Origin of the sequence: Natronomonas amylolytica (assembly GCF_037031205.1) — an archaeon.
In the GTDB taxonomy this organism is placed as follows: Archaea; Halobacteriota; Halobacteria; order Halobacteriales; family Haloarculaceae; genus Natronomonas; species Natronomonas amylolytica.
In genome coordinates this window covers 162,502-210,330 of sequence record NZ_JAYEZM010000006.1, presented here as the reverse complement: position 1 = coordinate 210,330, position 47,829 = coordinate 162,502, and the positions used below count along the sequence as shown (strand labels likewise).

The following is a 47,829-nucleotide window of genomic DNA, read 5'->3' as shown; positions in this document are numbered from 1 at the left end:
GGTGTCCGCTCTCGCTCCACAAAATCTAACTCGATCCAGTCGCTACGACCGCTGAGGCGTGTGATTTCTGCCATAGACCAGCACAAAATCACCACGCCTCACTCTTCATCCTTAACTAAACACGACCCTCACGGGTGCGCGAAGTACGTGACCGTCTCCTCGTCGTCGTGTCGGTCTCGCGGCTCGTCGCCGCTCGACCCTTCCGTGGCGCTTTGCGCCACGCGGTCCACTCGCACGAACCCGACCCGCTCGAACTGGAGCATGTCGTCGGGTTCGTAGTCGGCGAGGCCGGGTTCGGCGTGGCCCGAAACGTCGCCGTCCATCGTCCGCATCCGGACGGAGGCGTTGTCGTCGGCGGGCACCCAGTGGACGACGTCGACGCCCTCCTCGCGGACGATATCGAGGTCCTCGTTCGTGTACTCGAAGGCATCCCGGGTGTGGCGGACGGGGCCGAGACCCTTGAGCCAGACCCGCTTGCCGTTCGGCGGCACGTCCTCGGGTTCGACGAGGACGGCGCCGCCGACCGGAATCGAACGCGTGCCCCGGTCCTCGTGGTCGGGATGCAGCGGCGGTTCGGCCACGTCGGGGCCGCCCAAGAGCGTCTTCTCGACGCCGTCGCGGACGAAGAACGCGCGGTCGGTCTCGTCGTCGATGCGTTCACGGTTGTTGGCGTAGATCGAGGACATCGCCAGATCGACGTTCGACGTCGAGGTGCCGAGTTCGGTCATCGCGTCGACGATGGCTTCCCCGCGGATGCCGCGTCGGCGGAGGCTGGCGACCGTCGGCGCGCGCGGGTCGTCCCAGCCATCGAGTTCGCCCTGCTCGATTTTCTCCTTGATGGTCGAGGTCGACATCGAGACGTCGTAGGCGTCGATCTGGACGTGGCCCCAGTGGAGGACCTCGGGGTACTCCCAGTCGAAGTAGTCGTAGACGAACCCCTGTCGCTTCGCGGAGTCCTGCAGGTCGATACCGCGGATGATGTGGGTAATTCCGAACTCGTGGTCGTCGATGCCGGACTGGAAGTCGAGCATCGGCCAGCAGCGGTAGTCGGCCGCTTCCTCGCGGGGGTGTGGCGTATCGACCATCCGGAATGCGACCCAGTCACGGAGGGCCGGGTTCTTGTGTTCGATGTCGGTGCGAACCCGCAGGACGATATCGCCCGACGAATACTCGCCGTCGACCATCGCCTCGAACTCCTCTAAGGTCGTCTCGGCGTCCTTGTCGCGGTGCGGACAGGGCTCGGCGTTGTTCTTCAACTCGGAGAACTCCTCGCCGCTGCAGGTGCAGGTGTAGGCACCGCCCTTCTCGATGAGCTCGCGCGCGTAGTCGTAGTAGAGTTCGACGCGGTCGGAGGCCTTGACGACCTCGTCGGGTTCGAAGCCGAGGTAGTCGATGGCGTCGAGAATCTCGTCGTAGGCATCGAGGTCCGGCCGTTTGGTCTCGGGGTCGGTGTCGTCGAACCGACACAGCATCCAGCCGTCGTACATCTCCTTGTAGGTCCCGATGACGGAGGGCATGCGGGCGCTGCCGAGATGCCACGGGCCGTTGGGATTCGGCGCCATCCGCATCCGGACCTCGTCGTATGCCTCGACGTTCGGGAGGTCCGGCAGGGGCTGGTCGTCCGCCTCGTCTTCGGCCTCCAGTTCCTCGACCTGTTCGGGGGCCAGTTCCGCGAGGCGCTCGCGTTTCTCCTCGGCCGAGAGGCCGTTGACGCGGTTGATGACGGGCGAGATGACGCCGGGAATCTCGTCGCCGTGCTCTCGGAACTCGGGGTTTTCGCCCATCAGCGGTCCCATAATCGCGCCGACCTGTGCGTCGCTGTCGTGTTTGAGCGCGTTGAACAGCGCGGCCACCTCGGCCTCGCGTTCGATGCGCTCGCGGAGGTCGTCGTCCATTACCGGGACCTACCGCGGGGAGGGTCAAAACCTACCGGGATTCCGGCCGGCGGAGACGCCCCCGGGAGTCGGCGATTACTCTTGGCCGACGCGTCGCTCCTCCTCGTCCCAGTAGCGCTCGCGGAGTTCGTACTTCTGGACCTTGCCGGTCGCCGTCTCCGGAAGGTCGTCGACGAAATCGACGCTGGTCGGTGCCTTGTAGTTCGCCAACCGGCCCTTGACGAACTCGATGACCTCGTCTTCGGTCAGGTCGACACCGGGCCGTTCGACGACGACCGCCTTGGGCGTCTCGCCCCACTTCTCGCTCGGAACCGGGACGACTGCGGCCTTCATGATCTCCTCGTGGTCGTAGAGGGCGTCCTCGACCTCGATGGAGGAGATGTTCTCGCCGCCGGAGATGATGATGTCCTTGCGGCGGTCCTGAATCGCGACCATGCCGTCCTCGTCGATAGTCGCGAGGTCGCCGGTGTGGAAGTAGCCCTCGATGCGGTCGTTGAACGCCGTTTCCGTCGCTTCGGGCTTGTTGAGATAGCGGTCCATGACCTGATTGCCGTTGACGACGATTTCACCGATGGTCGTGCCGTCCCGGGCCACGTCATCGCCGTCTTCGTCGACCACGCGAACGTCGGTACAGAGCGTCTCCGCGCCCTGTTTGACCTTCAGGTCCCGACCCCGTTCGGCCAGCCGGCGCGGCGAGTTGCTGGTCGTGATGATCGGCGCCGTCTCGGTGAGGCCGTAAATGTGGATGATGCGCCAGTCGAACTCGTCTTCGATGGTCTCGATAGTCGCCGTCGCGGGGGCGCTGCCTGCGGTCGCGATGCGCACGTCGCGGCTTCCGGTCGTTTTGACGTCGCCGTCGTTGTCCTCGTAGAACTGGATGAGGTTGTTCAGGACTGTCGGTGCCCCACAGAGGTAACTGACGTCGTAATCTCGGACGCGCCGGAAGGTGTCGTCGGCGTCGAAGGTCCGCTGGCAGACGTGCGTGGCGCCGGTGCCCGTGATGGCGTAGGTGTGGCCCCAGCCGTTGCAGTGGAACATCGGCAGCGTCCACAGGTAGGTGTCGTCGTCGCGGATCTCCATGTGCTGGTTGAGCACCAGCGCGTGCCAGTGTTCGGTGCGGTGGGTCCGAACGACGCCCTTCGGGTCACCTGTCGTCCCCGAGGTGTAGTTGATACTCGCGTCGTCGTCCTCGGCGATGTTCGGGCGGTCCGGTTCATCGGTCGACTGGCCGGCCAGCAGTTCCTCGTAGTCGTCCCACTCGCCGTCGATGCGGTCGGCCTCGTAGCCGATGAAGTGTTCGGCGGGCACGTCCTCGCGGATAGGCTCGATTTCCTCCGCGAAGTCGTAATCCGAGATGACCACGTCGGCCGCACAGTCGTTGAGGATGTAGTCCAGCTCGCCGGCGGTCAGCCGGTAGTTCATCGGGACGAACACCGCGCCGAGTTTGTTCGTCGCGTAGAGCGTCTCGATGAAGTAGTGGGTGTTCGGCGCCAGAAGCGCGACCTTGTCGCCCTTGGAGATTCCGCGTTCTTCGAGGGCGTGGGCCAACTGATTGACGCGGTCGTTGACCTCCGCGTAGGTGTATTCGGTCCCATCGTGGGCGACGACTCCCGTCACGTCGTCGTAGATGTCGACCGCTCTATCCAGGAAATCCGTGGTGAGCATCTCTCGCTTCATGCGCTGTGGCAGTCAATATTTACCACTACACTCAAAGTTCTTGCCACGAATCTCACGGATTCGGAGTCTCGGAGTATAGCGAACAGGCGGAACGCTCAGCGTCGACTCGGCTATCCGTATTCCACACTCCCGCTTCGGCGGATAGCCGGCACGTCGTCAGGGCATGGGCCGTCTGGCCGCGCTATCGCTTATAAAGAACAGGATGGGGCAGCATCCGCGAGCGCGCCGGAGGCGCGCGAGCGGTTCTCCGCGCCGAGCAGTAGCGAGACGCGACTGTCGGGAGCGTCTCGGAAAGGCGAATAGCGCGGGACCGAAGGTCCCGCGGACCGTGCGAGCGGCGAAGCCGCGAGCAGACGGCGAACGGAGTGAGCCGTGAGCCGAGGGAGGCGCGGGACCGAGGCCTGACCGTAGGGAAGGCCGATGTGTCTTTTTCATCGAAGTATTTGCCGGCGCCCGCAGGGCGCCGTGCAAAAAGTTCGGGGTTAGTACCCGCGTTCCACGAGGTAGTCCGCGATCTCTTCGAGCAGTTCGCGGGGCTCGTTCTCGGGGAGGACTTCGAGGCGGTCCTTCCCGCTTTCGACGAGGTCCTGCGCCATCTCGCGGGCGAAGTCGATGCTGCCGGCGTCTTCCAGCGTCTGGACGGCCTGTTCGATTTCCTCGTCGGTCGGGTCCTCGGAGACGAGGGTATCGACGTCGACGCCGTTGTTGCGGGCGTGCAGCGTGATGATGGTCCGCTTGCCCTCGATGAGGTCGGAGCCGCGCTGTTTGCCGAGTTGCTCGCTGGAGGCGGTGAGGTCGAGGAGGTCGTCCTGAATCTGGAAGGCCCGACCGATATCGAGGCCGTAGCCGTGGAGTTCGGAGACGGTCTCCTCGTCGCTGCCCAGCAGGATTGCCGGAATCGACGCCGCGGCCGCATAGAGGACGGCCGTCTTGAACTCGACCATCTCGAGGTATTCGTCCGTCGAGACGTCCGTCCGTTCCTCGAAGTCGACGTCCAGCGCCTGCCCCTCACAGATTTCGGTGCAGGTGGTCGCGAGTTCGTCGAGGGCCTCGACGCTCTTTTCGGCGGGCGCGCCGGTATCGAGCATGTACTCGAAGGCCTTCGAGTAGAGCGTGTCGCCCGCCAGAATGGCGGTTTCGAGGTCGTACTCGCGATGGACCGCGGGCACGCCGCGTCGGAGGTCGTCGTCGTCCATGATGTCGTCGTGAATCAGGGTAAACGACTGGATGACCTCGATGGAGACGGCGGCCGAGAGGACGTCCACGTCGCCGTTGACGGGCGAGGGGAACTCCCGGTAGTCGGCGCTCATCGGTTCGACGTCGGAAATCGCCTCGGCGGCGAGCAACAGGATGGTCGGCCGAAGCCGTTTGCCACCCGCGTCCAGCAGGTAGCGGGACGCGGAGTAGAGCCGCTCGGGCTTTTGAATCGGCAGTTGCTCCGTGATCGCCTCGTTGACGATCTCGCGGCGGTCGACGAGGGCCTCCTCGACGCGTCCTGTGGTCGTCATTCCACCAGTTGGATGATGTTGCCGTTCTCCGTGATGTGGAGGTCCTTGCCGACCTGGTAGCCCTCGTTGCGCGCGAGGTCGACGTACGGCGCGAAGCCCCCCATCGACTGGTGGGCCGGGATGACGTTCTCGGGATTCAGGGCCTGCAGCATCTGGTAATGGCCTTCGGAGTTCAGGTGGCCGGAGACGTGGATGTCGTCGTAGATGCGGGCGCCCTGCATGCCGAGGAGCTTTTCGGCCTGGTAGCGCTGCCCCTCGTTGGTCGGTTCGGGGATGACGCGGGCGCTGAAGATGACCTTATCGCCCTTGTCCAGTTCGTAGGGGGTCTCGCCGCGGGCCATCCGGGTGAGCATCGCGCGTGGCTCGCCCTGGTGGCCGGTGACGATGGGGAGGTAGTTCTCCTTGCCCTCTTCCATGATCCGTTTGAAGGTGCGGTCGACGGACTTGCGGTGGCCGTACATCCCGAGGTCGTCCGGGAAGTCGACGAAGTTCAGTCGTTCGGCGGTGCCGCTGTATTTCTCCATCGAGCGGCCCAGTAGAACCGGCTGGCGGCCGATATCGTCGGCGAACTCGACGAGGCTCTTTACACGCGCGATGTGGCTGGAGAACGTGGTGGCGACGATGCCGCCCTCGTAATCCTCCACCGAGTACATGACGTCCCGGAGCTGCTCGCGGGCGACGGACTCGGAGGGTGTCTTGCCCTTCTTGCCGGCGTTGGTACAGTCCTCGATGTAGGCGAGCACGCCCTCGCGACCGATTTCGCGGAAGCGCTCCATGTCGATGGGGTCGCCCAGCACCGGGTTGTGGTCCATCCGCTTGTCGAGGCCGTAGACGACGGCGCCCTCGGGCGTGTGGAGGACCGGGTTGATGGCGTCGATGATGGAGTGGGTGACGTTGACGAACTCGAGTTCGCAGTCGTCGCCGATGTCCATCGTGCCGCCGGGGTCCATCTTGACGAGGTCGTTCTGGACGCCGAACTTCTCCTCGCTGTCGATCTGCTGTTTGACCAGTTCGATGGTAAAGGGCGTCCCGACGACGGGGGCGTCGTAGCGGTGGGCCAGCTTCGAGATGGCGCCGATGTGGTCGAGGTGGCCGTGCGTGGGCACGATGGCCTGCACGTCACCTTCGAGTTCGGACATGACGCGGTCGTCCGGAATGGCCCCCATGTCGATGAGGTCCAGACTGTGCATTCGTTCGGTCTCTACGTTGTCGTGGATGAGGACCTTCGACAGGTTCAGACCCATGTCGAAGACGACGACGTCGTCGCCGGCACGGACGGCAGTCATCTGCCGGCCGACTTCCTCGTATCCGCCGATTGTTGCGATTTCGATTTCCATGGTTTATCCTCCGAGGGGTCGCAGGCGGACTCACGAGTGGGCGACCGGCCATGTACACGGCCGTCTGTGACGGACGCGACACCGACGGATTCGGTGGGCCGACGGTCGGAACCGACAAGGCCCGCGTGGCCGCTGCCACGCACACAAGCCCCGCCAGCCGTCTCCCGTCAGCGACTGCCGGTCGCCCACATGAGTCCGGGGCGACCGTTGCTCGGTTATCCGACCCTTCGCCCTCTGTGTTTAAAAAGTACGGGGATTACCGCTTCTCGTCCGATACCGCCGATGCGTCAGTTACGCGGCCGCTTCGGCGGCCTCCGAGAGCAGTCGAACGGCCATCGAAATCTCCCGCTCGCGGACGTCCATCGGCGGGAGCAGGCGGAGTGTCTTGTGGCCACACCCGAGCGTGAGCAGGCCGCGTTTCATCGCCGCCTCCTGTACGTCGTCGCGGCGCTTCTTGGTGTCGAACTCGACGGCGAGCATCAGGCCCTTGCCCCGAACGTCGACGGCGTTCGCAAGGTCCTCGTCGGCGAGTTCGGCCTTCGCCTGTCGACCACGCTCGACGGCGTTGTCCATGAGGTCCTGCTCGCGGATTACATCGATAGTCAGCGCGCCCTGCAGGGAGTCGACGATGTCGCCGGCGCCCCACGTCGAGGAAAGCCGGGATTTCTCGCCGGGGAAGACGTCCTTGCTGGCGATGGTCGCGCCGACGCGGGCGCCCTTCGCCGCACAGATGACGTCCGGTTCGATGGGGAAGTCGTCAGAGGCCCAGAACTCGCCCGTCCGGCCGATGCCGGACTGTATCTCGTCGGCGATGAGCAGGATATCGTGCTCCTCACAGATGTCGGCCACCTCTTCGAGGAAGGCGTCGCTGGGGACGTGATAGCCGCCCTCGCCCTGAATCGGCTCCATGATGAGGTAGGCGACCTCGTCGGCGTTGACGTGGCCGGTCTCCGAATCGAGCATCCGGCGGAGTTGGGAGGTATCGCCCGCGAAGAAGCCGCACTCGCAGGTGGCCGGCGAACAGCCCCGGTCCCGACAGAAGGGGACGTCCTGAATACTCCCCAGTTCGGGGAACTTCCGTCGGTAGACCTCCTTCGAGCGGTTCAACGACAGCGTGCCGAGCGTCCGGCCGTGGAAGGCGCCCTCGAAGGTGATGCCGTACTTGCCGGCCGTGTCGTCGTAGCAGATTTTCAGCGCGTTCTCGACGGCCTCGGCACCGGAGTTCGAGAGGAAGACTGTGTCCATGTAATCGGGCGAGACGTCGGTCAGTCTGTCCATCAGTTCTGCAGGCCCGGGATAGTCGACGTTTCCGGGGTCGCCGGCGGTCGTATAGAAGTCCTGTCCCGCTATCTTGAGCGGGTCGACCACGTCGAACTCTTCCATCCGTTCGAGGAGGTCGGGGTTGTTGTACCCCAGCGGCGCGGCGGCGACGTGACTGGTGAAGTCCATGAGGACGTTGTCGTCGGCATCGGTACAGAACGGTCCCGTCGCTGGGGCGGTGGTGTCCCAGACGAACTCGTAGACGTACGTGCTCGGCGCGGCGAAGGAGCCGTGGTATTCGACCCGCTCTCTGGCCTTCGTCCCGGGAATCTCGTCGACCTGCGGCGTTGCCGTCTCGCGGTCCATGCTTCGGATTGGGCCAGACGGCTGTTAAATATTGCCGGAGGATTTTTATTTATAAGAGGACCAGCGCGCCGGTGACGATGCCGGCACCGACCAGCAGGATTGTACTCCCGGCAGTGACGCCGCGGGCGAACTTCCTGTTGGGCGAGAAGGCGGTCATGCCGACCTTGACGAGGATGCTCGCGGCGGAGGCAAGCAGGATGGCGACGACGGCCTCGTCGGCGGTCACCTGCCCGTTCGAGTAGAGAACGACCGCCGACGCGGTCGCGCCCGCACTGGAGACGAGCCCCGAGATGATAGCCGCGGCATAGAGGCCGCCCGTTCCGAAGAGCGCCTCGGCGAAGCCGCCGGCCAACAGTACGACGAGAAAGAGCGCGCCGATGCCGAGGGCGTACTGGAGGGTAAAGGGGGTCCCGAGGTCCATCTCCACGGCCTCGGACCAGTCGGCGGTCACGGCGGCGATGACGACCGCACCGACGACGACCGCACCGAGCGGGATGATCGCTTCCAGAAGGACGCCCGCCCCGAGGGTGAAGAACAGCGCGATGGCGAGGTTCCGGATGGCCATCGACGCGTTCGACAACAGGACGGCGGCGACCCCGTACTTCGAGGCCTCGGGATGCTGGTTCACGTGGTCCAGCATCGCGCCGACGACGCCCGTCGAGGAGGCGAAACCGCCGAAGAAGCCGGTCACGGCGATGCCACGGCCGCCGTAGAGGCGGACGATGGCGTAGTTGGCGATGCCGATGCCGGCCACGAAGACGACCATCAGCCAGACGACCCGCGGTTCGATGTCGACCGACGCGTCCAGAACCGAGATGGTCCGGGATTCGGCGGGCAAGAGCGGATAGATGACGAAGGCGAGGATGGCGAACTCGGCGCTGGCCTGAACTTCCTCCTTGGAGAGTTCGTCGGCGACGCCGTGGAGTTCCTGCTTGAAGACCAACAGCAGCGAGGAGACGACGGCGACGGTAACGCCTTCGAGGATGTAGCCCGACGCCACGAGCGCCCCGACGCCGTAGGTGACCAGAAGCGACACCGACGTGGTCAACGAGAGGGCATCGTGCTGGGCGAGGATGCCCTGCACGCCTAGCATCGCGCCGATGACGACGACGAGCAACGCCCCGGCAACCAGCAACAGCGGCTGGTCGAGGATGGTAAAGACCGCGGCGACGAGGCTCACCAAAGCGAAGGTTCGCACGCCGGCGGACTTGTCGGACCACTCCCGTTCGAGGCCGAGAAACAGCCCCAGGAGTGCCGCCAAGCCGAGAGCGACCACGTTCCCGTCCAGTAGCCCGGTTCCGAACTGTTCCATCGCTCCGGGGTTCTCCCGGCCGGAGGTTAAGCGCGTCGGCGGTCGTCCGCGTCCCCCTCAGAACAGGAAGAAGCCCGGGAGATAGAGGAGGAAACACACCACTGCTCCCTTACGGTCGATACCGCGTTGCCAGTACATGAGGCCGAGGACCGCGAGGGAGACGACCAGCATGTATCCGGTAGCGACGAACACGGACTGAGGGTCGGTAACGGTCACGTTCGCGACCAGTGCGCCGACCCCCAGTGAAAAGACCGGATCGGTTATGTTGCTGCCGAGCAGCGAGCCGACCGAGATACCGGCATTGCCTCGTTTCGCTGCGAGTCCCGCGACTGCTATTTCCGGGGTGGTCGTCCCCAACCCCGTTAAAATACCGACGAGGAGTTCGGATATTCCGGCGGTACGGGCTATCGCGACGCCGTTCGTCACCATGAGATGGCCGCCGATGACCACCAACAGGATTCCGATTCCGATCCAGGGAATCGCTTGCCGGGGGGACGCTCGTTCCTCGACTACCTCCTCGGTTATCTCCTCGCCGCCCTCGTGCGAGTAGAGGTCGTGGATGAAGGCGACGTACGCGAGCATCATGAGGAACCCCTCCGAGCGGATGATGGTGCCGTCTTCGAGGACGAGTATCATGATTATCATGGCGAGCATCATCGCGCCACCGTAGATGAGGACGTTCCGGCGTTTGGCCTCGATACGCGAAATGAGCGCGACGACGCCGATAGCCAGCGTGATTTGAGCGACCTCCGAGCCGACGATATTTCCCACGAGAAGGTCGCCGGCGTCGTAGTAGGCGGCGTATACGGACGTGGTCATCTCGGGAATCGAGGTCCCGATAGAGATGACCGTGACGCCGATGAAAAACGCCGAAAGCCCGTAGTACAGGGCCAACTCGGCAGCCGCATTGACGGTCCGGTCGGCGCCGACGAGGAGGAGCGTCAGACCGGCCAAGAACCCGACTACGTCGATGAACATCCCGTGGTGGCAAGACAACTGGGCGCGAGTAAAAGGTCCCCCTCCGTGGCACGAGATAGCCCATCGTCGGCCGTGGAACCGGGTTCGGGCAGCGAGCGTCGGTTACAGACGGCAGATATTAAATCACAAACGTAACGCGTCTACGACCGCTTTTCACGTCGTTCGTGCAACCGACTCCCGTCGCGCGGACAGTACTCGAACTCGGGGTCCCGCGTGCGGAACGAACAGCGGTCACACTCCAGTATCGGTGGCCGTTCAGCGGCGTCTTCGCCCGTCCGCTTGAAAAGGAACGGGACGAACGGCACGAACAGGAAGAACAGGACCGAGCCCGTATACACGTAGAGCGCCACGCTGAGCGCGATACTCGCAGCGAGGCCAGCCAGCGCCGTCAGCGTTCGAGACCCGACCATATCTCGGGTACGTACCACGAGCGGTTTTGGGTTTCGGAACCGTCGGACGCTGTCGCTATCGTCGTAGCACCGTGAGAATCTTTGCGAGGGAAGGCCGCTCCAACGCGGTCTTCCGCGCCGCGGAGAGACCCCGCGACTCGCGGCGCGCATAGCGCGCCGCTCGCATATCGAGACGCTTCATGCGGTCGCGTCTCGCCATGCGAGGGAAGGGATTTGAACCCTCGGACCTCTACAGGAGCGGATCTTGAGTCCGCCGCCGTTTCCGGGCTTGGCTACCCTCGCACGCAGTCGGACTTCAGTTGGTCGGCCGCTAAAACGTTGCGGGTTCCGTCGGAAGCTACTTCCGCCGTCCGGGATACGGCGCGGCCATGAAGGAGATGTCGCGGCGGGACCTCGCGGTCACGGCGGCCGTGGCACTCGCCATCATCGCGGCGGTGGAACTCCGATTCCTCCGGCAGGGCCACATCGTCGGCCTCCTCTTCGCGTACGTCGCGGTTTCGGTCGGCAGCATCGCCCTCTCGCGGTCGGACGGCGACCCGACCGCGCGGGCGAAGGCGGCGCTCGTCGCGGTGACCTTCCTCGTCGTCGCGGTGCCGGTCGCCGGTGGCGTCCGAGCGCTTCCCTCCGAGACGCTCCCGTGGCCCCTGCAGATCGGCTATCTGGTCGGTCGGTGGGCGCTCCCGGTTTCGCTGACCGTCGCCGTCGGCATCTTCGAGACGAGAGCGGAGCGTCGACGTCTGGCAGTCGGTCACGCCATCGCCCTTCTCGCCCTTCTCGCTGGCGGCGCGGTCGTCTACGGTAGCGCCGGCGTCCTCATTGCGGCGGTCGGACGGACGCTCGGCTACTACGCCCTCGGCGCCGTCGTCGCCTACCCCGCGGTGCTGTCCTACCGGCAGGCGCTGGCTCCCGAAAGCGCGTGACAGAAATACCTCCGGCGACAATCGCCCATATGGCCATCTCCCCGCATCTCATCTTCGAGGACGACGAGTGGCAGATAGACATCTCGATCGGTCAGGAAGGCCGCCAGCAGTTCGCCCTCTCGGATAAGGCCGAGGCCCTGCTCGTCGACGACCTCGAATACGGCAACCGGGACATCGTGCCGTGGCTGACGACGAAGACGCTGGCGCTGGCCGGCGGCGCCTACCTCCGCGACGAGAAGACCGACGCCCGCGACCTCGCGTGGTCGATTACGGGCGCCGACGGCGGCCGCGAGGCGACCGCCGAGGAGGTCGAGGCCGTCGCCGACTACCTCACGAGCGTCGAAATCGACCAGCACGCCGTCGAGACGGTGAAAGAACACGTCCGGAAGACGCGGCTCTCGGAGGTCATGTCCGCCGACGATATCGAGAGCAAGCGCGAGCGGATGAACGGCCTCCGGGGCATCGCCAAGGACCTGTAACTTTAGCCGCTCGACGCTCTATTCTCGCCCCATGGACGACCATACCCGTGATTCGACCGTCGGCCCGCCCGCCGGAGAGCCGACCGGTTGGCGGGCGGACGGCCGCTGGGAGCACGCTACCCTCCGGCGGGCGACCGAACACGGCGTCCGCCTTTTCAATGCGGGGGAGTTCCACGAGTCCCACGACTGCTTCGAGGACGAGTGGTACAACTACGGCCGCGGGACCACCGAAAGCCGGTTCCTCCACGGGATGGTGCAGGTCGCCGCGGGCGCCTACAAGCACTTCGACTTCGAGGACGACGACGGCATGCGCTCGCTGTTCCGGACCGCCCTCCAGTACTTTCAGGAGGTGCCGAACGACTTCTACGGCGTCGACCTGCTCGACGTTCGGACGACGCTGCACAACGCCCTCGCTGACCCGACGGAACTCCACGGCTGGCAGGTCCCGCTCGATGGCGGCACTCCCGAGGCAACCGAACAGGATTTCGAGTACGTCCAGACCCTCGAGTGACGGCGGTTTGAAGAAGTCTGTGGGAACGCGTCGCTTGAAAACCCAACACTTCAATTAGACTCTCCGCGGTAGGTCCAGTCACCGATGACGGGGTCAATCAGTTCGGATGGGGCGGTACACGTGTCGCTGGACCTGTGGCATCCGAACTGCTGGGAGATTCGAACGACCGAGCGATTCGACGTCGGATTCCTCGGATACGGGATTTATACGACCGGGGAGCGGGTGACGACGCTGTTTACGTTATATGCGGACGACCAGACGACGATGGACCCCGCAGTCGAGTTCATCGCGGACGCACCGCAGGTCTACGAGGTGTCGGAGATAGACCCGACCTATCGGAACGCGACCGTTCCGGTGCCGGGAAACGCCATGCGTGACCTGCTCGTCGACCACGACGGCAGGACCCAAATCGCGAACGCGTTGATGTCACGGGGCTTCGTTTGCGCCGAACCCATCGATATCCGAGACGGTCGCGAGTACTGGACGCTCGTCACGAACCACGATTACGAGACCGTTCAGGCGAAGCTCGACGAAGTCCGAGCGGAGCACGACGCGGAGATCAACGTCCGCAAGATCACGGATTCGGATTGGCAATCCGCCGCGAGCGCGCTCCCGACGGACCGACTCACACGACGCCAACTCGAGGTCTTCCGACTCGCCCGGAAGCACGGCTACTACCAGTGGCCGAAGGAGACCGCTGCCAGCGAGTTGGCGGATGAATTGGATATCTCGACGTCCACGCTCCACGAGCACCTACACAAGGTCGAAGCGAAACTGCTCGGCCAGACCGAACCGCGCCGATAGACGGACGGCTAGCGATTCAGGTTCCCGACTCGGGGCCGAACCAGGCGAGTCCGAGTCCGAACACGGCGATAGCGACAGCATACCCGAACGCCGTCGCGTACGCATCAGTTACCCTGATCAACGCACCAGCGACCAACGGGGCGGAAAACGCACCCGCGACCCCCGCCGTTCCGAGCAACGAGAGTGCCGTTCCGGACATGTCGGGAGGAACCGATTCCTGAACGTAGCTATACACGATGCCGAACGTTAACTGGATCACGAACCCCGCTACAATAAGTAAGACCGCAATCAGTCGGACACTGGTCGCATACGCAACGAGCACCGTAACTGGCAGCGCCACGAGAAACGACGCTCTGAGTACTGGGAGGCGGCGCTGGCCCAATGCCCGGTCCGATACGTAGCCGCCGCCCGCCCGTGAAACGATGCCGACGGCGGGAAACAGCGCCGAGAGCAGGCCTCCCAACGCGAGCGAAACCTCGAAGTTCTCCGCCAGGTACGTCGGCATCCAACTGTTCATGAACAGATAGAGCGAGTACGCGGCGAAGGCCATCGCACACCCGAACCGCACCGGACGCGAACCGAGCACCTCCCAGAAGTTCTGGAAGACGTTTTCCGCGCTTTCCCTGTCCCGTAACTCGACGTTCCACAGCGATATCCAGAACAGACCCAGCGCGAGTAGCGACCCCGCGGCTACGACCAGAAACGTGGCTGCCCAACTGTAGCCCTGCGCGATAGCGGGCGTCACGATTTGGCCGAGTGCGAACCCCGCGGGCGCACTCGTGGTGAACACGCCGAGTGCGGTGCCCCGCGTGTCGGTAGTGAATATCTGCCCGACGACGTTCGCCGACGCAGTCCAGATGATTCCGATGCCGGCGCCGGCGATGATGCGGGCCAAAATCAGGAGCCAGAAGAACTGGTTCGAACCGGCCCACCAACTCAGGAGGGCGGCCCCGACGACGGTGAACACGGCGGCGATAATCGAGGCCACGTCGCCGAACGTATCGATGCCGACGCCGAACGCGAAGTTCGTCAGCGCCCACGCGCCGGGGGTCGCACTGACGACCAGAACGGCAGTCGATGACGGAATCGCGAACTCCGTGCTGATTATCGGTAGAACGCTCGCCGGGACGATAATATAGCCCTGCGTGACGACGGAGAGGAGCCACACGCCGAGCAAACAGCCGACTGCGCTCCGCTGTCCCAGGAGGCCGGTGGGCTTCGACGTGGAGGTGGTTGCAGCACCCATTATCTCGAATACCTGAACGGCTGCCGGTGAGTCCACCACCTGCTATGTCCGGTGGACCCCTCCGGCGACGAAACGCCCTTATAAACACGCCGGCAAGCACGACCATGCGCGACCTCGACGAGACTGACCACGAACTCCTCCGCCTCCTGCTGGAAGACGGCCGCCGCTCCTACAGCGACCTCGCCGAGGCGGTCGACCTCTCGGCGCCGGCAGTCAGCGACCGCATCGACCGCCTGCAGGAGGTCGGCGTCATCGAGGGCTTTACCGTCGATATCGACCGCTCGAAACTCCGCGAGGGGGCCCGGTTGGCGGTCACCTTCGAGACGGCGCCCGGCGAGACGGCGACGGTCCGGGAGGCGGTGGCCGACCTAGCGAGCGTCGAACACGTCTTCGTCACCGCCGACGGCCGCCTGTTCGTCGTGGCGACCGTCCCCGATGGCGACGTCGAGGCCCACTTCGCGGCGGCATTCGAGACGGGGGCCGTCGAGAACGTCGAGGCGACGCCGCTGGTCGCCGACGACCGGGGAACGGGCCTCGGGGAGGCGACGCTCGGACTGGAGTGTGCCGAGTGCGGCAACACCGTCACCGACGAGGGCGTCACCGCACGCATCGGCGGCGAGCGCTACGAGTTCTGCTGTGAGTCCTGCGAGGCCCGCTTCGCGGAGCGGTACGACGAACTGAAGGAAGGTGCCTGAGTTCTACTTTCGTATCAAAGGATTTCGACGGTATCGATTTTGAAGCGAAAGCAATAGCCGGACCACTGATAATGTTTTAAGGGACAAAGCGCATCAATAGGGGAGCCCTATACACTCCCATGACCAGACGGGAACGACTGACCATCGGCGGGATGTCCTGTGCGACCTGTTCGGAGACGGTCTCCGAGTCGGCCGAAGCCCTCGACGGCGTCGAGGAGGCGTCGGTCAACTTCGCGACGGACGAGGGGACCGTCGCGTTCGACCCCGACGAGGTCTCGCTGGCCGAGATTTACGAGGCCATCGAGTCGGCGGGCTACGAACCGCACGCCGAGACCCGGACCATCGAAATCGTCGGGATGCACTGTACGAACTGCTCGGAGAGCGTCGAGGGCGCTCTTTCCGACCTCCCGGGCGTCGTCCGCGCCGACGTCAACTACGCGACCGACGAGGCGACCGTCGAGTTCAACCCCGAGGAGTTCTCCATCGAGGCCGCCTACGACGCCATCGACGATGCGGGCTACGAGCCGGTCCGGGAGACGGAGGGCGACGAAGCCGATGAGGACGGCGAATCGCCCGCCGAGCGCGAACTCCACAAACAGCGGCGCCTCGTTATCGGCGGCGGCATCCTGACCGCGCCGTTCGTCTACCTGATGGCGACGATGGTGACGCCGTTGCCGCGACCCGAATCACTGCTCGGCGTCCCCTTCGGCTGGGTCGAGTTCGCCATCGCGACGCTGCTGATGGCGACGCTGGGCCGTGAGTTCCTCGTTGGCGCCTACAAGGCGGCGAAGAACCGCACCGCCAACATGGACACGCTGGTCGCGGTCGGCACCACCGCCGGTTACACGTTCAGCGTCGCTGTCCTCGTGCTCGATATCCCGGCCGGACTCTACTTCGAGGCCGTCGCGTTCATCCTGTGGTTCATCACGCTCGGCAACTGGCTGGAGGCCCGCTCGAAGGCACAGGCCTCCGACGCCCTGCGCGAACTCCTTCGGATGGAAGCCGACGAGGCGACGATTATCGAGGACGGCGAGGAGCGGACCGTCCCCGTCTCCGAGGTCGAGGTCGGCGACCGGATGAGGGTCCGGCCCGGCGAGCGCATCCCGACCGACGGCGTCGTCGTCGAGGGCGATTCCGCCGTCGACGAGTCGATGCTGACCGGCGAGTCCGTCCCCGTCGAGAAGGCGCCCGGCGACGAGGTCGCCGGCTCGACGGTCAACGAGAACGGCGTGCTCGTCGTCGAGGCGACGCAGGTCGGCGAGGACACCGCCCTCCAGCAGATAGTTCGCCGGGTCAAGGAGGCCCAGTCCCGCCAGCCCGACATCCAGCGGCTGGTCGACGTGGTCTCGGCGTACTTCGTCAGCGCCGTCCTCGCGAACGCCGTCCTCTGGGCGATTCTGTGGTTCCTCTTCCCGGACCAGCTCTACGGCCTCGCGACCGCGCTCCCGCTGTGGGAGCCCGTCGGCGGCGGCCCCGTCATCGGTGGCGTCCCCGTCTTCGAGTTCTCGGTCATCGTCTTCGCCTCCGCGGTGCTGGTGGCCTGTCCCTGCGCGCTGGGGCTGGCGACGCCCGCGGCGACGATGGTCGGCTCGACCATCGCCGCGAAGAACGGCGTCCTGTTCAAGGGCGGCGACATCCTCGAACGCGTCCGCGAGGTCGACGCCATCGTCTTCGACAAGACCGGCACGCTGACCGAAGGCGAGATGCGGTTGACCGACGTCGAGGTAGTCGGCGGTCCCCGAGCGGACGGCGGCGACGCCGACGCGGCGACCGACGGTGGTGCGGCCCTCGAACGCGAGCGGACACGCGACGAATCGTTCGTCCTCGAGGTCGCCGCGACCGCCGAGGTCGGTTCCGAACACCCCCTCGGCGAGGCCATCGTCGAGGGCGCCGAGGAACGAGGCATCGAACTCGGCGAGGCCCACGACTTCGAGAACGTTCCCGGCAAGGGCGTGACGGCGACGACCGGCCACGGCGAGGTGCTGGTCGGCAACCGGGCGCTGCTCTCCGAGCGGGGCGTCGACACCTCGGCGGTCGACGAGACGCTCGAACGGCTCGAACGGGAGGGCAAGACGGCGATGGCCGTCGCCCTCGACGGCGAGGTCATCGGCGTGGTCGCCAACGCGGACACCGTCCGCGAAAGCGCTCGCGAGACGGTCGCCGAACTGACCGAGCAGGGCTACGAGACCTACATGCTCACCGGCGACAACGACCGGACGGCAACCGCGGTCGCCGAGGAACTGAACATCCCCGCCGAGAACGTCCGCTCTGAGGTCCTGCCCGACGAGAAGGCCGACGTCATCGACGACATTCAGGCCGACGACACCAAGGCGATGATGGTCGGCGACGGCGTCAACGACGCGCCCGCGCTGACGGCGGCCCACATCGGCGTCGCCATCGGCTCCGGCACCGACGTCGCCATCGAATCCGCCGACGTAACGCTGATGCGGTCGGACCCCGCCGACGTGCTGAAGGCCCTGCGCATCTCGCAGGCGACCATCTCGAAAGTCTGGCAGAACCTCTTTTGGGCCTTCGCCTACAACACCGCGCTCATCCCCATCGCTTCGCTCGGCCTGCTGAACCCCGCCCTCGCGGGCGCGGCGATGTCGGCCTCCAGCGTCTCGGTGATGTCCAACAGCCTCGCCTTCGCCCGCTACGAACCCGACCGGGACTACGTCCCGCTACCGCTCCGGCCGTTCCGGCGACTGCTGGACTGAGGGCGCCCTTCCGTTTCTTTTGAACGACGTTCAATCCGACCCGTCCAGCAGGAACGCCCGGACGTCGGCAGCCGTCCGCGTCGGGTCCTCCTCCATCGGGATATGGCCTACTCCCTCGTAGACGACGAGTTCGGCATCCGGAATCTCACGGGCGAACCGCTCGCCGTGTGACGGCGGAACCACCACGTCCTCGCTGCCCCACAGCACGAGCGTCGGTGCGTCGACCCGCGGTACGTCGGCGCTCCGCTCGCCGGTCTGGATGTCCAGACTGGTTATCGCGTCACGGTTGCCCGCCCGCAAGAGCAGTTCGCGATACCGAGTCACCGTTTCGGGGGCTATCCGCGCAGGGTCGCCGTAGACCTCTCGAAGGGCGACCCACGTCAGCGCTCGTGGCGTGAAGTGCCGGAGCGGCCACGACAGCGGGCCGAGGTCCCTGACCCGCTGAAGCCACCGCGTCTCCGTGCGCGGATAGCCCGCGGCGCCGACAAGCACCAGACGGTCGACGCGGTCCGGATAGTCGACGGCGAACCGCCAGGCGATTTCGCCGCCCCGGGAGCTACCTGCCAGCGACGCCCGCTCGATTCCCACGGCATCGAGGAATGCCGCGAGGAAGTCGACGGTCTCCTGAATCCCGTTGTGTCCCTCCGGGTGGGGGCCGGTGAGGCCGAACCCCGGGAGATCGAGGCTCACGACCCGAACTGCGTCGGAGAGTTCGTCGGTCCACCCCTCCCAGGTATGCAGCGACGCGAAGACCCCGTGGCAACACACCAGCGTCGGCGCCTCAGAGTCTGTGGGACCGACGTCGCGGTAGTGAACGTCCAGACCGTCGACGGTCACGAAATCCGACTCCGGATACGTGTACCGCTCGCGGAGCGACTCCGGATTCCGGTCCGATTCGTAGCCCGCGTACAGCGCCAGACCCACCAGACTGGCTCCGACAGACCTGCGAATCCACCGGTCGTTCCCCCGCACTCCACACCCAGCTTCGACATCCCTTCTGCCGGGTCCCTCTCCGACGTTCGGGTCTTCCATGCCCATAACACGGCGACGGGTCACAAGTGCTTAGGGGGGTCATGGGACGGCCCATGGCGACCAGTATCGACCGCCCAGTGATTCTCGGCGGACGAGACCCATCTTCCGTGTATATCACACTTCGATGCGTACGTACATCATGAAACGTCTCCCGATACTTCTGGTCGTGGCGCTGGTCCTTCTCGCTGGGTGTTCGTCGTTCACCGGCGGCCCGTCGACCGACTCTCCGACACCGACCGATTCGCCGACACCGACCGCCACCCCAACACCAGATGCCGGCGGTGATGAACTCGCTCCGGGAGTTACGGATGAGGGTATCGTCAACCCCGTCGCCCTGATGTCGGCACACCAGCGGGAACTGCTCGCCGACGGGTTCGTCGTCAACCAGACCGTCGTGACGACGTACGACGGCGCGGTCGGAAACCGACTCCTCATCCAGACGACCGCCGGCCCCGGCGGTGAACTCGCCTCCCAGAACGCCATCTCGACCGGGTCCGATTTCAACGGCACCCAGATCGTCACCAGCAACGACATCTGGTTCAACACGACTACGCGGGTATCCAAACACGTCGAGAGCGGCGAAACCACCTATCAGGTTCGCGAGCGGTTCACCCCGCCGGAATCGCTGGTCTGGTTCGGGAGCGTCCAGCGCGATATCCAGTTCGCCGCTGACGAGTACGAGGTGACGAACGTCGAGCGACGCGACGGCGTCCGATTCGTCTCTTTGTCCGTCAGCCAGGACCGCGTCGGAAACGACGGCGTCGATGACGCGGTCGGCACACTGCTCGTCGACGAGCGTGGCGTCATCCACCGCGCGGAGATGAACGTCAGCTACGATGCGGGAACCGTCTACAGCACGACCTACGCGGTTTCTGAACTCGGTGACGTCGAACCGACGCCGCCCGCCTGGCTCGACGCCGTTCCACCGAGCGCCGCGCTCGACGTGGGCCTCAACGTGTTCGGCTTCGACGAGTCCAGCATCGAACTCGTCCACACGCACGGTGACGCTGTCCCCGCCGGCTCCATCGTGACTATCGTCTCGAACGGAACGCTTTACGAGACCACTCTCGACGAGCCGTTCGGCGACGGCAGCCGCTATCTCTGGGTCGACACCGATGGGACGCTCCGGGCGACGGCGACGTCCCCGGCCACCGACGACACGCAGTCGCTCGATACCGTGGTGACGGTCACGGTTCGCGCGCCCGACGGCGGCAAACTGTTCACGACCAGCATCGGACGTCGCTGAACACAGCCTCTCCCGTGAATCGGACGCCACGCGCCAGGCGGACCTCGGCCGCAGGTTTACAACCATCGTGACCGTTATACCCCGCTATGGCACGAACAGCCGAGCGCACTCCCGATGAGATATCCGCAGAGCGGCTGAAACGCCGCCTCGATAGCGGCGAGGAGTTCACCTTGCTCGATACGCGGTCCGCGTCGGACTTCGAGGGGTGGCACATCCCCGGGGCCGAACACTACCGTTTCACCCCCGAGAGGGATCTCGACGTCGAGGCGTTCCGGTCCGAAACCGGCCTCGAACGGGACGATTCGGTCGTCATCATCTGTGCGAAGGGCATCTCCTCGCAGTACCTCGCCGAGGAACTGGCCGACGCCGGCTACGAAAGCGTCAGCAACGTCGCCGACGGCATGAAGGGCTGGAGCGCGGTCTACGACGCGGTCGATGTCGAGACGCCCGGCGAGGCCGCAATCGTCCAGATTCAGCGCCGCGCGAAGGGCTGTCTGGGCTATCTCGTCGCCGACCCAGACTCCGGGGCGGCCGCCGCCGTCGACGTGTCCCGCCACGCCGAGGAGTACCAGCAGGCCGCCAACGAGCGCGGCTGGGCCATCGAGCGCGTCCTCGATACGCACGTCCACGCCGACCACATCAGCGGCGGCCGCATGCTGGCCGACGAACTCGGCGTCCCCTACCACCTCGGCGAGCGCGTCGCCGAGCGCGATGTAGCCTTCGAGTACGAACCGCTCGCTCGCAACGAGACCGTCGGTGTCGGCGACATCGACATCAAGGCTCTCTTCACGCCCGGCCACACCTCCGGTATGGCGAGTTACCTCGTCGGCGACGAGGCCGTGCTGACCGGGGATACGCTCTTCGTCGACAGCGTCGGCCGCACCGAGTTGCAGTTCGGCGATTCCGACGCCGCGTCGGGCGCGGAGATGCTCTACGACTCCCTCCACGGAACCCTGCTCGCCGAACCCGATTCGGTCGTCGTCCTGCCGGGGCATGCCGACCCCGCCTCGGCGGCGTTCGACCCCGGAACCGAGGTGTCGACGACTGTTCGCCAACTGCGAACCAACCTCTCGCTGCTCGACTACGACCGCGAGACCTTCACCGAGTATATCGCCGACAACGTGCCCGAGAAGCCACCGAACTACGAGCGCGTCATCGCCATCAACCGCGGACAGAGCGCGCCCGAAGACGACGAGGAGGCCATCGAACTGGAACTCGGGCCGAACCGCTGTGCTGCCGAGTAGCACGCGTCCGGAAAACACTCAACGGTCCCCGGCCAGTCCTCCGCCATGGTCGAGAAGAATACCGTCAGACGGGGCTACGACGAGTTGGGTGACGCCTACGCCGCCCACCGGTCCGGCGAGGGACAGGGGATGGACGCCCTGTCGACGTTCCTCGAAGCGGTCCCGGAGTCGGCCCGGATTCTGGACGCCGGCTGTGGCCCCGGACGCCCGGTGCTGTCCCACCTGGCCGACGCAGCGTCGGCGGTCGGCCTCGATTTCTCCGGCGAGCAACTCCGATTGGCCGCCGAGCACGCTCCCGAAGCGGCGCTCGTGCGCGGCGATATGACCACGTTGCCGTTCGCGGCGGAGACGTTCGATGCCGTCGTCGCCTACTGGTCGCTTATCCACGTCCCGCTGGCCGACCATCGGACGGTCATCGACGAGTTCTCCCGCGTGCTCTGTCCCGGGGGTCGGCTGCTCGTCTGTGAGGGCACCGAGCGCTGGGCCGGCGAGAACCCCGACTGGCTGGACAGCGGCGTCGGGATGGAGTGGGAAATCGCCGGTGCCGAAGCGACTCGCGAGCAGTTGCACGATGCCGGTTTCGAGATAACCGATAGCTGGGGCGTTCCCGAGACGCTGGAAGACGAGGAGGCGGGCGAAGACGGGGACGACGCGGACGACGACTGGACGTTCTTCGCGGCCCGCCTCCGCTGACGAGGACCAACCGTTTTGCCGGCGGCCATCGGACACTCCGATATGCACGTGCTGGTCAACGCCGCCGTCAGCGCCGACGGGAAACTCTCCTCGCGGCGGCGCGAGCAGATAAAGATTAGCGGTGACGAGGATTTCGCCCGCGTCGACCGCCTTCGCGCCGAATCCGACGGCGTCATGGTCGGCGTCGGAACGGTGCTGGCCGACGACCCGTCGCTGGTGCGCTACGACGAGGCCCACCGGGCGGCCGTCCGAAGCCCCGAGGCGGCCCCGCCGGCGCGCATCGTCGCCGACTCCCGCTGTCGGACGCCGACCGACGCCGATATCCTCGATGGCGACCCCGAGACCTACGTTTTGACCAGCGAGGGCGCACCCATCGACCGCCGGGAGGCGCTGGAGGACGCCGGCGCCACGCTGGTCGTCGCTGGCGCCGACCGGGTCGACCTCGGTTCGGCGTTTGCGGCGCTGGAAGCCGAAGGGCTCGACCGAATCATGGTCGAGGGCGGCGGCGAACTCATCTTCTCGCTGTTCGAGGCCGGACTGGTCGACGAGCTATCGGTCTACGTCGGGAGCATGATAATCGGTGGCCGCGAGGCGCCGACGCTGGCCGACGGCGAGGGGTTCGTCGCTGACTTCCCGGACCTCGACCTCGCCGGCGTCGACCGCATGGACGACGGCGTCGTGCTTCGGTGGACCGTCGGCTAAGCGGCTATTTAAATAAAAGGGAATAAGCGGCCGCGTTAGTGCTGGTGGCCGGTCAGTTCGGCGTAGGAGGCGCCGAAGCGGTCCTCGAAGAGTTCCATGGTCTGCTCCTCTATCTCCTTGTACTCCTCGCTGTCGCCGCCCTCGGCGTGGTGGACCGTCGCGTGGATTCGCTGGGCACAGGAGAACAGCGCGAGGTCACCGACGATTTCGGCGTCGGACTCGTCGGCCTCTCGCATCAGGTTCAGCATCTCCGTCGGGAGCGTCACGTCGTCTTCGTCGTTCGGGCCCTCGATATGCAGGGTAACAGTATCGTCTGCCATACGTCCGATTCACTACCGCAACAAAAGGGGCTTCCGGTCGATTGCGTCGCCGCCGCTTAGTCGTCGTCGGCCGCCGCCGCGTCGGCGGTCGCACCCTCGGCGCGTTCGAGGTCTTCGAGGTAGTCGTCGGCGTCGAGCGCGGCTTTGACGCCCATACCGCCGGCGGTCGCGGCCTGCTGGTAGTGGTGGTCGACCACGTCGCCGGCCCCGAAGATGCCGGGGACGGCCGTCCGGGTCTGGCCGCCGCCAGTTCCGCCCTCGGTTTCGATGTAGCCCGTCTCGTCGAGTTCGACGCCCGTGGCCTCCAGATAGTCGGTGTTCGGCGTGTGGCCGATGGCGAGGAAGACGGCGCCGACGTCCATCTCGAACTCCTCGGTGTCGGGGTCGTCGAGTTTCTCCTTGGGGTAGCCCTCAGGGTTGCGGGCGAGGGAGACGCGCTCGATGCCGTCGGCCTCGCTGCCGTGAATCTCGAGGAGTTCGGTGTTGGTCATGACCTCCACGTCGCCCTCGGCTTCGAGGTCGCGAATGCGGTCCTCCCAGTAGTCCTCGGCGCGGAAGTTCTCGCGGCGGTGGGCGAGGTAGACGGTGTCGGCGAACTTGGTGAGGAAGGCGGCCTCCTCGCAGGCGGCGTCGCCGCCGCCGACGACGAGCATGTCCTCGCCGCGGAAGAAGGCGCCGTCACAGGTCGCACACGTCGAGACGCCGTAGCCCATCAGTTCGTCCTCGCCGGGGACACCGAGGGTGCGGGCTGAAGCGCCCGAGGCGGCGATGAATGCGTCGGCGGTGTAGACGGTGCCGTCACGCAACTCGACGCGGTGGGGTTGTCCCGGTTCCACGTCGACGATGACGCCGTGGTCGATCTCGGTGCCGAACTGCTCGGCCTGCTCTTTCATGTTGTTCACGAGTTCGGTCCCACCGATGCCCTCGGGGAAGCCGGGGTAGTTGGCGACGTCGGTCGTCAGCGTGAGCTGACCGCCGGGTTCCGGCCCTTCGAGAACGAGCGGGTCGTTGTTGGAGCGGGCCGCGTAGATGGCCGCGGAGAGCCCTGCGATGCCGGAACCTGCGATAATCAGCCGACGGTGTTCGGCGTCCTCGGTCATGGACGAACGTTGCCGGTGGGACGGTATGTAGTTTGTTGTGTCCTGCGTCCGCGAGCACACACCCGCGGGTGCGGTGGCGTCCCAGCCGCCGCCTCACAGCGTCGCCGCGGCGAGGGTCCGAACGAGCGTCGGGCCGTGCCGGAGGTACATCCGGGGGGCCGTCCGCCGGGCCTCCGATATCGCCCGCTCCAGTTCCCCCGCCGCGTCGGCGGAGATTCCCTCGCCGTGGCCACACAGGACTCGCTCGGGGCCGATGCCGTCCAGCGCCGCCGGCGGGAACGGCCGCCGGACCAGCGAGACGCCGAGGCGCTCGCCGGGCGCGGTGAAGTAGTCGGCGGTGCCGACCGATTCGGCGACGACCAGCGTCTCGCCGTCGCAGAGCGCCCACTCCTGCCAGACGCCCCGATTCGTCACCGTCCGGAGGTGGTACTCCGTCCCCGGAAGTCGGCCCTCGAAGCGTTCGACGGGCGCCGCGAAATCGTCGGTCGACAGCGCGGACATCCCCTCGGGCAGGTAGACCGACACGTCGTGCCGCGCCGCGATGGCGGCAGCGTCCCGGCGGTGGTAATTATATAAGACGACCACGCCATCGAGGCCGCCCCACTCCTCGAAGCGGGCGTCGATACCCTCGGCGTCGACCGGGTCGACGGCCCAGACGCCGTCGTCGCCGGCGAGCGCGTGGCTGGTCCGTTCCATCGTCTCGTCGGGGTGGGAAATCCAGCCGAAGCCGCCGTCGAACTCGTCGACCACGTTGAGCGCCCCGAGCCCGCTGGCTTTCGCTGGCATACCCCCGTATCAGCGCGGCGCGGCTTAAACGTGGGGCGCCCTCGTTTATAAACGGGGCGTCGAAAGAAGGCGGAAGGGACAAGCTTGTGGGTTCCTACCACAGGGTATGACCCAGATACGGGACACCGACCGGGAGATGCGCATCGACCCCGACTCCTTTTCGGGTGGCTACTTCCGCAACGCCGTCTACCGGCATTGGGACCCCTACGAGGACATCCCCGAGGACCTGCTGGAGCAGGACCGCAAACGCATCGTCGACTCCGACATGTCCTTTGAGCAGTTCGAGGCCTTCCGCGCGTCGGTCGCCAAGTTCGGCGCCGGCGAGGAGGCCGTCACCGAGGACCTCGCGCCGCTCATGCTGACGCTTTCGGACATCAACGACCAGATGTTCGTCTCCAGCCAGATTTACGAGGAGGCCAAACACACCCAGTTCTTCGACCGCTACTGGCGGACCGTCATCAACCCGGCCGCCGAGGCGAAGGGCTGGGAGGTCACCAACCCGACCGACCAGCGCTACTTCCCCGAGGAGTACGTCGAATTGTTCGACCGCACCGAGGAGGCCATGCACCGCCTGCTGGAGGACGACACCCCGACCAACCGCGCGAAGGCGTTCTGTCACTACCATCTGGTCGTCGAATCGGTCCTCGCGCAGACCGGCTACTGGGGCTTTCAGGCCAATTTCAGCGACGAGGGGCCCGACAGCTGGGCCGACGACGAGGATACGGAGGACCTGAACCTCGATGGGCTCATCGAGGGCATCACCCGCATCCGGAGCGACGAGGGGCGCCACGTCGGCTTCGGGATGCGGAAGGTTCAGAACCTCATCGCCGAGGAGGGCGTCGACCCCGATATCGTTCAGGACACGCTCACCGACCTTCTGCCGCTTGTCGCCGGTACCGTCCAGACCGAATACGACACCGGCGCCGACCCCGCGCCGCTCATCGAGTACGCACAGGAGAAACTCTCCCGGCGCATCGAAATCATCACCGACGCCGACGCGGAACTGCCGCCCGTCGAGGAGTTGGTGAAAATCGAGGGCGCCGACCGCTCGGGCGCCGCGGGCGACGACTGAGCGCAGGACGTCTGTTTCTAAACACCCACTATCAGCGAGGAGCGCCATCTCTCGGAGGTGCCACCATACGGAGTGGTGCCGATGGGCTGAATCCGAGACCGCTGGAACCACCGAGGGCTATATTTATACTGCTGAAATAAACTCGGGGCAATGCCTGAAGAGTTGGGTCGGGAGGAATGCGACGAACTCCTCCGCGAGATGGGAAGTGGCGTGTTATCGTTGACCGACGGTGCGGAAACGTATGCGGTCCCGATGTCCTTCGGATACGACGGGGGAAACCTCTATTTCCAGTTCGTCTACGACGAGGACAGTCGAAAGGCGTCGTTCATCGAATCGACCGACGTCAGCACGTTCACGGTCTACACCGAGACCCCGCCCAGAAGCGTCGTCGTTCGGGGGACGCTCGAACCAGTGACGGACGACGAAGCCCTCGCGGCGGCGGCCCTCTCGAAGAACGCGGTCATCCCCTCGTTGAACGTCGGGCCCGAGGAATCCGTCGACGACCTCGTATTCGAGTTCTACCAGTTATCGCCCGAGGAGATAACGGGGCGAGCCTTCGAGATGTTCGCCGCTTCGGAGGAGTGAGAGCCGACGCACCTCTCGATTTATCTGACGAGCGTAGAAAACCGCCCGAGTGGTGGACCTACTCCTCGCGCAGTTCGTTCATGTGGTCGATGCGCTGCTGGAGCAGGTCGGCCTTGCCGATGTCGTGGCGGACGCGCAGGCCCTCCTCGCCGGCCTTCCCGAGGGCCTCCTCGGCGATGGCCTCGGCGCCGGTAATCGTGTCGGCGAGGCCGACGACGGCAAAGGAGCGGGAGGTGGTGGTATAGATACCGTCTTCGCGGGCGTCGACGCTGGCGTAGAACAACAGCGCGTCACCAGCGCTCTCCTCGTCGATTTTGATCTTCGCGCCGGCCTCGGGGTCGGTCGGGTAGCCGTCGGGAACGGCGTACTTGCAGACCGTCGCCTGATTCGAGAAGGTGAGTTCGGGCAACTCCTCGCCATCGCGGGCGGCTTGCAGGATGGAAACGAAGTCGGTGTCCAGCACGGGCAGGGTGTTCATCGCCTCGGGGTCGCCGAAGCGGGCGTTGAACTCGACGACCTTCGGGCCCTCGGCGGTCAGCATGAACTGGCCGTAGAGGATGCCCTTGTAGTCGGGCATCGCCTCGACGACGGCGTCGATGACCTCGACGGATTCGGTGTAGTCGGCTTCGGTCATGAAGGGCAACTCGAAGGTGGCGTCGCTATACGAGCCCATGCCGCCGGTGTTCGGCCCCTCGTCGCCCTCGTAGGCGCGCTTGTGGTCCTGCACGGCGGGGGTGACGCGATACTGGCCGTCGGCGACGAAGGCCTGAATCGTGAACTCCTCGCCGACCAGTCGCTCCTCGAGGACGAACTCCTCGTAGTCGCTGTCGAGGACGTACTCGATGCCCTCCGCTTCGGTTATCTGGTCGCCGATGACGCGGACGCCCTTGCCGCCGGTGAGGCCGCGGGGCTTGATGGCGAGGTCGCCGTCGTACTGGCGGATGTAGTCGGCGGCCTCTTCGGGGTCCTCGAACGTGGCGAAGTCCGGACAGCCCGGAACGTCGTGTTCGGCCATGAACTCCCGCTGGAAGGCCTTGTCCGTCTCGATGCGAGCCTCGGCCTCCTGTGGGCCGAAAGCGTAGACGCCCGCCGCATCGAGGGCGTCGGCGACGCCGGCGTTCAGCGCGGATTCGGGGCCGATGGCCGCCAGCGTCGCGCCGACCTCCTCGGCGTAGTCGACGATGGCGTCGGCGTCCGTCTCGTCGATTTCCGAAAAGCCCTCGGCCAGCGAGGCGATGCCGGGGTTCCGGTTCGACGCACAGGCGTACAGTTCGGTGTCGGCCGAGTCGTCGACAGCGCGGGCGATAGCGTGTTCTCGGCCGCCGCCACCGACGAGCAGAACGGTCTCCGTCATACGCGTATCCGGCACGCATAGAAGTGTAAACGTTGCTGTTCTCGTGAACGACTTTATACAAGAACGTGTCTATCTACACGCGCTCGTCGAGCGTGTAGCCGGCGCCGACCGACCAGAAGAAGTCGTGGTCGCCCTGACGTTCCTCCTCGCAGACGCCGTTTACCGACTGGACGCCGTCGACGCTGCCGGTCCACTCGACGTCGTAGAACCCGCCTTCGCGGCGCTCGCTGTTGGCCTCGATACCGTCGGTCGTCTCGCTGAGCGGGAACCGCCCGGACGGTGGGGAGCCGAGCGTGACCTCGGCGTCGCCGTCCGACCGCGAGACCGTCGCGGCGTCGGTGAGGGTGCCGTCTCGAAGCGAGACGCTGGCCGAGATAGTCGAGAGGGTGACGTCCCGGACGAGGCGGTCGTCGCCGCCGTCGGCGGCCGCCCACAGCCAGTAGCGATAGCGGTTCTCGCCGACCGCGTAGGTCGCGACGCTGGCGTCGACGATGAGCAGCGGCGCGTCGGGGTCGACATCCTCGGGGTCGAGGCTGGAATCGGTGCCGCCGGGCTGGCCGGGCGTCTCGCGGGAGACGACCAGTCGCTGGGTGTAGGCCGTCTCGAAGTCGTCGGGTTGTTCGGCCTCCAGCCCCCAGACGCCGCTGTCGCCGTAGCGGTCGGCCATGTCGTCGGTGTACGTCGAGAAGGCCTCGGCGTCCAGCGACCGTTCGACCGATGGGTTCAGCGCCCAGTTCGTACTCGACGTCAGCCGCGTTTCGCGGCGCGTCACCCGTTGTTCGATGCAGCCGGCGAGGCCGGCCGCGGCGAGCAGGCCGCCACCGGCGCGCAGCGCGTCCCTGCGGGAGAGCTTCATATCCGTCCCGTCTGGCCGGCGACTCAAATAACCCGCTATCACGCGGCGGGGACGCCGACCACCCCGACCGGTGAGTCGCTCCCGGCCCGAACCCCCGGTTCAGTCGCCTTTATGCGAACGAACCACTAACACTCTAGGGCATGTCCCAGCAAGTTCAGACGGAACTCGAGGTAGACCAGTACACGCTCGGCCTCGTCGGCCCGGAACAGGAGTGGGCGGGCACCGTCGCCGACGGCGGGACCGTCCGGACCCACACGCCACCGGCCTGCTGGGGACCGATGATTACACCGGAGTTCCGCGGCGGCCACGAGGTGACGCGGCCGATTCGCGTCGACGGCGCCGAACCCGGTGACGCCCTCGTCGTCCACATCAAGGACGTCGAGGTGACGAGCGTCGCAACGAGTACGGGCAGCATGGCCGAACGCGAGGGGGCCTTCGGCGACGACCCCTTCGTCGACCACGTCTGTCCGGAATGCGGCACGGAATGGCCCGAGAGCATCGTCGAGGGCACCGGCGAGGACGCCATTCGCTGTGCGGAGTGTGGCGCCAACGCCTCCTCGTTCGGCTTCGAGTTCGGCTACACCGTCGCCTTCGACGAGGACCGCTCGGTCGGCCTCACGGTCGGTCCCGAGGGCGCCGACGACCTCGCCAACCGCGCCCACGAGGCGATGGCCCTCCCGGAGAACTCCCGACAGCACCCCATCCTGCTGTACAAACCCGACGAGATACCGGGCACGCTCGGCCACCTCCAACCGTTCATCGGCAACATCGGCACGACACCGTCCCGGGAGTTCCCCGACTCCCACAACGCCGGTGACTTCGGCCAGTTCCTCATCGGCGCCGACCACGACTGGGGACTCGAAAACGAGGAGGAACTCGACGCCCGCACCGACGGTCACATGGACTCCAACGACGTTCGGCCCGGCGCGACGCTCATCTGTCCGGTCGAAATCGAGGGCGCGGGCCTCTACGTCGGCGACCTCCACGCCAATCAGGGCGACGGGGAACTCTCGCTGCACACGACCGACGTGAGCGGCAAGACCGAACTGGAGGTCGAACTCGTCAAGGACGTCGACCTCGACGGCCCGATGCTGTTGCCCAACGAGTCGGACCTGCCCGATATCGCCAGGCCCTACACCGACGAGGAACGTGCGGCCGGCGCCGAACTCGCCGACCAGTACGAGGTCGACGACGTGCGTGATGCCGCGCCCGTCCAGTTCATCGGCAGCGGAGCGACCATCAACGACGCCACCGACAACGCCTTCGAGCGCGCGGGGAACCTCTTCGGCATGACCGAAGGCGAGGTCCGGTCGCGCTGTACGTTCACCGGCGGTGTCGAAATCGCTCGTCTGCCGGGCGTCGTCCAGTTGTCGATGCTGGCACCCGTCGACGTTCTGGAGGCGTGTAACCTCGCCGAGACTGTCCGCGAGAAGTACGGACTGTAAGGGGCCGCCCGCGCGGCCGTTTTGCGCGTTTCTTCGCCGTCGCTTATATACGCAACCACCCACCCTTATATAGGATACACCCGGCAACTACACGCATGGACCGGACGCGAGCAGTGCTGCTCGGGCTTGCGGCCGTACTGCTCGCGATATCCGTGGTTCTCGTGTCGCCGTTCTTCGATTTCGTCTTCCTCGCAATACTCCTCTTCTACCCACTCAACCCGCTGTACGACCGTCTCACCGAGTACGTCCGCCCGCGAGCCGCGTCGGCGGCCCTCGTCGCCGGGACCATCCTCGTCGTCGTCCTGCCCGCCTTGCTGCTCCTTCGGACCACCGTCCGGAACGTGATGTCCATCCTCTCGCGGATTCGAAGCGGCGAGATAACCTTCCGCCGACTGGAGGTGGAACTCGCCGAACTCACCGGCATCGAGGTGGACGTGGCGGGCACGCTCCGGACCGCCGCCCGCGAGATCCAATTCGGCGCCATCGACGGGGTCCTCGGCGTGTTCGGCACGTTCACGCACGTTCTCCTCGGACTGGCTCTGACGATGTTCCTGCTGTTCTATCTGCTCATCGACACCCCGAAACTGGCCGCGTGGCTCCGGGGGACGGTTCCCCTTCCGGACCACATCCAGGCCGAACTCTACGGGGAGTTCGAGGAGATAATGTGGGCGGTGCTGGTCAGCCACGTCTTCATCGCGGTCGTGCAGGGCCTCATTGCAGGGGTCGGGTTCGTCGCCCTCGGCGTCCCCAACGCCGTCTTCTGGACCGTCGTCATGGTGATTTTGGCCGTGCTGCCGATTATCGGCTCGTTCCTCGTCTGGGGGCCGGCAGCGGTCTATCTCTTCGTGACGAACCAGCCCGCCGCCGGCATCGTCCTCTTCGTCTACGGCACCATCGTCGTCGGCCTGACCGACGATTACCTCCGGCCCATCGTCGTCGACCGCTACACGGAGACCCGTCTCAATCCCGCCGTCCTCATCGTCGGCATCCTCGGCGGCGTCTACGCCTTCGGCTTCATGGGCATCTTCTTCGGCCCCGTCATCATCAGTTCCCTCCGGGCCGTCCTCGACGTCTACCGCCGCGAGTTCGGGGGCAACGACGGCTATTCTACCTAAATTCGGGCGTCAACCGCCCTGCATCGCCGGGAACAGTCGTATCTCGGCGTCGTCCGGACAGGCCGCATCGCCGTCGACCCGCTCGCCGTCGAGGGTGACCCGGACGCTCGGCCGAACGTCGCCATCCTCGTCGAGGAGCCGCGACCGGGCACGCGGATACGCCTCGATGAATGCGGCTATCGCGTCGTCGACCGTCTCGACGTCGGCGTCGAGTTCGACGGTCTTGGTCCCCGTCGCCGCCCGGAGTTCACCGTAGACCGTTAGCTCCATACGCGTCCTTGGACGGCAACCGTCAAGAACGCCGCCCCTGGGCGGCCGTGGCCGAAGCCCCCGTGTTTAGTAACGCGGGGACGTACCGTCCGGTATGGAAAACCGCCTCGACGAGGCCGCCTCACCGTACCTCCAGCAGCACGCCGACAATCCCGTCGCGTGGCAGCCGTGGGACGCGGAGGCCCGCGAACTCGCCGAACAGCGGGACGTGCCCATCTTCCTTTCGATCGGCTATTCCGCCTGTCACTGGTGTCACGTCATGGAAGACGAGAGCTTCACGGACCCCGACATCGCCGAGAAGCTCAACCGGGACTTCGTCCCCGTCAAGGTCGACCGCGAGGAGCGACCGGACGTCGACAGCGTCTACATGACCGTCTGCCAGCTCGTCACCGGCAGCGGCGGCTGGCCCCTCTCGGTGTGGCTGACGCCGGAGGGCAAGCCCTTCCAGGTGGGCACCTACTACCCACCCGAGCCCCGACAGGACATGCCCGGCTTCGGGCAGGTACTGGACGACATCGCGGCCTCGTGGAAGGACCCGGAGGGTCGACAAAGCCTCGAAGCCCGGGCCGACCAGTGGACGGACGCGGTCGAGGGACGTCTCGAAGACACGCCCGACCAGCCCGGCGAGGCGCCGGATTCAGAGTTCATCGACGCCGCCGCCAGCACCGCCGCCCAGAACGCCGACCGCGTCCACGGCGGCTGGGGCCGCGGCCAGAAGTTCCCACAGCCCGGTCGTATCCACATCCTCCTGCGAGCCTACGACCGGACCGACAACGAGGCGTACCGCGATGTCGCCGTCGAGACGCTCGACGAGATGGCTGCCGGCGGCCTCTACGACCACGTCGGCGGCGGCTTCCACCGCTACTGCGTCGACCGCAAGTGGACCGTCCCGCACTTCGAGAAGATGCTCTACGACAACGCCGAACTCCCGCGGGCCTTCCTCGCGGGCTACCAGTTGACGGGCGAGGAGCGCTACGCCGAGGTGTCCCGCGAGACGTTTGCCTTCGTCGAGCGGGAACTCACCCATCCCGAGGGCGGCTTCTACTCGACGCTCGACGCCGAAAGCGAGGCCGAATCCGGCGAGCGCGAGGAGGGCGCCTTCTACGTCTGGACGCCCGAGGCGGTCCACGAGGCCGTCGACGACGAACGCGACGCCGAGTTGTTCTGTGGCCGCTACGGCGTCGTCGAGGGGGGCAACTTCGAGAACGGGCAGACGGTCCTCAACGAGTCGGCGACGCCCCACGAACTCGCCGCGAAATACGACATGACCGTCGACGACGTCGAGGAACGCATCGAACGCGCGAAACGGCAGGTCTTCGAGGCACGCGAGGGGCGACCCCGGCCCCCGCGCGACGAGAAGATTCTCGCCGGCTGGAACGGCCTCATGGTCTCGGCGTTCGCGGAGGGCGCCATCACGCTCGACCCCGAGTACGCCGCCGCGGCCGAGGAGGCCGTCGACTTCTGTCGCGAATACCTCTGGGACGCCGACGGGCGTCGGCTAAACCGGCGATTCAAGGATGGGGATGTCGGCATCGAAGGCTACCTCGAAGACTACGCCTTCCTCGGTCGCGGTGCGCTCGATACCTATCAGGCGACGGGCAATCGGGAGTACCTCGCCTTCGCGCTCGAACTCGGCCGCGTCATCCGGGATGCGTTCTACGACGAGGACGAAGAAACGCTCTACTTCACGCCAACTGGGGGCGAGTCGCTCGTCGCGCGGCCCCAGGAGTTGACCGACACGTCGACGCCCTCCAGCGCGGGCGTGGCCGCCCAACTGCTAGGGGCGCTGGACCACGTCGCTCCCGAGGAGGGCTTCGCCGAAGTGACCGAATCGGTCGTCGAGACCCACGCCGCGAAAATCGAATCCAGCCCGCTGGCACACGCGGCGCTGGTGCTTGCGGCCGACGACAGCGCGGTCGGCGCTCTGGAGTTGACAATCGCCGCCGACGGCCTGCCGAACGACTGGCGGGACGAACTCGCGTCGACGTATCTGCCGACTCGATTCATCAGCGTGCGGCCGCCGACCGAGGCGGACGTCGAGGAATGGACCGAGGAACTCGGCTTCGATGACGTGCCGCCCATCTGGGCCAATCGGGAGGCCCGCGAGGGGCGGCCGACGGTCTATGCGTGTCGGAACTTCACCTGCTCGCCGCCGAAACACGACCTCGCCGAGGCGCTGGCGTGGGCGAAGTCGGACTTATAAAATCACTCGAGCTGTTCGGCGAGATAGACCGCGATGGGCGCGTTCTCCTCCTCGACGAACCGTGCGAGTTCCTCGCCGGTGTCGGCGTCCTCGACGATGACCGTCGGAATCAACTCGATGCCGTACTCCTCGACGTTCGGCCCGGTCTTCGAGCCGTCGTCTGCCTTTTCGACGGGGTAATGCTCGACGTTCTCGACGCCGGCCGCATCGAGTGCGGCGCCGAAGTCAGGGAGTTGCGAGCGGCAGTCCTTGCACCAGTCGCCGCCCCAGACCTTCACGACGATGTCGTCGGCCAGCGCTTCGAAGGTGTCGACGGCGTCCTCGTAGGAGTCCGCATCCCAGACGGGATTCGGACGCATCGTTTCCAGTTCCATACCTACCGATTCGTCGCACGCTTCTTAAGGGCCGCGCTACGGGCGGAAATCGCCCGTCGTCGGCCGCGAGACGGGTCAGTGAGAACTACGCTCGGCCGTACCACTCGTCCTCGAACCGGTCGAGGAAGGCCACCAGATACTCGTGGCGGGAGTCCGCGACCTCGCGGGCAGCGTCGGTGTGCATCTCCTCGCGGAGGTTCAGCAGTTTCTCGTGGAAGTGGTCGATGGCCGACGCCTCCTCGGAGTCGGGCGTCCACATCGGCCGGTCGTGGGCGCCGGAGTAGACGAAACAGCGCGCGACGCCGACCGCGCCCATCGCATCGAGATTGTCGGCGTCCCGAAGCAGGTCGACCTCGATGCGGTCGCCGTCCCGCTTGTCCGCATGGAACTCGTACTCCTCGTGGAGCGCGACACAGTGGAGGACGGCATCGCGCTTCTCGGGCGGAAAGTCGGCGGCCGCGAGGACGGCCTCGACCTCCTCCAGCGACTCCTCGGGGTGGACGAACTCGCCGGCTTCGGCGCCCATCGCGCGGTGAATGTCGTGAGTCAGGGCCGCGGCGCCCAGCACCTCGCGGTCGGCGTGTGGGTAGTCGTCGGCCAACTCCATCGCGGTATGGAAGACGCGCCAGCCGTGGGCGACGTCGTGGCCCGTGGAGTCGTCGCCGACCCACGCCGCCATCTCCTCGGCGATGGCCTCGAAGAGCGGGTCGACGCCGTGGGGTGCCTCGGGGGCCCGGGCGTCGGCGGGATTCATATCCCGAGGTTCGTCGCGGCCGCCTTCAATCCCTCGTCGCGGCCCGGACGTCAGGCCGACCGGCAGCGGTAGGTCCCGAGGTCCTGTCGGGTCCGCTCGTCGCTGTGGGCCGACTCGTGGACGAAGACGATTTCGACCTCGGTGAGGCGTTCGCCGTGGGTTTCCGCGCCGGTTCGACAGAGGTAGTCGGCGAAGGCGGCGATGCGGCGGTCGCTGCCGTGCTGGAGGCCGGTCAGGTACTTGCGCCACCGGGCGTTCGGATAGGTGTCGGCGATGTCGTCGGGCGGGTCGAACCCCGTGTCGGCGTGGGGGTAGACGTCGACCTCCTCTCCCGCCGCCGTTTCGGCGGTGGTGACGTACCAGCCGTCGCTGGCGGGCGGGTTCGGCGCGAAGAGCTTCCAGCTGTGTTCCGCCGGGTCGACGGGTGCGTCCTCGGGCGTGGCGACGACGCCGACGGCCGCGACCTGCCACAGGAGGCCGACGACCAGAACGAGCGCCGTCGCGACCGGCAGCGCCCGTGCTGCCCCTCGCCGGAGGCCGGACGGGAGGACAGCGCGGGAGGGCTGGACGGCGGCGTCGATTCCCGGCCGAGCGTCGAGCCAGTCGCCGACGCCGTTTATAAGTGGCTCGACGGCGCTCTCCACGCGGTCCCAGACGACGGGCGGCAGGAAGACCAGCAGGCCGGCGACCATCGCCTCCGAGAAGAGGCCGAGGTCCATCGTGAGCCGCATCGCCAGATGCGCGCCCATGTAGAGGGCGACCAGCGTCGCCCGAAGCCAGCCACGCGCCAGCAGCAACAGCGGCGAGGCAGCCAGCATCGCGACCCACAGCCAGTTGATGGCGACCAGAAGCGCCGTGAACTCGCTTATATACGGGCCGAGGAAGACCACGAACCGTTCGACCTGGAAGACCTGCGGGACCGCCTCACCGGCCATCCACGCGTCGCTTCGGAACTTGAAGACGGCGTTGGTCGCATAGATGAGGACGACCTGTGAAAGGAGTGCCGCCGTACCGAAACCGACGGCCGGGGTGGCCGTCGCGTCGGCCCCGTCGCTTGCCCGCGCGTCCAGCGACCAGCGGCGACCGAGCGGGAGGAACAGGGCGACGAAGAGAACGACCAGTAGCACCGTATCGCCGCCGTTGAGGACGTAGTCGTTCCGCGCCTGCAACGAGGCCAACAGGAGCCACGAGGCGACCGCCGAGACTCGCGTTCGGTAGCCGACCGTCAGCAGCAGCGCGAAGCCGAAGGCGACGACGAAAAGCAGCGCCTGCCACCACAGCGCGCCAGAGAGCGTATGCAGCGAGACGCGGGCGAGCGTCGGATAGAGTTCGGCGTGGATGTCCCGCGGCAGGACTCCGGCGTCAGTATAAAAGGCGCGGAGGTTCCGCGCTCGCAGGAGGAGGTCGGCACACAGTAGCAGGCCGACGTAGATGCGGAACGCCGCCAGCGCGCGGGCGTCGATACCCACGCGCTCGGCGAGGGCCGCAGGAAGCCGTGAGCCATCGCCCATCTCGGCCGGGATTTCGGGCCGCAACGAATAGCTCTTGTGGGGGCTGTCGGCGCCGGCAGGAGTTCCCTCCTTCACGGGGGTCTTATATCGGGGTTGCCAACGTTCGAACAATGAAACGGGGCATTCTCGAAACCGTCGGCTCGCCGCTGGTGCAGGTCCAGTCCCCTCCGGGGTCGACGGTCGCCGCGAAAATCGAATCGAAGAACCCCGGCGGGTCCGCCAAGGACCGGCCGGCACTCGCGATGGTCGAGGCCGCCGAGGCCGCCGGCGACCTCGAACCCGGCGACACCATCGTCGAACCGACCTCCGGCAACACCGGTATCGGCCTGTCGATGGTCGCCGCCGCGAAGGGCTACGACATCACGGTCGTGATGCCGGCCTCGAAATCGCCGGAACGCCGGCAGATAATGAACGCCTACGGTGCCGACCTCGAACTCGTCGAGGGGAACATCTCCGCCGCGAAGGACCGCGCCGACGAACTGGAAGCCGAGAGGGGGTTCGTGCAGGTCCGGCAGTTCGAGAACCCGGCGAATCCGGACGCACACTACCACACGACGGGCGCCGAAATCATCGAGCAGGTCGGCGACCGCACCGTCGACGCCCTCGTTGCGGGTATCGGTACCGGGGGCACCATCTCCGGGACCGGCCGCCGACTCAAGGAGGCCTTTCCCGACATGGAGGTCGTCGGCGTCGAACCGGAGGGCAACGAGGTCCTCACCGGCGGCAAGACCGGCGAGGACAGTTTCCAGGGGATGGGCCCCGGCTTCGTCTCGCCGAACCTCGACCGCGAGTTGCTCGACGACGTGGAGGTCGTCGACCTCGAATCCGCCGAGGCCGAGTGTCGCCGCCTCGCCCGCGAGGAAGGGATTCTGGTCGGCCAGTCTTCCGGTGGCTCCCTGCTCGCCGCGAAGCGGGTCGCCGAACGCCTCGCCGAGGAGCGCGGCATCGATCCCGAGACCTGCCCCGGGCCGAGCAACGACGTGAACGTCCTCGACGAGGCGGCCCCCGACCACGAACCCATCCCCGATGAGTGCCCGCTGGTCGTCACCGTCTTCTGGGACTCCGGCGAGCGGTACATGTCGACCGGGATGTTCGACGAACCGGAAGAATAGAAGCGTCCGAAGTCGGGTGACGTCTTCGTCGGCGGTCTACTGTCCGTCGCCCTCGTCCGTTTCCTGCGGGGTCGCGGTGGGGGTCTCGGTTTCTTCCGCAGTTTCGGTTTCCTCAGCAGTCTCGGTCTCTTCCGCCTCGTCGTCACCGCCTTCCTCGCCGACTTCTTCGACCTCGACGTCCTCGCCGGCGACGCCGCTCTGAGAAATCACGGGTTTCAGATTGTAGCTGTTCTCCTGTCCGCGCTTGACGACGTTGATGTCGAAGACGAAATCGACCGATTCGCCCTCGCGGACCTCGAACGGTTTGGTTATCTGGAGTTTCTCGCTGGGAACCTTCACCTCGGCCGGTTCGCCGTCGACGATGCCCTCGGTTCCCGCGACGTTGAGTTCGACCTTCTGGTAGGTCCCGGGTTCGAGTTCGCCGTCGAAGACCGGCAGCGCCCGGTCGCCGACGACCTGCGTGAGGTCAACCGTGGCGTCATCGAGTTCGAGGGTGTAGAACCCGCGCTCGCCCTCGGCGTCCCCGTCGGACTCGCCGTCCTCTTCATCGCTCTCGTCATCTCCCTCGGATTCCGTCTCCGCCGACTCACCGTCGGGTGTTCCTGCAGTCTCGGTCGGCTCCGCCGTTTCGGTGGGTGTCTCTGTCGCAGTTTCCTCCGTCGACTCCGTATCCTCCCCGTCTCCTTCGCTCTCGTCACCGCCGTCGAAGATGCGGGCGCTGTCGAAGGTGACGTCCAGCCGGTCGAAGTCCCCGATATCCGCCGGGGCGTCGCTGATAAGGAGGCGGAAGCCGGTTCCGCTCTCCGTATTCTCGTCCCCGTTGGAATCGGTACCCGGTTCGTCGTTCGACGGCGAACCGCCGACACAGCCGGCCAGCAGCGCCGCACCGAGGCCGCCGCCGACGGCGAGGACGTCCCGTCGTCGATAGTCGGCCGGTAGTCGGTCGGTAACGCGGTGCCGGGTCGGACTGGCGTCGTTTTCTTTCATCAACAGGATTTCGGAGTCAGTACGAAAAAGCCCGATGACCGATGTGCTCGCGAGCCCTCCTGTGCCGAACCGGTCGACGCGCCCACAAACGAACCCATACTTGCTGAGAGTGTCAGACTCGGTCGAGCCACGCGTGCAGTCGCGCGACGAACGCCTCCGGATGCTCACGCTGGGGCAGATGGCCACATTCGGCGAGGAAAAAGCGGTCCGCGACGGGCGCGGCGTCGGAGGCCCGCTTGGCGTGGTCGGCCGGCACCAGCGGGTCGTCCTTGCCGTGGACGAACAGCGTCGGCACCGGCAGTTCGTCCATTCGGTCGGCGAAACTCGTCTCGAACCCGGACCAGCCGACCTCGGCGCGCTGGAACCGGCGATAGGCGTCGCCAGCGTTCGGTCGCTGAAGTTCGCGAACGGCGTCGTCGACCAACGCATCATCGAGGTTCTCGGGGTGGACGACATCCCGAAGCGTGCGCTCGGTGAGGCGTCGACTCCGTTTCAGGGCCCACCACGCCGTCTCCATGAGAAACGGGGTTTTCGCGTAGGCGGCGCTGCGGTTGCCGCCCATCGTCTCGTCGAGGCCGTAACTGTCGACGAGGACGAGTCGGCCAATTCGGGCCGGGGTATCGAACGCATAGGCGAGCGCGATGGCGCCGCCCGTCGAGGCGCCGACCAGCGTCGCATCGAGGACGTCGAGGGCGTCGAAGAAGGCGTCGAGAGCGTCGGCGTAGTAGGCCGCATCGGGAACCACGTTGTCGGGGACAGCGTCGCTGTCGCCGTGGCCCGGTAAATCGAGCGCGTAGACGCGGTAGTCTTCGGCGAGTTCGGGGAAGGCCTCTCGCCACGAAACCGTCGCCGAGTCGATGCCGACGCCGTGGACGAAGACGATGGGGCGGGCCTCGGCGGGGCCGTCGACGTAGTACCGCACCCGTGTTCCGCCGACCCCGATGCTCCGCTGGTCGGCGGACTCGAAAGTACTCATACAGTTTACAGAAGGTCGTCGCTTATATACTGTCTCCCCACGACTCCGCCCGATTCAGGCGCCGAACTCGTCTTCTGTCACGCGGACGACGAGCGTGTCGTCGACCTCGTGGAGGTCGTAATCGGGCAGTTCGTGGCCCGTCCGGGTGACGAACATGGGTTCGAGGAGTTCCTCCTCGCGGATGCCAAAGACCTTCAGGAACCGACCGGTCTCGTCGGGGGTGATTTCGTTGTCCCGGACCGCCTCGGCCAAATCGCGCGAAAGCCACTCCTCGTCGCTGACGGATGGTTCCAAGACGAGCGACTCTCGGGCGAACCGGACGAGATACCAGTTGAGGTCGTTTAAAAGGGCGACGGCGCCGCCGAGCGAGACGGTTTCGACGGCGACGGTGTTCCGATACGGTTCGTCGAGATCGTAGGTCGCCAGCGCCTCCCGGGCAGTCTCGCGACTGACGAGTTCGTAGCGCAACTCGACGTCCTCCTTGCCGACGAGACACACCCGCGTCATGGTTGGACGTACGAGGGCTGTTTAAAAGTGGTTTCGACCTGATTGGCTGAAGATGGTGAAACAGGAACCGAGAGTAGCATCCGCCGAGGGGGCGCCCGAAGGTCGCCCCCAAGGCGGTTCTCGGCGCCGACCGGAGGGAGGCGCCGTAGCGCGCGACGACTAACGCGGCGCCGTCAGGCGCCGCGGCATGGAGGAGTGCGCGCATATTTTCCCCATGTTTTTGCCGAGAACCGGGGTCGCGGCAACGCCGCGACCCGCGTTCTCGTGCAAAAAGTGGGCGTTTAGAAGCCCTTGCCCTGCAACTCCCGCGCGATAATCATCTTCTGGATTTCGGTGGTCCCCTCGTAGATCTGGGTGATCTTGGCGTCGCGGTAGAAGCGCTCGACGTCGAAGTCGTTGACGTAGCCGGAACCACCGTGAATCTGGACGGCTTCGTTGGCGGTCTTGACGGCGATGCGGGAGGCGAACTCCTTGGCCATCGAGGCGAGCATGGTGTTGGGCGAACCGCCCTCGTCGACTTCCCACGCGGACTTGTAGGTGAGGTTGCGGGCGGCCTCGGTTTCGGTGTGCATGTCGGCGAGTTTGTGCTGGATGGCCTGGAAGTCGCCGATGGGGCGGCCGAACTGTTCGCGTTCTTGGGCGTATTCCAGCGCGCGTTCGGCGGCGCCTTTGGCGATGCCGATGCCCTGCGCGGCGACGCCGGTTCGGGTGGCGTCGAAGAAGTTCATCTGCTGGTAGAAGCCGGCGTTCTCCGAACCGACGAGGTTCTCCTCGGGGACGCGAACGTCGTCGAGGATGAGTTCGGCGGTGTCGGAGGCACGAATGCCCATCTTGCCGGTGATTTTGTCGGCTTCGAAGCCGTCGCGGTCGGCTTCGACGATAATCTGGGAGAAGCCGTTGTAGCGCCCGTCGGCGTCGGGGTCGGTCTTACAGAGGACGACGAAGAAATCGCCGACGCTACCGTTGGTAATCCACATCTTGTTGCCGTTGATGACGTACTCGTCGCCGTCCTTCTCGGCACGCGTGCTCACCGAGGAGACGTCCGAACCGGTGTCGGGTTCGGAGATGGCGGCCCCGGAAATCGCATCGCCCTTGGCGACGGGTTCGAGGAACTCCTCTTTCTGTTCCTCGGTGCCGTATTCGAGGATGGCCTCGGTTCCGAAGGAGGTCGCGAGAATCGACAGCGCGATGCCGGGGTCGGCGGCGAACAGTTCCTCGGCGATGAGGACCGAATCGAGGGCGCCGTAGCCGGCGCCGCCGTACTCGATGGGGATGGTCGCACCGGTCAGGCCCATCTTCGCGGCCTCGTCGACGATGTCGTGGGGGAACTTCTCCTCGACGTCGTACTCGGTGGCGTTCGGCCGAACCTCGTTGTCGGCGAAGCGTCTGACTTCCTCTTTGAGTTGTTCTTGCTCGTCGGTGAGCGCGAAGTCCATACTTTAAGGGTGGCATGACGCCACATAACGCTTCTCCCTCCTATTGCCGGTCTCCGTATATCAGTTCGTACGATATCGACGGCCTCACGTTGCGGTTCGCGCGAAAACGGGGAAAGAAGGAAACGTTGAAACACGTTCAGAGTGACCGTCCTCCTGCTAACAATGGAATTCGACGATATCGAGACCATCGCGGTCCTTGGCGCCGGGAATATGGGTCACGGCATCGCGGAGGTCGCGGCCCTCGCGGGTTACAACGTTAACCTGCGGGACATCAAAGAGGAGTTCGTCCAGAGCGGCTACGAGGACATCGAGTGGTCCCTCCAGAAACTCGCCGAGAAGGACCGCATCAGCGACGAGAAGGCGGAGGACGCGCTGGACAGCGTGACGCCCTACGTCGACATGGAGGAAGCCGTCGGTGACGCCGACTTCGTCATCGAGGCCGTCCCCGAGCAGATGGACATCAAGCAGGACGTCTACGGCGAGGTCGAAGAGTACCTCCCCGAGCACGCCATCATCGCCTCCAACACCTCCTCGCTTTCCATCACGGACCTCTCGGAGGTCACCGAACGCCCCGAGCAGTTCTGTGGCATGCACTTCTTCAACCCGCCGGTCCGCATGCAACTGGTCGAGGTCATCTCCGGTGCCCACACGTCCGAGGAGACTCTCGACCTGACCGAACAGGTCGCAGAAGAGTTCGACAAGACGCCCGTCCGTGTCCGGAAGGACTCGCCGGGTTTCATCGTCAACCGCATCCTCGTGCCCCTGATGAACGAGGCCTGCTGGCTCGTCAGCGACGACGTCGCCACCGTCGAGGAGATCGACTCCACGACGAAGTTCGACATGGGCCTGCCGATGGGCGTCTTCGAACTCACGGACATGACCGGCCACGACATCACCTACCACGTCCTCGAATACATGAACGAGGAGCTGGGTGACGCCTACGAGCCGGCGCCGTTCCTCGAGGAACTCATCGAGGAGGAGCGCCTCGGCAAGAAGACGGGACAGGGCGTCTACGACTACGAGAACGGCGAAGGCGTCGACATCCCGACCGACGCCGGCACCGACGAGGTCGCCGAACGTCTCACCGCCGTGATGGCGAACGAGGTCGGCAACCTCGTCGGCAACGACGTGGCCGACCCCGCCGACATCGACGAGGCGGTCATGCTGGGCGCCGGCTTCCCGGACGGCCCCGCGAAACTCGCCGACGAACACGGCCTCGAATCGCTCGTCGAGACCCTCGAGGAGCTCACCGAGGAGGAGGGCCACCCGCGCTTCGAGGTCTCCGACGGTCTGCGTGCGGCCGCCGACGAGGGCGGCTTCCACGGCGGCGACGACGATGACGGCGTCGAGTTCACCAACCTCGAGGTTCGCTATCCCGGCGACATGGTCGGCCAGATAGTCCTCGACCGAGAGGCGCGGATGAACACCATCAACGCGGACCTGCTGGACGAACTCGCCGAGGCCGTCGACCTGCTGGAAGACGACGACGAGGTTCGCGCCCTCCTCATCACGGGGAAGGGCGACCGCGCGTTCTCCGCGGGTGCGGACGTCACCTCGATGGCCGGCAGCGCCGACCCCATCGAGGCCATCGAACTCTCCCGGAAAGGCCAGCAGACCTTCGGCAAGCTCGAGAAATGCGACATGCCCGTCGTCGCCGGTATCGACGGCTTCGCGCTGGGCGGCGGCTTCGAACTGGCGGTAGCCTCGGACTTCCGTATCGCTTCGGAGCGCTCCGAACTCGGCACGCCGGAACACAGCCTCGGGCTCCTGCCCGGTTGGGGCGGCACCCAGCGTCTGATGCGCATTGCCGGCTTCGGCCGCGCAAAGGAGATCGTCTTCACGGCGGAGCGGTTCGACCCCGAGACGATGTACGACTACGACGTCGTCACCGAAGTCGTCGACAACGAGGACTTCGAGGAGCGCGCCCACGAGTTCGCTGCCGACCTCGCTGCGGGCCCGCCCATCTCCCAGAAGCTCACGAAGCGCGCGATGCTCAAGGGCTGGGAGGACGTCGACGCCGGCCTCGAACTCGAAGCCCAAGCCTTCGGCCACCTCATGAACACCGACGACCTCATGGAGGGCATCACGGCCTTCATGGGTGACGGTGAACCTGAGTTCGAAGGAGAGTGAGGCGAACGTCGTCGGACCTGTGGTCCGACGGACGTTAGCCTGCGTTCGAAGGCGAGTAACGCCGGCCGATAAACCACGTTTTTCGTTCCTGACGCTGCGAAAACTCCCCGGACACCAGCCCATAGGCAGGGGAATCCTCTTATTCGCGTGGGCGATTGAACGGATATCGATGTATCTCGTTACCTTTCGCATCGACCCGGGGGAGTACGACGCGGAGTTCCACGAGTTGAACGACAGCATACAGGCGGTAGCCGAAGATATGGACGAGTATCTCGGCAAACGCACGTGGCACGACCCGAAGACGGACGAAGTCCTCGTCGCCTACTACTGGGAGTCGCTGGACGCGCTCGATACGTTCGGCGCGGACGCAGACCACGAACGGGCGAAACAGCGGTGGGCGGAGTGGTACGATGCGTATGAGGTCACTATTACAGAAGTGCTCGATACCTACGGGAGTGGGTTCGGCGACGACGCGGACCCGCCTGCGTAGCGCGGCATCTCCCGGTCCTCCCGTCGCCCGCTACTTCTCGGCGGCGGCTACGTCGACGACTTCGCCGACCGACACCCAGCCATCGTCGGTTTCCTTGCCCGCCACGAGCGGGTCGTCCTCGCCGTCCGAGACCAGTCGATAGGTCGTTCCCTCGGGGTCGGTACCCTCCCCCTGGAACTCCTCCTGGAAGAACTCCGCCGAGCGCATATCGAGACGGACGGAGGAGTCATCGTCGAAGGTCAGTTCGACGTCTTTGGGCGTGAGGTTGTGAATGCGTTTCGCGAGCGTGTTCATACCCCGTGTGGGCGTCGGTCCGGCAAATCGGTGGCGCTTTCCCGGGGCCGACCGCAGGGCGGGTATGAGCGAGCGCGCGGACTGTGCCCTCCGAGCGGCCGAGGCCGGCGGCGCCGTCGCCGTCGGGTCGTTCCGTGAGGGTATCGCTGTCGAGACGAAGGCGGACAAGACCGACGTGGTCACGCAGGCCGACCGGGACGCACAGGATGCGGTCGTCGCCACGATTCGGGACGACTACCCCGAGGACGCCATCGTCGGCGAGGAGAACGACGAGTTACGAGCGGTTCCGGATTCGGGGGCGGCGTGGGTTATCGACCCCATCGACGGAACGAACAACTTCGTCCGGGGCATTCGGATGTGGGCGACGAGCGTCGCAGCGACCATCGACGGCGAGGCCGTCGCGGGCGCGTCGGTGTGTCCAGCACTCGAAGACACCTATCTGCTGGACGAGGGCGAGGCCTACCGGAACGGCGAGCAAATATCGGTCAGCGACCGGACGGACCCCGAGGCGTTCACCGTCGTTCCGACGGTCTGGTGGCCCCACGAGCGCCGCGAGGAGTACGCGGCCATCTGTCGGGGCATCGTCGAACGGTTCGGCGACATGCGACGGTTCGGGTCGGCCCAACTCGCCTTGGCGCTGTGTGCGGCCGGGGCAGTCGAGGGTGTCGTGACGAACGTCGAGGCGAACCCGTGGGACAGCGTCGTCGGCGCGGGACTCGTCGAGGCCGCGGGCGGGACCGTCACCGACATCCACGGCGAGCCGTGGCGCCACGACAGCCGTGGACTCGTCGCCTCCAACGGCGAGGCTCACGACCTCGTGTTGGCGGCGGCCCGCGAGGCCGAGGCGGAAGCCGACGCCGGACGATAGCGCTCCGAGGCCGGCCGTGTGCCGCCGTCGCCAGCGACCGGAAGCGTGAAACCACCGCGGTCCGGGCAATGGGATATGGACACCTCCGAAGGAATCGACCCCGCCCGTGCGTGGCTGGCGGCCTTCGTGACCGCCCTCGTCGCCGTCGTCGGTGCCGCAATCGCCTTCCCCCAGCGCGTCTACGACGGGTTCCTCTGGCGTTACTTCTTCGGCCCCGTCGACGCCGACGCCCATGGGGCGACGTGTGCGGTCCGTTCCGGTAGCACCACCGAGCGACTCTACAGTCAGACGGCCTGTGCCTCCGCGGACGGCATCGTCGTCACGCCCGGCTACACGACGGTCTCGACGGTCAGTTACGCCTTGGTACTCATCTTCATGCTCGTCGGCGTCTACTTCCTCCTGGACCGCCTCGAGGTGGAGATGTCGCCGCGGTTCTACTTCGCGTTGTTCCCGTTCATGCTGTTGGGCGGCGCCCTCCGCGTCGTCGAGGACGTCAACGCGACGTTCGTCCGGGAGGGACTGGAGATGCTCATCCCCTATCCGGAAGTGTCGGTCATCATCAGCCCGTTCATCTACTTCGTGATGTTCGCAATCACGCTGGCGGCGCTGGTCGTCGGTATCCTCCTCGACGAACGCGGCGTCATCGACGAATACGAACCGTTCCTCGGCGGCGTCGGCGCGCTCGCGCTGGCGGTGACGGTCGGCTTCCTGCTCTACGTCTCGGCGACCTCCGAGGTGGTCGGCTTCTATCCGGCCGTCGCGGTCATCACACTCACGACCGCGACGATAATCGCGGCGCTGTTCTGGTGGGCCTCGAACGAGTACGCGCCGTATATAAACGAAGGGACGGGCTACATGGGCATCCTCGTCGTCTGGGGCCACAGCGTCGACGGGGTCGCCAACGTCCTGAGCCTCGATTGGGCCGACGCGCTCGGCCTGCCGGTGACCTACGGCTCCAAGCACGTCATCAACGCGGCGACGGTCCGCATCACGAGTGCGATTCAGCCGGCGGGACTGAGCGACGCTATCGGGACCGCGTGGCCGTTCCTCCTCATCAAGATAGCCGCCGCCGTCGCCGTCGTCTGGGTGTTCAACGAGGAGATATTCGACGAGAGCCCCACCTACGCCTACATCCTTCTCATCGCCATCCTCGCGGTCGGTCTCGGCCCCGGGACGCGTGATATGCTCCGGGCGACGCTCGGTATATAAACCGGGGTAACCCCCGTCTCAGGGAGCGCGGTAGACGTACTCCTCGAGTTTCCAGCTGGCACCCGAGAGTACCGACGAGCCGTGATAGACCAGTCCGACGTTGAACTGGTAGTCCAACAGCCGCTCCAGCGACTCCTCGGCCTGATTCAGGTCGTCCGTATAGACACCCGGCGGCAGGTGGAAGTACCCCTCCGGAAGCCCGCGCTGGTCGGCGCCCGAGACGGCGTCGGCCAACACGGCGATGTCGTCGTCTTCATTTATAAGCGCGTGCTGGTGGTCGCGGTGGCCCGGAACGTGGACGGCCTCGAAGGGACCGACCTCGTCGCCGTCGCCGTAGCGATGGTCGGGGTCGAACTCCGTATCGAGGTCGGCGCCCTCGGGGACGTAGGTATCGACCCAGTAGTCGCGGACGACGGTATCGAAGCCGCCGACGTGGTCGCCGTCGGCGTGGGTGATGACGAGTCGTTCCGGTTCGACCGGCGTGGCGTCGATGCCATCCACCAGCGCGTCGGTGGTGTCGGGCAGGCCGCAGTCGACCAGCGTGCCGTCGTCGAAGAGGAACGCACGGATGCGGCCGGTCTCCCGCTCGGCGCAGGTGATATCGTAGACGCCCTCGACGAGTTCGTGTGCCATACGAAAACGAATGGCAGTAGTGCACAAAGCTTCTCGCCTTGGACGAACCCATATCTAACTTAAAATAAACCAGTAGTACACGGGATTTTCATCGGATTTAAGTATTTTGTGGCCGATTCAAATATTGGTGTCAAATGGTATGACCCATCACAACAGACGAGATTTCTTAAAAATCAGCGGAGCTGTGTTAGGTGGTATCGCGACCGGGTCGACCGTGGTGGCCGGCACACGGACCGACCGGTTCATCGTGGAAACTACGGGACGGAGAGGCCTGCAGGGGCTGGATGTCGTCCACGAGATGCCCGGCGTGGATTTCGCCGTCGTACGCGGCAGCGAGTCGGAGTTGGAAGATGCCCGGGGGGTGAAGGGATACGCGCCGGACATCGAAATCGAACTGGTCGAACCGGACG

The 47,829-nt window shown here is 65.9% G+C and carries 45 protein-coding genes, 1 tRNA gene and 2 pseudogenes (1 of these 48 only partly in view); 21 read left to right on the top strand and 27 right to left on the bottom strand.

Annotated elements, in window-relative coordinates; all coding sequences use genetic code 11:
* From U5914_RS11020 to U5914_RS10975, 10 genes and pseudogenes are all read right to left on the bottom strand, one after another.
* Positions 1 to 74: pseudogene (locus U5914_RS11020) on the bottom strand (IS6 family transposase); the annotation flags it as partial.
* Between the two features lie 54 nt (positions 75 to 128).
* Entirely contained in the window at positions 129 to 1,895 is a 1,767-nt protein-coding gene (locus tag U5914_RS11015) for a glutamate--tRNA ligase (protein WP_336135815.1), read from the bottom strand.
* A gap of 75 nt (positions 1,896 to 1,970) precedes the next feature.
* Entirely contained in the window at positions 1,971 to 3,572 is a 1,602-nt protein-coding gene (locus U5914_RS11010; protein ID WP_336135814.1) for a long-chain-fatty-acid--CoA ligase, read from the bottom strand.
* A 482-nt stretch (positions 3,573 to 4,054) separates the two neighbouring features.
* On the bottom strand, positions 4,055 to 5,080 hold the full coding sequence (gene idsA3 / locus U5914_RS11005; protein WP_336135813.1) for a geranylfarnesyl diphosphate synthase: 1,026 nt from the start codon (positions 5,078 to 5,080) through the stop codon (positions 4,055 to 4,057).
* The gene (locus tag U5914_RS11000; RefSeq protein WP_336135812.1) at positions 5,077 to 6,417 is read right to left on the bottom strand and encodes a ribonuclease J; all 1,341 of its coding nucleotides are present in this window, start codon (positions 6,415 to 6,417) and stop codon (positions 5,077 to 5,079) included. Before U5914_RS11000 ends, idsA3 begins: the two co-directional genes overlap by 4 nt.
* A gap of 291 nt (positions 6,418 to 6,708) precedes the next feature.
* Positions 6,709 to 8,043, bottom strand: a complete 1,335-nt coding sequence (locus U5914_RS10995; RefSeq protein ID WP_336135811.1) for a class-III pyridoxal-phosphate-dependent aminotransferase — start codon at positions 8,041 to 8,043, stop codon at positions 6,709 to 6,711.
* 49 nt (positions 8,044 to 8,092) lie between these two features.
* The gene (locus U5914_RS10990; protein ID WP_336135810.1) at positions 8,093 to 9,355 is read right to left on the bottom strand and encodes an MgtC/SapB family protein; all 1,263 of its coding nucleotides are present in this window, start codon (positions 9,353 to 9,355) and stop codon (positions 8,093 to 8,095) included.
* 57 nt (positions 9,356 to 9,412) lie between these two features.
* Complete coding sequence (locus U5914_RS10985) at positions 9,413 to 10,333, bottom strand: sodium:calcium antiporter (RefSeq protein ID WP_336135809.1); 921 nt, start codon at positions 10,331 to 10,333, stop codon at positions 9,413 to 9,415.
* Between the two features lie 140 nt (positions 10,334 to 10,473).
* A complete protein-coding gene (locus U5914_RS10980) occupies positions 10,474 to 10,743 on the bottom strand; it encodes a hypothetical protein (RefSeq protein WP_336135808.1) in 270 nt (89 codons plus the stop codon).
* 198 nt (positions 10,744 to 10,941) lie between these two features.
* Positions 10,942 to 11,025 (bottom strand) — tRNA-Leu (locus tag U5914_RS10975).
* A gap of 86 nt (positions 11,026 to 11,111) precedes the next feature.
* On the opposite strand from U5914_RS10975, the gene U5914_RS10970 reads away from it, so the two are divergent.
* From U5914_RS10970 to U5914_RS10955, 4 genes are all read left to right on the top strand, one after another.
* A complete protein-coding gene (locus tag U5914_RS10970; protein ID WP_336135807.1) occupies positions 11,112 to 11,663 on the top strand; it encodes a hypothetical protein in 552 nt (183 codons plus the stop codon).
* A gap of 29 nt (positions 11,664 to 11,692) precedes the next feature.
* Positions 11,693 to 12,142: a hypothetical protein gene (locus tag U5914_RS10965; protein WP_336135806.1), complete on the top strand. Its 450-nt coding sequence runs from the start codon at positions 11,693 to 11,695 to the stop codon at positions 12,140 to 12,142.
* 31 nt (positions 12,143 to 12,173) lie between these two features.
* Positions 12,174 to 12,653 carry a DUF309 domain-containing protein gene (locus U5914_RS10960; protein ID WP_336135805.1) on the top strand — a complete coding sequence of 160 codons (480 nt, stop codon included), beginning with the start codon at positions 12,174 to 12,176 and terminating at the stop codon, positions 12,651 to 12,653.
* A gap of 84 nt (positions 12,654 to 12,737) precedes the next feature.
* Positions 12,738 to 13,457 carry a helix-turn-helix domain-containing protein gene (locus U5914_RS10955; RefSeq protein WP_336135804.1) on the top strand — a complete coding sequence of 240 codons (720 nt, stop codon included), beginning with the start codon at positions 12,738 to 12,740 and terminating at the stop codon, positions 13,455 to 13,457.
* Between the two features lie 16 nt (positions 13,458 to 13,473).
* On the opposite strand, the gene U5914_RS10950 is transcribed toward U5914_RS10955, so the two are convergent.
* The gene (locus tag U5914_RS10950; RefSeq protein WP_336135803.1) at positions 13,474 to 14,703 is read right to left on the bottom strand and encodes an MFS transporter; all 1,230 of its coding nucleotides are present in this window, start codon (positions 14,701 to 14,703) and stop codon (positions 13,474 to 13,476) included.
* A gap of 104 nt (positions 14,704 to 14,807) precedes the next feature.
* Here U5914_RS10950 and U5914_RS10945 point away from each other — a divergent pair, with 104 nt between their 5' ends.
* Positions 14,808 to 15,398, top strand: coding sequence for an AsnC family transcriptional regulator (locus U5914_RS10945; RefSeq protein WP_336135802.1), 591 nt, complete (start codon positions 14,808 to 14,810; stop codon positions 15,396 to 15,398).
* Positions 15,399 to 15,517: 119 nt separating this feature from the next.
* Positions 15,518 to 18,115: a heavy metal translocating P-type ATPase gene (locus tag U5914_RS10940; protein WP_336135801.1), complete on the top strand. Its 2,598-nt coding sequence runs from the start codon at positions 15,518 to 15,520 to the stop codon at positions 18,113 to 18,115.
* 30 nt (positions 18,116 to 18,145) lie between these two features.
* Here the strand turns inward: U5914_RS10940 and U5914_RS10935 are convergent, their stop codons facing one another.
* A complete protein-coding gene (locus U5914_RS10935) occupies positions 18,146 to 19,039 on the bottom strand; it encodes an alpha/beta fold hydrolase (RefSeq protein WP_336135800.1) in 894 nt (297 codons plus the stop codon).
* Positions 19,040 to 19,286: 247 nt separating this feature from the next.
* Here U5914_RS10935 and U5914_RS10930 point away from each other — a divergent pair, with 247 nt between their 5' ends.
* From U5914_RS10930 to U5914_RS10915, 4 genes are all read left to right on the top strand, one after another.
* Complete coding sequence (locus tag U5914_RS10930; RefSeq protein ID WP_336135799.1) at positions 19,287 to 20,393, top strand: DUF7537 family lipoprotein; 1,107 nt, start codon at positions 19,287 to 19,289, stop codon at positions 20,391 to 20,393.
* An 86-nt stretch (positions 20,394 to 20,479) separates the two neighbouring features.
* On the top strand, positions 20,480 to 21,637 hold the full coding sequence (locus tag U5914_RS10925; RefSeq protein WP_336135798.1) for an MBL fold metallo-hydrolase: 1,158 nt from the start codon (positions 20,480 to 20,482) through the stop codon (positions 21,635 to 21,637).
* 45 nt (positions 21,638 to 21,682) lie between these two features.
* Positions 21,683 to 22,330: a class I SAM-dependent methyltransferase gene (locus tag U5914_RS10920; RefSeq protein ID WP_336135797.1), complete on the top strand. Its 648-nt coding sequence runs from the start codon at positions 21,683 to 21,685 to the stop codon at positions 22,328 to 22,330.
* 42 nt (positions 22,331 to 22,372) lie between these two features.
* Positions 22,373 to 23,032 carry a 2,5-diamino-6-(ribosylamino)-4(3H)-pyrimidinone 5'-phosphate reductase gene (locus U5914_RS10915; protein ID WP_336135796.1) on the top strand — a complete coding sequence of 220 codons (660 nt, stop codon included), beginning with the start codon at positions 22,373 to 22,375 and terminating at the stop codon, positions 23,030 to 23,032.
* 35 nt (positions 23,033 to 23,067) lie between these two features.
* Here U5914_RS10915 and U5914_RS10910 read toward each other — a convergent pair whose 3' ends face one another.
* The 3 genes and pseudogenes from U5914_RS10910 to U5914_RS10900 form a co-directional block, all read right to left on the bottom strand.
* Positions 23,068 to 23,352 (bottom strand): DUF7545 family protein, encoded by a 285-nt coding sequence (locus U5914_RS10910; protein ID WP_336135795.1) that lies wholly within the window; start codon positions 23,350 to 23,352, stop codon positions 23,068 to 23,070.
* A gap of 56 nt (positions 23,353 to 23,408) precedes the next feature.
* Positions 23,409 to 24,542, bottom strand: a pseudogene (locus U5914_RS10905) (NAD(P)/FAD-dependent oxidoreductase); the annotation flags it as partial.
* Positions 24,543 to 24,545: 3 nt separating this feature from the next.
* Positions 24,546 to 25,238 (bottom strand): hypothetical protein, encoded by a 693-nt coding sequence (locus U5914_RS10900; RefSeq protein ID WP_336135793.1) that lies wholly within the window; start codon positions 25,236 to 25,238, stop codon positions 24,546 to 24,548.
* 106 nt (positions 25,239 to 25,344) lie between these two features.
* On the opposite strand from U5914_RS10900, the gene U5914_RS10895 reads away from it, so the two are divergent.
* Both U5914_RS10895 and U5914_RS10890 read left to right on the top strand, forming a co-directional pair.
* Positions 25,345 to 26,310: a ferritin family protein gene (locus U5914_RS10895; RefSeq protein ID WP_336135792.1), complete on the top strand. Its 966-nt coding sequence runs from the start codon at positions 25,345 to 25,347 to the stop codon at positions 26,308 to 26,310.
* 150 nt (positions 26,311 to 26,460) lie between these two features.
* Complete coding sequence (locus U5914_RS10890; protein WP_336135791.1) at positions 26,461 to 26,895, top strand: pyridoxamine 5'-phosphate oxidase family protein; 435 nt, start codon at positions 26,461 to 26,463, stop codon at positions 26,893 to 26,895.
* Between the two features lie 58 nt (positions 26,896 to 26,953).
* Here the strand turns inward: U5914_RS10890 and purD are convergent, their stop codons facing one another.
* Complete coding sequence (gene purD, locus U5914_RS10885) at positions 26,954 to 28,249, bottom strand: phosphoribosylamine--glycine ligase (protein ID WP_336135790.1); 1,296 nt, start codon at positions 28,247 to 28,249, stop codon at positions 26,954 to 26,956.
* A gap of 73 nt (positions 28,250 to 28,322) precedes the next feature.
* Positions 28,323 to 29,105, bottom strand: a complete 783-nt coding sequence (locus tag U5914_RS10880) for a hypothetical protein (protein WP_336135789.1) — start codon at positions 29,103 to 29,105, stop codon at positions 28,323 to 28,325.
* Positions 29,106 to 29,245: 140 nt separating this feature from the next.
* Between U5914_RS10880 and U5914_RS10875 the strand changes: the two genes are divergently transcribed.
* Together U5914_RS10875 and U5914_RS10870 are read left to right on the top strand one after the other, a co-directional pair.
* A complete protein-coding gene (locus U5914_RS10875; RefSeq protein WP_336135788.1) occupies positions 29,246 to 30,550 on the top strand; it encodes an acetamidase/formamidase family protein in 1,305 nt (434 codons plus the stop codon).
* A gap of 95 nt (positions 30,551 to 30,645) precedes the next feature.
* On the top strand, positions 30,646 to 31,665 hold the full coding sequence (locus U5914_RS10870) for an AI-2E family transporter (RefSeq protein ID WP_336135787.1): 1,020 nt from the start codon (positions 30,646 to 30,648) through the stop codon (positions 31,663 to 31,665).
* Between the two features lie 9 nt (positions 31,666 to 31,674).
* Here U5914_RS10870 and U5914_RS10865 read toward each other — a convergent pair whose 3' ends face one another.
* Positions 31,675 to 31,935 carry a ubiquitin-like small modifier protein 1 gene (locus U5914_RS10865; protein WP_336135786.1) on the bottom strand — a complete coding sequence of 87 codons (261 nt, stop codon included), beginning with the start codon at positions 31,933 to 31,935 and terminating at the stop codon, positions 31,675 to 31,677.
* 94 nt (positions 31,936 to 32,029) lie between these two features.
* Here U5914_RS10865 and U5914_RS10860 point away from each other — a divergent pair, with 94 nt between their 5' ends.
* Positions 32,030 to 34,138 carry a thioredoxin domain-containing protein gene (locus U5914_RS10860; RefSeq protein WP_336135785.1) on the top strand — a complete coding sequence of 703 codons (2,109 nt, stop codon included), beginning with the start codon at positions 32,030 to 32,032 and terminating at the stop codon, positions 34,136 to 34,138.
* Between the two features lie 2 nt (positions 34,139 to 34,140).
* Here U5914_RS10860 and U5914_RS10855 read toward each other — a convergent pair whose 3' ends face one another.
* From U5914_RS10855 to U5914_RS10845, 3 genes are all read right to left on the bottom strand, one after another.
* Positions 34,141 to 34,512 (bottom strand): TlpA family protein disulfide reductase, encoded by a 372-nt coding sequence (locus U5914_RS10855; protein WP_336135784.1) that lies wholly within the window; start codon positions 34,510 to 34,512, stop codon positions 34,141 to 34,143.
* A gap of 85 nt (positions 34,513 to 34,597) precedes the next feature.
* Positions 34,598 to 35,266 (bottom strand): HD domain-containing protein, encoded by a 669-nt coding sequence (locus tag U5914_RS10850; protein ID WP_336135783.1) that lies wholly within the window; start codon positions 35,264 to 35,266, stop codon positions 34,598 to 34,600.
* Positions 35,267 to 35,316: 50 nt separating this feature from the next.
* The gene (locus tag U5914_RS10845; protein WP_336135782.1) at positions 35,317 to 36,852 is read right to left on the bottom strand and encodes an HTTM domain-containing protein; all 1,536 of its coding nucleotides are present in this window, start codon (positions 36,850 to 36,852) and stop codon (positions 35,317 to 35,319) included.
* A 35-nt stretch (positions 36,853 to 36,887) separates the two neighbouring features.
* Between U5914_RS10845 and U5914_RS10840 the strand changes: the two genes are divergently transcribed.
* Positions 36,888 to 37,889, top strand: a complete 1,002-nt coding sequence (locus tag U5914_RS10840; protein ID WP_336135781.1) for a PLP-dependent cysteine synthase family protein — start codon at positions 36,888 to 36,890, stop codon at positions 37,887 to 37,889.
* Positions 37,890 to 37,925: 36 nt separating this feature from the next.
* Here the strand turns inward: U5914_RS10840 and U5914_RS10835 are convergent, their stop codons facing one another.
* The 4 genes from U5914_RS10835 to U5914_RS10820 form a co-directional block, all read right to left on the bottom strand.
* The gene (locus U5914_RS10835) at positions 37,926 to 38,876 is read right to left on the bottom strand and encodes a DUF4382 domain-containing protein (RefSeq protein ID WP_336135780.1); all 951 of its coding nucleotides are present in this window, start codon (positions 38,874 to 38,876) and stop codon (positions 37,926 to 37,928) included.
* Positions 38,877 to 38,988: 112 nt separating this feature from the next.
* Entirely contained in the window at positions 38,989 to 39,852 is an 864-nt protein-coding gene (locus U5914_RS10830; RefSeq protein ID WP_336135779.1) for an alpha/beta fold hydrolase, read from the bottom strand.
* Positions 39,853 to 39,906: 54 nt separating this feature from the next.
* Complete coding sequence (locus U5914_RS10825) at positions 39,907 to 40,359, bottom strand: DUF5804 family protein (RefSeq protein WP_336135778.1); 453 nt, start codon at positions 40,357 to 40,359, stop codon at positions 39,907 to 39,909.
* Between the two features lie 281 nt (positions 40,360 to 40,640).
* Positions 40,641 to 41,795, bottom strand: a complete 1,155-nt coding sequence (locus U5914_RS10820) for an acyl-CoA dehydrogenase family protein (RefSeq protein ID WP_336135777.1) — start codon at positions 41,793 to 41,795, stop codon at positions 40,641 to 40,643.
* Between the two features lie 162 nt (positions 41,796 to 41,957).
* Between U5914_RS10820 and U5914_RS10815 the strand changes: the two genes are divergently transcribed.
* A complete protein-coding gene (locus U5914_RS10815) occupies positions 41,958 to 43,925 on the top strand; it encodes a 3-hydroxyacyl-CoA dehydrogenase/enoyl-CoA hydratase family protein (RefSeq protein WP_336135776.1) in 1,968 nt (655 codons plus the stop codon).
* A 169-nt stretch (positions 43,926 to 44,094) separates the two neighbouring features.
* A complete protein-coding gene (locus U5914_RS10810) occupies positions 44,095 to 44,415 on the top strand; it encodes an antibiotic biosynthesis monooxygenase family protein (protein ID WP_336135775.1) in 321 nt (106 codons plus the stop codon).
* 30 nt (positions 44,416 to 44,445) lie between these two features.
* Here the strand turns inward: U5914_RS10810 and U5914_RS10805 are convergent, their stop codons facing one another.
* Positions 44,446 to 44,709, bottom strand: coding sequence for a DUF8072 family protein (locus U5914_RS10805; RefSeq protein WP_336135774.1), 264 nt, complete (start codon positions 44,707 to 44,709; stop codon positions 44,446 to 44,448).
* 64 nt (positions 44,710 to 44,773) lie between these two features.
* Between U5914_RS10805 and U5914_RS10800 the strand changes: the two genes are divergently transcribed.
* Together U5914_RS10800 and U5914_RS10795 are read left to right on the top strand one after the other, a co-directional pair.
* A complete protein-coding gene (locus tag U5914_RS10800) occupies positions 44,774 to 45,577 on the top strand; it encodes an inositol monophosphatase family protein (RefSeq protein ID WP_336135773.1) in 804 nt (267 codons plus the stop codon).
* Between the two features lie 75 nt (positions 45,578 to 45,652).
* Positions 45,653 to 46,786, top strand: coding sequence for a DUF63 family protein (locus U5914_RS10795; protein ID WP_336135772.1), 1,134 nt, complete (start codon positions 45,653 to 45,655; stop codon positions 46,784 to 46,786).
* An 18-nt stretch (positions 46,787 to 46,804) separates the two neighbouring features.
* On the opposite strand, the gene U5914_RS10790 is transcribed toward U5914_RS10795, so the two are convergent.
* Entirely contained in the window at positions 46,805 to 47,419 is a 615-nt protein-coding gene (locus U5914_RS10790) for an MBL fold metallo-hydrolase (RefSeq protein ID WP_336135771.1), read from the bottom strand.
* Between the two features lie 214 nt (positions 47,420 to 47,633).
* Here U5914_RS10790 and U5914_RS10785 point away from each other — a divergent pair, with 214 nt between their 5' ends.
* Positions 47,634 to 47,829, top strand: partial view of a S8 family serine peptidase gene (locus tag U5914_RS10785; protein ID WP_336135770.1) — the 5' end (the start) only. It continues 1,115 nt past the right edge of the window; 196 of the gene's 1,311 nt are visible here — the first part of the coding sequence; it begins with the start codon at positions 47,634 to 47,636; its stop codon lies beyond the right edge, outside the window.

Coding starts and splice junctions, on each gene's coding strand:
- U5914_RS11015 (WP_336135815.1), bottom strand. CDS start 1,895: ATGGACGACGACCTCCGCGAGCGCATCGAACGCGAGGCCGAGGTGGCC.
- U5914_RS11010 (WP_336135814.1), bottom strand. CDS start 3,572: ATGAAGCGAGAGATGCTCACCACGGATTTCCTGGATAGAGCGGTCGAC.
- idsA3 (WP_336135813.1), bottom strand. CDS start 5,080: ATGACGACCACAGGACGCGTCGAGGAGGCCCTCGTCGACCGCCGCGAG.
- U5914_RS11000 (WP_336135812.1), bottom strand. CDS start 6,417: ATGGAAATCGAAATCGCAACAATCGGCGGATACGAGGAAGTCGGCCGG.
- U5914_RS10995 (WP_336135811.1), bottom strand. CDS start 8,043: ATGGACCGCGAGACGGCAACGCCGCAGGTCGACGAGATTCCCGGGACG.
- U5914_RS10990 (WP_336135810.1), bottom strand. CDS start 9,355: ATGGAACAGTTCGGAACCGGGCTACTGGACGGGAACGTGGTCGCTCTC.
- U5914_RS10985 (WP_336135809.1), bottom strand. CDS start 10,333: ATGTTCATCGACGTAGTCGGGTTCTTGGCCGGTCTGACGCTCCTCCTC.
- U5914_RS10980 (WP_336135808.1), bottom strand. CDS start 10,743: ATGGTCGGGTCTCGAACGCTGACGGCGCTGGCTGGCCTCGCTGCGAGT.
- U5914_RS10970 (WP_336135807.1), top strand. CDS start 11,112: ATGAAGGAGATGTCGCGGCGGGACCTCGCGGTCACGGCGGCCGTGGCA.
- U5914_RS10965 (WP_336135806.1), top strand. CDS start 11,693: ATGGCCATCTCCCCGCATCTCATCTTCGAGGACGACGAGTGGCAGATA.
- U5914_RS10960 (WP_336135805.1), top strand. CDS start 12,174: ATGGACGACCATACCCGTGATTCGACCGTCGGCCCGCCCGCCGGAGAG.
- U5914_RS10955 (WP_336135804.1), top strand. CDS start 12,738: ATGACGGGGTCAATCAGTTCGGATGGGGCGGTACACGTGTCGCTGGAC.
- U5914_RS10950 (WP_336135803.1), bottom strand. CDS start 14,703: ATGGGTGCTGCAACCACCTCCACGTCGAAGCCCACCGGCCTCCTGGGA.
- U5914_RS10945 (WP_336135802.1), top strand. CDS start 14,808: ATGCGCGACCTCGACGAGACTGACCACGAACTCCTCCGCCTCCTGCTG.
- U5914_RS10940 (WP_336135801.1), top strand. CDS start 15,518: ATGACCAGACGGGAACGACTGACCATCGGCGGGATGTCCTGTGCGACC.
- U5914_RS10930 (WP_336135799.1), top strand. CDS start 19,287: ATGAAACGTCTCCCGATACTTCTGGTCGTGGCGCTGGTCCTTCTCGCT.
- U5914_RS10925 (WP_336135798.1), top strand. CDS start 20,480: ATGGCACGAACAGCCGAGCGCACTCCCGATGAGATATCCGCAGAGCGG.
- U5914_RS10920 (WP_336135797.1), top strand. CDS start 21,683: ATGGTCGAGAAGAATACCGTCAGACGGGGCTACGACGAGTTGGGTGAC.
- U5914_RS10915 (WP_336135796.1), top strand. CDS start 22,373: ATGCACGTGCTGGTCAACGCCGCCGTCAGCGCCGACGGGAAACTCTCC.
- U5914_RS10910 (WP_336135795.1), bottom strand. CDS start 23,352: ATGGCAGACGATACTGTTACCCTGCATATCGAGGGCCCGAACGACGAA.
- U5914_RS10900 (WP_336135793.1), bottom strand. CDS start 25,238: ATGCCAGCGAAAGCCAGCGGGCTCGGGGCGCTCAACGTGGTCGACGAG.
- U5914_RS10895 (WP_336135792.1), top strand. CDS start 25,345: ATGACCCAGATACGGGACACCGACCGGGAGATGCGCATCGACCCCGAC.
- U5914_RS10890 (WP_336135791.1), top strand. CDS start 26,461: ATGCCTGAAGAGTTGGGTCGGGAGGAATGCGACGAACTCCTCCGCGAG.
- purD (WP_336135790.1), bottom strand. CDS start 28,249: ATGACGGAGACCGTTCTGCTCGTCGGTGGCGGCGGCCGAGAACACGCT.
- U5914_RS10880 (WP_336135789.1), bottom strand. CDS start 29,105: ATGAAGCTCTCCCGCAGGGACGCGCTGCGCGCCGGTGGCGGCCTGCTC.
- U5914_RS10875 (WP_336135788.1), top strand. CDS start 29,246: ATGTCCCAGCAAGTTCAGACGGAACTCGAGGTAGACCAGTACACGCTC.
- U5914_RS10870 (WP_336135787.1), top strand. CDS start 30,646: ATGGACCGGACGCGAGCAGTGCTGCTCGGGCTTGCGGCCGTACTGCTC.
- U5914_RS10865 (WP_336135786.1), bottom strand. CDS start 31,935: ATGGAGCTAACGGTCTACGGTGAACTCCGGGCGGCGACGGGGACCAAG.
- U5914_RS10860 (WP_336135785.1), top strand. CDS start 32,030: ATGGAAAACCGCCTCGACGAGGCCGCCTCACCGTACCTCCAGCAGCAC.
- U5914_RS10855 (WP_336135784.1), bottom strand. CDS start 34,512: ATGGAACTGGAAACGATGCGTCCGAATCCCGTCTGGGATGCGGACTCC.
- U5914_RS10850 (WP_336135783.1), bottom strand. CDS start 35,266: ATGAATCCCGCCGACGCCCGGGCCCCCGAGGCACCCCACGGCGTCGAC.
- U5914_RS10840 (WP_336135781.1), top strand. CDS start 36,888: ATGAAACGGGGCATTCTCGAAACCGTCGGCTCGCCGCTGGTGCAGGTC.
- U5914_RS10835 (WP_336135780.1), bottom strand. CDS start 38,876: ATGAAAGAAAACGACGCCAGTCCGACCCGGCACCGCGTTACCGACCGA.
- U5914_RS10830 (WP_336135779.1), bottom strand. CDS start 39,852: ATGAGTACTTTCGAGTCCGCCGACCAGCGGAGCATCGGGGTCGGCGGA.
- U5914_RS10825 (WP_336135778.1), bottom strand. CDS start 40,359: ATGACGCGGGTGTGTCTCGTCGGCAAGGAGGACGTCGAGTTGCGCTAC.
- U5914_RS10820 (WP_336135777.1), bottom strand. CDS start 41,795: ATGGACTTCGCGCTCACCGACGAGCAAGAACAACTCAAAGAGGAAGTC.
- U5914_RS10815 (WP_336135776.1), top strand. CDS start 41,958: ATGGAATTCGACGATATCGAGACCATCGCGGTCCTTGGCGCCGGGAAT.
- U5914_RS10810 (WP_336135775.1), top strand. CDS start 44,095: ATGTATCTCGTTACCTTTCGCATCGACCCGGGGGAGTACGACGCGGAG.
- U5914_RS10805 (WP_336135774.1), bottom strand. CDS start 44,709: ATGAACACGCTCGCGAAACGCATTCACAACCTCACGCCCAAAGACGTC.
- U5914_RS10800 (WP_336135773.1), top strand. CDS start 44,774: ATGAGCGAGCGCGCGGACTGTGCCCTCCGAGCGGCCGAGGCCGGCGGC.
- U5914_RS10795 (WP_336135772.1), top strand. CDS start 45,653: ATGGACACCTCCGAAGGAATCGACCCCGCCCGTGCGTGGCTGGCGGCC.
- U5914_RS10790 (WP_336135771.1), bottom strand. CDS start 47,419: ATGGCACACGAACTCGTCGAGGGCGTCTACGATATCACCTGCGCCGAG.